The sequence below is a fragment of the Pseudomonas sp. BAV 4579 genome, assembly GCF_009765395.1.
GTDB lineage: Bacteria > Pseudomonadota > Gammaproteobacteria > Pseudomonadales > Pseudomonadaceae > Chryseomonas > Chryseomonas aestiva.
In genome coordinates this window covers 1-52,515 of the sequence record NZ_WHOV01000026.1, presented here as the reverse complement: position 1 = coordinate 52,515, position 52,515 = coordinate 1, and the positions used below count along the sequence as shown (strand labels likewise).

At 65.7% G+C, this 52,515-nt stretch carries 45 protein-coding genes and 2 pseudogenes; 33 read left to right on the top strand and 14 right to left on the bottom strand.

Going from position 1 to position 52,515, the window contains the following annotated elements; all coding sequences use genetic code 11:
* Nucleotides 1–49 precede the first annotated feature (49 nt).
* Nucleotides 50–163, bottom strand: a pseudogene (locus tag GSQ95_RS08250) (prepilin-type N-terminal cleavage/methylation domain-containing protein); the annotation flags it as partial.
* A 212-nt stretch (nucleotides 164–375) separates the two neighbouring features.
* Here GSQ95_RS08250 and pilB point away from each other — a divergent pair.
* The 5 genes from pilB to yacG all read left to right on the top strand — a co-directional run bounded on the left by pilB (nucleotide 376) and on the right by yacG (nucleotide 5,171).
* Nucleotides 376–2,070: a type IV-A pilus assembly ATPase PilB gene (gene pilB / locus GSQ95_RS08245; protein ID WP_158891385.1), complete on the top strand. Its 1,695-nt coding sequence runs from the start codon at nucleotides 376–378 to the stop codon at nucleotides 2,068–2,070.
* 209 nt (nucleotides 2,071–2,279) lie between these two features.
* Nucleotides 2,280–3,497 carry a type II secretion system F family protein gene (locus GSQ95_RS08240; RefSeq protein ID WP_158891383.1) on the top strand — a complete coding sequence of 406 codons (1,218 nt, stop codon included), beginning with the start codon at nucleotides 2,280–2,282 and terminating at the stop codon, nucleotides 3,495–3,497.
* Nucleotides 3,497–4,369 carry an A24 family peptidase gene (locus tag GSQ95_RS08235; RefSeq protein WP_158891381.1) on the top strand — a complete coding sequence of 291 codons (873 nt, stop codon included), beginning with the start codon at nucleotides 3,497–3,499 and terminating at the stop codon, nucleotides 4,367–4,369. The genes GSQ95_RS08240 and GSQ95_RS08235 overlap by 1 nt, the downstream gene beginning before the upstream one ends.
* A complete protein-coding gene (gene coaE / locus GSQ95_RS08230) occupies nucleotides 4,366–4,977 on the top strand; it encodes a dephospho-CoA kinase (RefSeq protein WP_158891379.1) in 612 nt (203 codons plus the stop codon). The genes GSQ95_RS08235 and coaE overlap by 4 nt, the downstream gene beginning before the upstream one ends.
* Nucleotides 4,974–5,171, top strand: coding sequence for a DNA gyrase inhibitor YacG (gene yacG / locus GSQ95_RS08225; RefSeq protein ID WP_158891377.1), 198 nt, complete (start codon nucleotides 4,974–4,976; stop codon nucleotides 5,169–5,171). The genes coaE and yacG overlap by 4 nt, the downstream gene beginning before the upstream one ends.
* Nucleotides 5,172–5,183: 12 nt before the next feature.
* Here the strand turns inward: yacG and GSQ95_RS08220 are convergent, their stop codons facing one another.
* On the bottom strand, nucleotides 5,184–5,681 hold the full coding sequence (locus GSQ95_RS08220; protein ID WP_158891375.1) for a hypothetical protein: 498 nt from the start codon (nucleotides 5,679–5,681) through the stop codon (nucleotides 5,184–5,186).
* 182 nt (nucleotides 5,682–5,863) lie between these two features.
* On the opposite strand from GSQ95_RS08220, the gene recC reads away from it, so the two are divergent.
* The 4 genes from recC (at nucleotide 5,864) to rmuC (ending at nucleotide 16,685) form a co-directional block, all read left to right on the top strand.
* Nucleotides 5,864–9,295 (top strand): exodeoxyribonuclease V subunit gamma, encoded by a 3,432-nt coding sequence (gene recC, locus GSQ95_RS08215; RefSeq protein WP_158891373.1) that lies wholly within the window; start codon nucleotides 5,864–5,866, stop codon nucleotides 9,293–9,295.
* On the top strand, nucleotides 9,292–12,954 hold the full coding sequence (gene recB / locus GSQ95_RS08210) for an exodeoxyribonuclease V subunit beta (RefSeq protein ID WP_158891371.1): 3,663 nt from the start codon (nucleotides 9,292–9,294) through the stop codon (nucleotides 12,952–12,954). The genes recC and recB overlap by 4 nt, the downstream gene beginning before the upstream one ends.
* Entirely contained in the window at nucleotides 12,947–15,028 is a 2,082-nt protein-coding gene (gene recD / locus GSQ95_RS08205; RefSeq protein WP_158891369.1) for an exodeoxyribonuclease V subunit alpha, read from the top strand. Before recB ends, recD begins: the two co-directional genes overlap by 8 nt.
* 73 nt (nucleotides 15,029–15,101) lie before the next feature.
* On the top strand, nucleotides 15,102–16,685 hold the full coding sequence (rmuC, locus tag GSQ95_RS08200) for a DNA recombination protein RmuC (RefSeq protein ID WP_158891367.1): 1,584 nt from the start codon (nucleotides 15,102–15,104) through the stop codon (nucleotides 16,683–16,685).
* 72 nt (nucleotides 16,686–16,757) lie between these two features.
* Here rmuC and GSQ95_RS08195 read toward each other — a convergent pair whose 3' ends face one another.
* The 4 genes from GSQ95_RS08195 to GSQ95_RS08180 form a co-directional block, all read right to left on the bottom strand.
* Entirely contained in the window at nucleotides 16,758–18,341 is a 1,584-nt protein-coding gene (locus tag GSQ95_RS08195) for a peptide chain release factor 3 (protein ID WP_158891365.1), read from the bottom strand.
* Nucleotides 18,342–18,434: 93 nt separating this feature from the next.
* Complete coding sequence (locus tag GSQ95_RS08190) at nucleotides 18,435–19,610, bottom strand: acyltransferase (RefSeq protein ID WP_158891363.1); 1,176 nt, start codon at nucleotides 19,608–19,610, stop codon at nucleotides 18,435–18,437.
* A 297-nt stretch (nucleotides 19,611–19,907) separates the two neighbouring features.
* The gene (locus GSQ95_RS08185; RefSeq protein ID WP_158891361.1) at nucleotides 19,908–20,954 is read right to left on the bottom strand and encodes a glycoside hydrolase family 5 protein; all 1,047 of its coding nucleotides are present in this window, start codon (nucleotides 20,952–20,954) and stop codon (nucleotides 19,908–19,910) included.
* A gap of 299 nt (nucleotides 20,955–21,253) precedes the next feature.
* Nucleotides 21,254–21,445 carry a hypothetical protein gene (locus GSQ95_RS08180; protein ID WP_158891359.1) on the bottom strand — a complete coding sequence of 64 codons (192 nt, stop codon included), beginning with the start codon at nucleotides 21,443–21,445 and terminating at the stop codon, nucleotides 21,254–21,256.
* A 721-nt stretch (nucleotides 21,446–22,166) separates the two neighbouring features.
* Between GSQ95_RS08180 and GSQ95_RS08175 the strand changes: the two genes are divergently transcribed.
* From GSQ95_RS08175 to GSQ95_RS08160, 4 genes are read left to right on the top strand one after another with little or no spacing between them, the layout of a single operon-like run.
* Nucleotides 22,167–22,877 (top strand): ABC transporter permease, encoded by a 711-nt coding sequence (locus GSQ95_RS08175; protein WP_158891357.1) that lies wholly within the window; start codon nucleotides 22,167–22,169, stop codon nucleotides 22,875–22,877.
* A 9-nt stretch (nucleotides 22,878–22,886) separates the two neighbouring features.
* A complete protein-coding gene (locus tag GSQ95_RS08170) occupies nucleotides 22,887–23,789 on the top strand; it encodes a glycine betaine ABC transporter substrate-binding protein (RefSeq protein ID WP_158891355.1) in 903 nt (300 codons plus the stop codon).
* A 3-nt stretch (nucleotides 23,790–23,792) separates the two neighbouring features.
* On the top strand, nucleotides 23,793–24,452 hold the full coding sequence (locus GSQ95_RS08165; RefSeq protein ID WP_133861270.1) for an ABC transporter permease: 660 nt from the start codon (nucleotides 23,793–23,795) through the stop codon (nucleotides 24,450–24,452).
* A 10-nt stretch (nucleotides 24,453–24,462) separates the two neighbouring features.
* Complete coding sequence (locus GSQ95_RS08160) at nucleotides 24,463–25,617, top strand: ABC transporter ATP-binding protein (RefSeq protein WP_158891353.1); 1,155 nt, start codon at nucleotides 24,463–24,465, stop codon at nucleotides 25,615–25,617.
* A 255-nt stretch (nucleotides 25,618–25,872) separates the two neighbouring features.
* On the opposite strand, the gene GSQ95_RS08155 is transcribed toward GSQ95_RS08160, so the two are convergent.
* Together GSQ95_RS08155 and GSQ95_RS08150 are read right to left on the bottom strand one after the other, a co-directional pair.
* Nucleotides 25,873–26,346 (bottom strand): murein L,D-transpeptidase family protein, encoded by a 474-nt coding sequence (locus GSQ95_RS08155; protein ID WP_372240046.1) that lies wholly within the window; start codon nucleotides 26,344–26,346, stop codon nucleotides 25,873–25,875.
* A gap of 86 nt (nucleotides 26,347–26,432) precedes the next feature.
* The gene (locus GSQ95_RS08150; protein ID WP_158891349.1) at nucleotides 26,433–26,987 is read right to left on the bottom strand and encodes an NUDIX hydrolase; all 555 of its coding nucleotides are present in this window, start codon (nucleotides 26,985–26,987) and stop codon (nucleotides 26,433–26,435) included.
* A gap of 127 nt (nucleotides 26,988–27,114) precedes the next feature.
* On the opposite strand from GSQ95_RS08150, the gene GSQ95_RS08145 reads away from it, so the two are divergent.
* The 3 genes from GSQ95_RS08145 (at nucleotide 27,115) to purT (ending at nucleotide 29,180) form a co-directional block, all read left to right on the top strand.
* Nucleotides 27,115–27,702: a CoA pyrophosphatase gene (locus GSQ95_RS08145; protein WP_158891347.1), complete on the top strand. Its 588-nt coding sequence runs from the start codon at nucleotides 27,115–27,117 to the stop codon at nucleotides 27,700–27,702.
* 77 nt (nucleotides 27,703–27,779) lie between these two features.
* Nucleotides 27,780–27,977: a DUF1289 domain-containing protein gene (locus GSQ95_RS08140; RefSeq protein WP_058792006.1), complete on the top strand. Its 198-nt coding sequence runs from the start codon at nucleotides 27,780–27,782 to the stop codon at nucleotides 27,975–27,977.
* 21 nt (nucleotides 27,978–27,998) lie between these two features.
* A complete protein-coding gene (gene purT / locus GSQ95_RS08135) occupies nucleotides 27,999–29,180 on the top strand; it encodes a formate-dependent phosphoribosylglycinamide formyltransferase (protein WP_158891345.1) in 1,182 nt (393 codons plus the stop codon).
* Nucleotides 29,181–29,241: 61 nt separating this feature from the next.
* On the opposite strand, the gene GSQ95_RS08130 is transcribed toward purT, so the two are convergent.
* Together GSQ95_RS08130 and GSQ95_RS08125 are read right to left on the bottom strand one after the other, a co-directional pair.
* Nucleotides 29,242–30,546 carry an MFS transporter gene (locus tag GSQ95_RS08130; protein WP_158891343.1) on the bottom strand — a complete coding sequence of 435 codons (1,305 nt, stop codon included), beginning with the start codon at nucleotides 30,544–30,546 and terminating at the stop codon, nucleotides 29,242–29,244.
* A gap of 188 nt (nucleotides 30,547–30,734) precedes the next feature.
* Nucleotides 30,735–31,535, bottom strand: coding sequence for an inner membrane protein YpjD (locus GSQ95_RS08125; RefSeq protein ID WP_158891341.1), 801 nt, complete (start codon nucleotides 31,533–31,535; stop codon nucleotides 30,735–30,737).
* A 420-nt stretch (nucleotides 31,536–31,955) separates the two neighbouring features.
* Here GSQ95_RS08125 and ffh point away from each other — a divergent pair, with 420 nt between their 5' ends.
* From ffh to GSQ95_RS08055, 13 genes are all read left to right on the top strand, one after another.
* Nucleotides 31,956–33,335 carry a signal recognition particle protein gene (gene ffh / locus GSQ95_RS08115; protein ID WP_158891339.1) on the top strand — a complete coding sequence of 460 codons (1,380 nt, stop codon included), beginning with the start codon at nucleotides 31,956–31,958 and terminating at the stop codon, nucleotides 33,333–33,335.
* Nucleotides 33,336–33,585: 250 nt separating this feature from the next.
* Nucleotides 33,586–33,834, top strand: coding sequence for a 30S ribosomal protein S16 (rpsP, locus tag GSQ95_RS08110; protein WP_017640797.1), 249 nt, complete (start codon nucleotides 33,586–33,588; stop codon nucleotides 33,832–33,834).
* A 5-nt stretch (nucleotides 33,835–33,839) separates the two neighbouring features.
* Complete coding sequence (gene rimM / locus GSQ95_RS08105; protein WP_158891337.1) at nucleotides 33,840–34,376, top strand: ribosome maturation factor RimM; 537 nt, start codon at nucleotides 33,840–33,842, stop codon at nucleotides 34,374–34,376.
* 3 nt (nucleotides 34,377–34,379) lie between these two features.
* Nucleotides 34,380–35,117 (top strand): tRNA (guanosine(37)-N1)-methyltransferase TrmD, encoded by a 738-nt coding sequence (gene trmD / locus GSQ95_RS08100; protein ID WP_158891335.1) that lies wholly within the window; start codon nucleotides 34,380–34,382, stop codon nucleotides 35,115–35,117.
* 42 nt (nucleotides 35,118–35,159) lie between these two features.
* On the top strand, nucleotides 35,160–35,510 hold the full coding sequence (rplS, locus tag GSQ95_RS08095) for a 50S ribosomal protein L19 (protein WP_007160957.1): 351 nt from the start codon (nucleotides 35,160–35,162) through the stop codon (nucleotides 35,508–35,510).
* 69 nt (nucleotides 35,511–35,579) lie between these two features.
* On the top strand, nucleotides 35,580–35,993 hold the full coding sequence (locus GSQ95_RS08090) for an acyl-CoA thioesterase (RefSeq protein WP_158891333.1): 414 nt from the start codon (nucleotides 35,580–35,582) through the stop codon (nucleotides 35,991–35,993).
* Nucleotides 35,990–36,880: a site-specific tyrosine recombinase XerD gene (gene xerD / locus GSQ95_RS08085; protein WP_158891331.1), complete on the top strand. Its 891-nt coding sequence runs from the start codon at nucleotides 35,990–35,992 to the stop codon at nucleotides 36,878–36,880. Before GSQ95_RS08090 ends, xerD begins: the two co-directional genes overlap by 4 nt.
* A gap of 50 nt (nucleotides 36,881–36,930) precedes the next feature.
* Complete coding sequence (locus GSQ95_RS08080; protein WP_158891329.1) at nucleotides 36,931–37,656, top strand: thioredoxin fold domain-containing protein; 726 nt, start codon at nucleotides 36,931–36,933, stop codon at nucleotides 37,654–37,656.
* 60 nt (nucleotides 37,657–37,716) lie between these two features.
* Nucleotides 37,717–39,021, top strand: coding sequence for a homoserine dehydrogenase (locus GSQ95_RS08075; protein ID WP_158891327.1), 1,305 nt, complete (start codon nucleotides 37,717–37,719; stop codon nucleotides 39,019–39,021).
* A gap of 46 nt (nucleotides 39,022–39,067) precedes the next feature.
* Complete coding sequence (gene thrC, locus GSQ95_RS08070) at nucleotides 39,068–40,477, top strand: threonine synthase (protein ID WP_158891324.1); 1,410 nt, start codon at nucleotides 39,068–39,070, stop codon at nucleotides 40,475–40,477.
* 175 nt (nucleotides 40,478–40,652) lie between these two features.
* Nucleotides 40,653–41,192 (top strand): YaeQ family protein, encoded by a 540-nt coding sequence (locus GSQ95_RS08065; protein WP_158891322.1) that lies wholly within the window; start codon nucleotides 40,653–40,655, stop codon nucleotides 41,190–41,192.
* Nucleotides 41,192–42,913 (top strand): single-stranded-DNA-specific exonuclease RecJ, encoded by a 1,722-nt coding sequence (gene recJ, locus GSQ95_RS08060; RefSeq protein WP_158891320.1) that lies wholly within the window; start codon nucleotides 41,192–41,194, stop codon nucleotides 42,911–42,913. The genes GSQ95_RS08065 and recJ overlap by 1 nt, the downstream gene beginning before the upstream one ends.
* A gap of 211 nt (nucleotides 42,914–43,124) precedes the next feature.
* Nucleotides 43,125–44,228: an NADH:flavin oxidoreductase/NADH oxidase gene (locus tag GSQ95_RS08055; RefSeq protein ID WP_158891318.1), complete on the top strand. Its 1,104-nt coding sequence runs from the start codon at nucleotides 43,125–43,127 to the stop codon at nucleotides 44,226–44,228.
* Between the two features lie 48 nt (nucleotides 44,229–44,276).
* On the opposite strand, the gene GSQ95_RS08050 is transcribed toward GSQ95_RS08055, so the two are convergent.
* From GSQ95_RS08050 to GSQ95_RS08040, 3 genes are all read right to left on the bottom strand, one after another.
* Complete coding sequence (locus tag GSQ95_RS08050) at nucleotides 44,277–44,867, bottom strand: YiiX/YebB-like N1pC/P60 family cysteine hydrolase (protein WP_256664499.1); 591 nt, start codon at nucleotides 44,865–44,867, stop codon at nucleotides 44,277–44,279.
* Between the two features lie 28 nt (nucleotides 44,868–44,895).
* Complete coding sequence (locus GSQ95_RS08045) at nucleotides 44,896–45,300, bottom strand: DUF4878 domain-containing protein (protein WP_158891314.1); 405 nt, start codon at nucleotides 45,298–45,300, stop codon at nucleotides 44,896–44,898.
* A gap of 138 nt (nucleotides 45,301–45,438) precedes the next feature.
* Nucleotides 45,439–45,909: a nuclear transport factor 2 family protein gene (locus tag GSQ95_RS08040; RefSeq protein WP_158891312.1), complete on the bottom strand. Its 471-nt coding sequence runs from the start codon at nucleotides 45,907–45,909 to the stop codon at nucleotides 45,439–45,441.
* A gap of 190 nt (nucleotides 45,910–46,099) precedes the next feature.
* On the opposite strand from GSQ95_RS08040, the gene GSQ95_RS08035 reads away from it, so the two are divergent.
* On the top strand, nucleotides 46,100–46,795 hold the full coding sequence (locus GSQ95_RS08035) for a tellurite resistance TerB family protein (RefSeq protein WP_158891310.1): 696 nt from the start codon (nucleotides 46,100–46,102) through the stop codon (nucleotides 46,793–46,795).
* 3 nt (nucleotides 46,796–46,798) lie between these two features.
* Here GSQ95_RS08035 and GSQ95_RS08030 read toward each other — a convergent pair whose 3' ends face one another.
* Nucleotides 46,799–47,701 (bottom strand): LysR family transcriptional regulator, encoded by a 903-nt coding sequence (locus tag GSQ95_RS08030; protein ID WP_158891308.1) that lies wholly within the window; start codon nucleotides 47,699–47,701, stop codon nucleotides 46,799–46,801.
* Between the two features lie 146 nt (nucleotides 47,702–47,847).
* Between GSQ95_RS08030 and GSQ95_RS08025 the strand changes: the two are divergent.
* The 3 genes and pseudogenes from GSQ95_RS08025 to prfB all read left to right on the top strand — a co-directional run bounded on the left by GSQ95_RS08025 (nucleotide 47,848) and on the right by prfB (nucleotide 52,448).
* Nucleotides 47,848–49,520 (top strand): annotated as a pseudogene (locus GSQ95_RS08025) (GMC family oxidoreductase).
* A 109-nt stretch (nucleotides 49,521–49,629) separates the two neighbouring features.
* Entirely contained in the window at nucleotides 49,630–51,252 is a 1,623-nt protein-coding gene (locus GSQ95_RS08020) for an MFS transporter (protein ID WP_158891306.1), read from the top strand.
* Between the two features lie 100 nt (nucleotides 51,253–51,352).
* A protein-coding gene (gene prfB / locus GSQ95_RS08015; protein WP_158891304.1) for a peptide chain release factor 2 occupies nucleotides 51,353–52,448 on the top strand; the annotation gives its coding sequence in 2 pieces (ribosomal slippage) (nucleotides 51,353–51,424 and nucleotides 51,426–52,448; 1,095 coding nt in all).
* Nucleotides 52,449–52,515 lie beyond the last annotated feature (67 nt).

Genomic DNA, 52,515 nt, shown 5'->3' with positions numbered 1-52,515 from the left:
CCATTGCCATCACAGGAACAGGCTAGCAAACACGACTTTTCAGACAAGCCCTAGCGCGAACTGTGTAGTCTTGGTAGGCAGGAATTGCCACCGCCGCCAAAATACCAATGATCGCTACCACGATCATCAGCTCGATCAAAGTAAAGCCTTTCTGAGCGTTCATTCAAAATCTCCGGGTTGGTTCAGGCCAACATGCCTGTCAGTACCAAAGCATAGGCCGTGCCAAAAAAAATGCCTACTCCAGCACGCTTTCTCTGTCGATGGCGTCAACAAAGGGGCAGGTCATGACAAAAAATGTCAGTGGTCTGGCGCCATTTTGCGGGCGGGGCAGGGGGGTGCTATAAGGCCAGCTAACGCAGGCTTGGGTAATCAACGATGAACGAGACGGTGATGCTGTCGGGACTGGCGCGGCAACTGGTGGATGCGCAGTTGCTGGCGGAGGCGGCTGCCCAGCAGGCGGTGGTCAAGGCCAAGCAGGCCAAGGTGCCGCTGGTCACCTATCTCGTGCAGCAGCGATTGGTGCAGAGCCGGCCCTTGGCGGAGCTTGCTGCCCAGGAGTTCGGGGTGCCCTTTCTCGATTTGGCGGCTATCGACAAGGAGCAGCTGCCCAAGGACATCGTCAACGAGAAGCTGATGCAGCAGCATCATTTCCTGCCTTTGAGCAAAAGAGGCAACAAGCTTTTCATCGCGCTTTCCGATCCTACCAACCAGCAGGCCATCAATGATGTTTCCTTTGGCAGCAAGCTGGCGGTGGAGGTCGTGCTGGTCGAAGATGACAAGCTACATCAGGCCATCGAGCGATACCTCGATACGGGAACCGGTGGGCTGGAGTTGTCCGATCTCGATCTCGATCTGGAAGCTGAGGGAGGAGAACGGCCTCAGGAAGCCGTTGCGGGTACCGACGCCGACGATGCGCCCGTGGTGAAGTTCGTCAACAAGATGCTGCTCGATGCCATCAAGAAGGGGTCCTCCGACCTGCACTTCGAACCCTATGAAAAGATGTACCGGGTGCGCTTTCGTACCGATGGCGTCTTGCACGAGGCGGCGCGGCCGCCGGTGCAGCTGGTGTCGCGGATCTCGGCGCGGCTCAAGGTAATGTCCAATATGGATATCTCCGAGCGGCGCAAACCCCAGGATGGCCGGGTCAAGCTCAAGGTCTCCAAGACCAAGTCCATCGACTTCCGGGTGAACACCCTGCCCACCCTCTGGGGCGAGAAGATCGTGATGCGGATTCTGGATTCCTCCAGCGCCCAGATGGGGATCGATGCCCTGGGCTATGAGGATGTGCAGAAGGAGCTCTACCTGCAGGCACTCAAGCAACCGCAGGGGATGATCCTGGTGACCGGACCAACCGGTTCGGGGAAGACCGTATCCCTCTATACTGGCCTTAACATCCTCAATACCGAAGACATCAATATTTCCACGGCGGAAGACCCGGTGGAGATCAACCTGGAAGGCATCAACCAGGTCAACGTCAACCCGCGTCAGGGACTCGACTTCTCCCAGGCGCTGCGCGCTTTCCTGCGTCAGGATCCTGACGTGATCATGGTCGGTGAGATTCGTGACCTGGAAACGGCGGAGATCGCCATCAAGGCGGCCCAGACCGGCCACATGGTGATGTCGACCCTGCACACCAACAGCGCGGCGGAAACCCTGACCCGTCTGCGGAACATGGGGGTGCCCGCCTTCAACCTGGCGACCTCGGTCAATCTCATCATCGCCCAGCGCCTGGCGCGCAAGCTGTGCAACAAGTGTAAGCGAGTCCATGAGGTGCCCCGTGAGGCGCTGCTGGCCGAAGGCTTTCGCGACGAAGAGATCGGCAGTTTCACCCTTTATCAGCCTATCGGCTGCGAAGACTGCAATGCGGGCTATCGCGGGCGGGTGGGGATCTATGAGGTCGTGAAGATCACGCCAGCGCTGCAGCAGATGATCATGGAGGAGGGCAACTCCATCGAGATCGCGGCGCGCATGCACAAAGAGGGCTTCAATGATCTGCGGCGGTCAGGGCTGGTGAAGGCGATGCAGGGGATTACCAGTTTGGAAGAGGTCAATCGGGTGACCAAGGACTAGTGGTTTTCCCTCACCCTAGCCCTCTCCCGGAGGGAGAGGGGACTGGAACGGAGCGTCGGTTGGTAGTCGCGCATAAAGCTTCAGCGTCGTAGGGCGTCTAAAACTCGGCATATGGCGCGATGCTTGCCTTTAAAGCCGCAACCGGCTCTGCATAGAGCATTCTTTTGACGCGTCCGCCACGGCGGACCGAGCCTTTGTGAGTCGAGGCCATGGCCGATAAAGCTATCAAGATGGGCAGCTTCACCTGGGAGGGGACCGATCGCAAAGGAACTAAGGTGAAGGGCGAGATGACGGGCCTGAATCCTGCGTTGATCAAGGCGCAGTTGCGCAAGCAGGGCATCAATCCGACCCGGGTGCGCAAGAAGTCGATGTCGCTGTTCGGCAAGGGCAAGAAGATCAAGCCCATGGATATCGCCCTGTTTACCCGACAGCTGGCGACCATGATGAGCGCAGGTGTGCCCTTGCTCCAAGCCTTCGACATCATTGGTGAGGGCTTTGACAATCCCAATATGCGCAAGATGGTCGACGACATCAAGCAGGACGTCGCGGCGGGTAATAGCCTGGCCAATTCCCTGCGCAAACAGCCGCAGTATTTCGACGACCTCTATTGCAACCTGGTGGATGCCGGCGAGCAATCGGGTGCCTTGGAAACCCTGCTGGATCGGGTAGCTACCTACAAGGAAAAGACCGAGGCGCTGAAGAAGAAGATCAAGAAGGCTATGACCTATCCGGCGGCGGTGGTCGTGGTCGCAGTCATCGTATCGGCCATTTTGCTGATCAAGGTAGTACCTCAGTTCCAGTCGGTGTTCGAAGGTTTCGGTGCTCAATTGCCGGCCTTTACCCTTATGGTCATCGCCATTTCCGAGGTCTTGCAGGAGTGGTGGTTGCTGGTACTGGGCGGGATCTTCGTGCTGGCTTTCGTCCTTCGCCACTTCTACAAGAAGTCGGAAAAATTTCGTGACGCTACGGATCGGGGGCTGCTGAAGATCCCGCTCATTGGCTCAATTCTCTATAAGTCCGCCATTGCCCGTTATGCCCGGACCTTGGCTACTACCTTCGCGGCGGGTGTCCCGCTGGTGGATGCCCTGGACTCGGTGGCGGGTGCGACCGGCAACGTGGTGTTCCGCAACGCCGTGGAGAAGATCAAGGGTGATGTCTCCACCGGTATGCAGCTCAACTTTTCCATGCGTACTACCGGGGTTTTCTCTTCCATGGCCATCCAGATGACGGCCATTGGCGAGGAGTCCGGTTCGCTGGACGAGATGTTGTCCAAGGTCGCGACCTTCTATGAAGACGAGGTCGACAATATGGTCGACAACCTCACCACCCTGATGGAGCCGATGATCATGGCGGTCCTCGGGGTCCTGGTGGGTGGTCTGATCATTGCCATGTACCTGCCCATCTTCCAACTCGGCTCGGTGGTCTGATGGCGCTGTTGGAATTTCTGGCCGGCGCGCCGCTGGCCGCGGCGCTGTGCGCGCTGGTCCTGGGCCTGCTGGTGGGCAGCTTTCTCAATGTGGTGGTCTATCGCCTGCCGGTAACGCTGAGGCGGGATTGGCAGGCTGAAGCGCGTGAGGTGCTGGAGCTGCCGGCCGAGCCGGCAGGCGCCCCCTTCAACCTGGCGCGACCTGCTTCCCGCTGCCCCCACTGCCAGCGCGCCGTAAGGCCCTGGGAAAACGTGCCGGTGCTGAGTTATCTGCTCCTGCGCGGTCGCTGCAAGGGTTGTCAGGCCTCCATCAGCCTGCGTTATCCACTGGTGGAGCTGGCCTGTGGACTGTTGTCCGCCTGGGTCATCTGGCACCTGGGTGTGACCTGGCAGGGCGGGGCCTTTCTGCTGCTTACCTGGGGGCTGCTGGCGGCCAGTCTGATCGATGCCGATCATCAGCTGCTGCCGGACGTGATCGTTCTGCCGCTGTTGTGGCTGGGGTTGATCGCCAATCAGTTCGGGCTGTTCACCAATCTCGGTGATGCCGTCTGGGGCGCGGTGACGGGTTATCTGAGTCTGTGGCTGGTGTTCCAGCTGTTCCGCCTGGTGACCTGCAAGGAAGGCATGGGCTATGGCGACTTCAAACTGCTGGCGCTGCTCGGTGCCTGGGGGGGCTGGCAGATCCTGCCCCTGACCATCCTGCTGTCATCGCTGGTGGGTGCCATTCTGGGCGTCATCACCCTGCGGCTGCGGCGGGCGGAAAGCAGCACGCCCTTGCCCTTTGGTCCTTATCTGGCCGTGGCGGGGTGGATTGCCTTGCTCTGGGGTGATCAAATAACCGGCCTGTACCTGAACTTCGCCGGATTCCGATGACTTCTGCCTGGACCCTCGGCCTGACCGGGGGCATCGGCAGTGGCAAGAGCGCCGCTGCAGAGCATTTCGCCCAGCTGGGCATCACCTGTGTCGACGCCGATCAGGCCGCCCGCTGGGTGGTGGAGCCGGGACGGCCGGCGCTGGCCGAGATCGCCGGGCATTTTTCGTCGGCTGTCTTGCGGCCGGATGGCAGCCTGGATCGGGCAGCGCTGCGGGCCGCGATCTTTGCCGATCCGGCCGAGCGGCGCTGGCTGGAAGCCCTGCTGCATCCTCTCATTCGCCAAGAAATCCTGGCGGCCTTGGCCCGCGCAGCGTCGCCCTATGCCATCCTGGTGTCGCCGCTGCTGTTCGAATCCGGGCAGCGGGCGCTGGTCCGGCGGGGGCTGGTGATAGACGCGCCGGAAGCGCTGCAGCTTGAGCGGGCCATGCGTCGCGACGGGGTGGACGAGACTCAGGTGCGGGCCATTCTGGCGGCACAGCTGCCGCGTGCCGAGCGCCTGGCCAAGGCCGATGATGTCATCTGCAACGACGGCGATCTCGCCCAGCTCCACACTGAGGTGGAGCGCCTGCATTCCTTTTATCTGACCCTTGACGGAGGCCAAGCATGAGCACTCTTACCGTGGATTGCCCCACCTGTGGCGCACCCGTGGAATGGAGCGAGAAGAGCGCCAACCGGCCCTTCTGTTCCGACCGTTGCAAATTGATCGACCTGGGTGCCTGGGCGGCGGAAGAACACGCCATCCCGGACAATGAGCTGGAAGACGATCTCTATTCGGAAGACCTCAATCGCCGCGGCCACTAGGACGCGCCTTTCCTATAGCCGTTGCGCCCAGGCCTGGGCAGTCGCCTGGGCCGCCTGGCGCAGCTTGGCGGCCAACTCTGGTTTCTCGTATTCCAGCGGACTGGACGCCGTGATCGTATGGATGCGGTCGCGCTTGATAAAGAAGACCTGGATGCCCAGCAGCGGCTTGCTGCAGGCGCTGGCGCCTTCGCCGAGGCCATCGATGGCCTTGCACTCCAGTTGCTCGCTGAGCGATTGCACCTGCCGCCGCAGCTTGGGCAGCGCCCGACCGCCATTCTCGTAGCCCGCCGACAGGCCCAGCAGGTAGTTGGCCGGCTGGCCGGTGTCGCGATCGGTGAAGGCGCAGCCGCCGGCGATCTGCCGGGCATAGGCCAGCGGCAGGCCCGAGGTCTGCTGGAGCACCGGTAGCGGCAATTGGGCCTGCAGGCTGGCGCAGTCGACGGGCTCGCCGTTATCGGCATGGGCGAGGGCAGCGCCCAGAAGCAGGGGGAGGGCAACGAGGAAACGCATGAAAACATCCTGTCGATGGCCGACGGCCGATAGACCGTGAGTCTACCGGCTGGAACCCCATCGCAGGCGGGGAGACGAGGGCGGCTGTGCGCTGCGTCATGCGTCGGTCAGCACATTGCGGACTGGTATCCGGCGCGGGTGATCCCTACCCTGGCCGCAGACAGCGAACAGCGAGGCGTAGCATGTCCGAGGCGCTCACTCCCGGATTCATGGTAGTACACGGCAATCGGCTCGAAGAGCTGCGCGGCCTGGCGGTCGGCTGGATGCGGCGGTATCCCCTGGCGCCACTGGAAAACGAACAGGTGCTGGTGCAGAGCAATGGCATCGCCCAGTGGCTCAAGCTGGCGCTGGCCGAGGATCCGCGCGGGGACGACGAAGGCGGCTGCGGAGTGGCCGCAGCCCTCGAGGTGCAGTTGCCAGCGGCCTTTCTCTGGCGGACCTATCGCCAGGTACTGGGCCGTGAACAGGTACCGCCTTCCTCGCCGCTGGACCGCGCGCCCCTGACCTGGCGCCTGATGCGGCTGTTGCCGACGCTGCTCCTGCAGCCGGACTTCGCCGCGCTGCGGCGCTTTCTCGACGATGACGGTGATCTGCGCAAGAGATACCAGCTGGCCGAGCGCCTGGCCGATCTCTATGACGGCTACCAGGTCTATCGCGCCGACTGGCTCAACGACTGGGCGGCGGGCCGCGATCTGGTGGCCAGCCTGCGTGACGGCCGGCGCCCCCTGCCGGAGAGTTGTCGCTGGCAGGCGCAGCTGTGGCGGGCGCTGCTGGCCGACGTGGGCGACGGTGGCCTGGCCCGCAGTCGCGCCGGGGTGCACCGGCGCTTTCTGGAGGTCATGCAGGCGGCGACCGAGCCGCCCGCCGGTCTGCCGCGGCGGGTGGTGATCTTTGGCTTGTCGGCGATTCCGGCGCAGACCCTCGAAGCCCTGGCCGCGCTGGCGCGCTTCAGCCAGGTGCTGCTCTGCGTGCACAATCCCTGTCGCCATCACTGGTCCGACATCGTCGCCGACCAGGACCTGTTGCGGCAGAACTACCGGCGTCAGCAGCGCAAGCCGGGCATGCCGCAGACGCTGGATGCCGAGGCGCTGCACCAGCACGGCCAGCCGCTGCTGGCGAGCTGGGGCAAGCAGGGGCGCGACTATATCCATCTGCTGGACGAATTCGACGAACCCGATGGCTATCGGCGCCTGTTCGAGGACCTCAACGGTGGGCGCATCGACCTCTTCGCCGACACCGAACCCCAGCACCTGCTCGGCCAGTTGCAGGACGATATCCTCGAATTGCGTCCGCTGAGCGAGACCCGCGAACGCTGGCCGGCAGTGGATCCGGCGCGCGACAGATCCATGCGCTTCCATGTGGCCCACAGTCCGCAGCGCGAAGTGGAGATCCTGCATGACCAGTTGCTGGCGCGCTTCAGCAGCGATGGCAGCCTCAGGCCGCGCGACGTCATCGTCATGGTGCCGGACATCGATGCCTATGCGCCGCACATCCGCGCGGTGTTCGGCCAGCTCGAACGCCAGGATCCGCGTTTCATTCCCTTCAGCCTGGCCGACCAGCACCAGCGCGGTTTCCAGCCGCTGTTGATCGCCCTGGAGCACCTGCTGCAACTGCCTGACAGCCGCTTCGCCCTGAGCGAGATCCTCGATCTGCTGGATGTGCCGGCGCTGCGCGCCCGCTTCGGCCTGCGCGAAGGTGATCTGCCGACCCTGCACCTCTGGCTGGAAGGCGCCGGCGTGCGCTGGGGGCTGGATGCCGAGCAGCGCAGTCGTCTCGATCTGCCCGAGGGGCTGACGCAGAACACCTGGCGCTTCGGGCTGAGGCGCATGCTGTTGGGCTACGCCGTGGGCAGCGGCGCCGCCCTGGGCGATATCGAGCCCTTTGACGAGGTGGGTGGCCTGGACGCGGCCCTGGTCGGGCCGTTGGTGGATCTGCTCGATGCCCTGGACGCGGCCCAGGCGGCGCTGGCCCAACCGGCCCGGCCGGCGGAGTGGGGCGCCCGTCTGCAGGCGCTGCTGGCGCTGTTCTTCAGCGCCCAGGACGAGCACGACGAATACCTGCTGGAGCAGCTGGAAAATCTCCGTGAGCGCTGGCTGGAGTTGTGCGAGGACGTCGCCCTGGATGAAGAGCTGCCGCTCACCGTGGTCCGCGAGGCCTGGCTGGCCGGACTGGATTCAGGGGGCCTGGCCCAGCGCTTTCTCGCCGGAGCGGTCAATTTCTGCACCCTGATGCCCATGCGCGCCATTCCCTTCCGTGTGGTCTGCCTGCTGGGTATGCACGATGGCGCCTATCCGCGCATCCAGTCGCCGCTGGATTTCGATCTCATGGCCCAGGACTATCGTCCCGGTGACCGCTCGCGGCGTGAAGACGACCGCTATCTGCTGCTGGAGGCGCTGCTCTCGGCGCGCGATCAGTTCTATGTCAGCTGGGTGGGGCGCAGCATCCGCGACAACAGCGAGCGCCCGCCGTCGGTGCTGGTCGCCCAGTTGCGTGACCATCTTCAGGCCGGTTGGCGGCTGGCGGGGCACGAAGAAGAACCGGAGCGCCTGCTGGCCGCCCTGACCCAGGAGCATCCGCTGCAGCCCTTCAGCGCCCGCTACTTCCGCGGCGAGCGCGGCTATTTCAGCTTTGCCGCCGAATGGCTGGGCGTGCATGACCGCACCACCCGCGACGAGGATGCCCTGTTGCCGCCGCTGGTACCCGAAGAACCCCTGGGCCTCGATGACCTGGCGCGCTTTCTGCGCGGACCAGTGGACCTGTTCTTTGCCAATCGCCTCAAGCTGCACTTCGCGGCGCCCGATGCGCCGGCGGAAGACGAAGAGCCCTTCGGCCTGGACGCCCTGACCCGCTACCAGTTAGGTGAAGACCTGCTGGCGGCGGCGCTGGCCACGCCGGCCGAGGCGGATCAGGCGCTGATGGCCGCCGCCGAGCGCCTGCGCGGCAGCGGTCGGCTGCCGCTGGCGGGCTTTGGCGAACGGGCCGGGCGGGCCTTGCGCGAGCCGCTGCCCGCCGTGGTCGCCCAGGTCGAGGCCCTGGCGCTGCGCTGGCCCGAACCCCTGGAAGAGGCCGTGACCCTGGATTTCGCCCATAAGGAGCTGCAGTTGGTGGCCAACCTCGAACGGCTGCGTCGTGGCTCCGAAGGCTTGCTGGCCCTGACCGCCCAGGCCAATGGGCTGGGCAATACCCGCACGCGCAAGTGGCATCGGCTGCTGCGACCCTGGGTGCAGCATCTGGTCGCCGCGGCCGGTGGCCTGCAGCTGACCACCGCGGTGGTGGCGACCGATCTGACGCTGCTGCTGGCGCCGCTGGACGCCGAGCTGGCCCGGCGGCAGCTGAACGAGTTGCTCGATGCCTGGGCGCTGGGCCAGCGTCGTCCTCTGCCCGTCGCGCCGCGCACCGCCTTCGCCTGGCTGGCCAATGACCCGGACAAGGCCCTGGCCGCCGCCGAGCAGGCCTATCAGGGCGAGGCCGCGACCCACCCGGCACTGCGTCGGCAGTATCCGGACTTCGCCGCCTTGCTGGCCGACGAGGAATTCGATGGCTGGTGCCAGACCCTCTATGCGCCGGTGCACACCGCCGGCTGGCAGGTGGTTGGCGGGGAGGCACAGGCATGAGTCAGCGTCCGCTCGCCCTGCGCTTTCCGTTGCAGGGCAATCAGCTCATCGAAGCCAGTGCCGGCACCGGCAAGACCTTCACCATCTCCGCGCTCTATGTGCGTCTGGTGTTGGGCCACGGCACGCCCGAGACGGCTTTCGGCCGCGAGCTGTTGCCGCCGCAGATCCTGGTGGTGACCTTTACCGAGGCGGCCACCCAGGAGTTGCGCGACCGCATTCGCCATCGCCTGGCCGAGGCGGCACGCTTCTTCCGCGACGAGATCGCCGCGCCCGATCCGCTGCTCGCCGAATTGCGCGAGGACTTCGCCGCCGAGGCCTGGGCCGATTGCGCCCGGCGCCTGGACATCGCCGCCCAGTGGATGGACGAAGCGGCCGTCTCTACCATCCACAGCTGGTGCCAGCGCATGCTGCGCGAGCACGCCTTCGACAGCGGCAGCCTCTTCGTGCAGAACCTGGAGCAGGACCAGAGCGAGTTGCTCGCCCAGGTGGTGCGCGACTACTGGCGACGCTTCTGCTATCCCCTCGACGGCGAGGCCCTGGACTGGGTGATCGAGCACTGGGGCGAACCCCGTGCCCTGGCCGCGCGCTTGCGCCCCCTGTTGAGCGAGGCCCTAGGCGCGCCCCGGGGCGAACCTGCGGCTTTGCTGGCCACCGCGCTGGCCGAACGCCGAGAGCAATTGGCACGCCTCAAGGCGCCCTGGGCCCAGTGGGCGGAAGAGTTGCGCGAACTCTGCCAGGCCGGCTGCGATGCCAAGGTGGTCGACGGCCGCAAGTTGCAGAAGAGATTCTTCGGGCCCTGGTGCGACAAGCTGGTCGCCTGGGCGGACAACCCCGCCAGCGAGGACCTGGATATCGGCACCGGCTTCACCCGGCTGACCGAGGAGGGCTTCGCCGAGGCCTGGACCAAGGCCAGTCCGCCGGATCATCCGGCCCTGGCGGCCATGGCGCGGCTGCCCGGGCAACTCGCCGAGCTGCCCAGCCCTGAGGTGCCGCTGCTGGAGCACGCGGCGGCCTGGGTGCAGCAGAAATTCGAGCGCGAGAAGCTGCGCCGCGCCGAGCTGGGTTTCGACGACATCCTGACCCGCCTGGACCGGGCGCTGCAGGCCGATGGCGCCGGCGCGCGGCTGGTGGCGCTGATTCGCGAGCAATTCCCGGTGGCGCTGATCGACGAATTCCAGGACACCGATCCGGTGCAGTACCGCATCTTCAGCAGCGTCTATGGCGTAGGAGAGGGCACCGGGCTGTTCCTGATCGGCGATCCCAAGCAGGCCATCTATGCCTTCCGTGGCGCCGATATCCATACCTATCTGCAGGCCCGCCGCGCCAATGCCGGTCACCTGCACTCGCTGGACACCAACTTCCGCTCCACCGCCGCCATGGTCGCGGCGGTCAACCAGGTATTTCAGCATGGCGAGATGACGGCACCGCGCGCCGCCTTCCTGTTCCGCCAGGGTGAGGACAATCCGGTGCCCTTCGAGCCGGTCCGCGCCCAGGGGCGGCGCGAAGCCCTGGAAATCGACGGCGTGCCGGGTGCGGCCCTGACCTTCTGGCAACTGGCGGGCGACGAGCCCCTGGCCGGCACCGCCTATCGCGCCACTATGGCCGAAAGCACCGCCAGCGAGATCGTCCGGCTGCTGAGCCTGGCCGCCGAGGGCAGGGCCGGCTTTCGCCGTGAAGACGGCGAACTGGTGCCGCTGCGGCCCGCCGATATCGCCATCCTGGTGCGCGCCGGCAGCGAAGCCCAGGCGGTGCGCCAGGCGCTGGTGCGGCGCGGGGTGCGCAGCGTCTACCTGTCGGACAAGGACTCGGTATTCACCGCCCAGGAGGCCCGCTGCCTGCTGGACTGGCTCAAGGCCTGCGCCGAGCCCGATGTGGATCGTCGGCTGCGCGCGGCCTTGGGCAGCCTGACCCTCGACCTGCCGCTCGCTGAGCTCGATGCTCTCAACCACGACGAGCAGGCCTGGGAGTCGCGGGTGCTGCAACTCCGTGGCTATCGCCAGCTCTGGCGCACCCAGGGCGTACTGCCCATGCTGCGGCGCCTGCTGCAGGACTTCCGGCTGCCGCAGCGGCTGATGGCCCGCGCCGATGGCGAGCGGGTGCTGACCAACCTGCTGCACCTTGCCGAACTGCTGCAGCGCGCCGCTGGCGAGCTTGATGGCGAACAGGCGCTGATTCGCCACCTGGCCGAGCAGCTGGCCGCCCAGGGGGCCGCCGACGAGCAGATCCTGCGCCTGGAAAGCGACGCCGAGCTGGTCAAGGTGGTGACGGTGCACAAGTCCAAGGGCCTGGAATACCCACTGGTGTTCCTGCCCTTCGCCTGCGCCTATCGCGCCGAGGAGGGCGCCACGCTGCCGCTGCGCTATCACGATGACCAGGGGCAGGTGCGCCGGACCTTCAAGCCCTCCGCCGAGGAACTGGCCCGCGCCGACGACGAGCGTCTGGCCGAAGATCTGCGCCTGCTGTATGTCGCCCTGACCCGGGCCCGCCATGCCTGCTGGGTCGGGGTGGCCGATCTCAAGCGCGGGCGCAGCAAGGAATCCGGCTTCGCCCGCAGTGCCTTGGGCTACCTGGCCACCGGTGGCGAGCCCCTGGCGAGTTCGGCGGCCCTGGACGCGGCCCTGACCACCCTGGTCGGTGCGCAATCCGACACCCTGATCCTGCCGTTGCCCGCCGCCGATCCGGCTCGCCTGCCCGAGGCCCGTGAAGCCCCGGTGACCCTCAAGGCGCTGACAGCCCGGCGGGCGGCCCGCGAGGACTGGTGGATCGCCTCCTACAGTGCCCTGCGTATCGGCACGCGGCTGGGCGAGGCACGGGAGGGGGCCCCGTTCAACCTGGAGCTGGACCTGGATACCCCGGCGGCCCAGAAGCTGTTCGACGACGACCGCCTTGCCCCGGACGAGGCGCGCCAGCCCGCGGCCGGCGAAGACCTGCACCGCTTTCCCCGCGGACCCGGTCCGGGCACCTTTCTGCACAGCCTGCTGGAGTGGGTCGGCGAGGAAGGCTTCACCGCCATCCAGGCCGCGCCCGAGCGGCTGGACGACCTGATCGCCCGGCGTTGTCAGCGGCGTGGCTGGAATCATTGGATTCCCATCCTGCAGGGCTGGCTGCGCCAGTTGCTGGAATTGCCGCTGCCGTTGCCGGGGGGCAACCAGCGCCTGGGCGAACTGGCGCGCTACCAGGTGGAGATGGAATTCTGGTTCGCCACCCATGGCGTCGATCTGGAGCGGCTGGATGATCTGGTGAGTCGTGGCACCCACGGCGGCCAGGCGCGGCCGATGCTGGAGCCGGGACAGCTCAACGGTCTGTTCAAGGGCTTTATCGACCTGGTATTCGAGCACGAGGGGCGCTATTTCGTGGTGGACTACAAGTCCAACTGGCTGGGCGCCGAGGCCGGGGCCTATACCCGCGCGGCCATGGAAGCCGCTGTCCTGGCCAAGCGTTATGACCTGCAGTACGTGCTCTACAGCCTGGCCGTGCACCGGCTGCTCAAGGCGCGGTTGCCGGACTACAGCTACGAACGCCATTTCGGCGGCGCCGTCTACCTCTTCCTGCGCGGCTGCGATCCGGCCGGCCACGGCGTGTTTGTCGAGCGACCCGCCCAGGCCCTGATCGAGACCCTGGACCTGCTGTTCAGTGGTGCGGAGAATGCCCATGTCTGATTTCAGCCCCGCCACCGAACGGCTGCTGCGCCTGGCATCCCTGGCCCAGGAGCGTCCCCTCGCCCCGCTCGAACAGCGTGACGACCTCTTTCGCCTGCTGGAGCTCTGGGTGCAGCGCGGCTGGTTGCGCCAGGTGGACCGGGCCTTCACCAGCTTTCTTGGCGAACTCGAACCCCAGGGCGACTCGGCGGTGCTGCTGGCCGCGGCCCTGGCCAGCCATCAGCTCGGCCATGGCCATGTCTGCCTGGATCTCGCCGCCACCCTGCGCAATCCCGACGCCGCCCTGTCGCTGCCGCCCGAGGGCGACGATGCGCGCGCTTCGCTCTTGCCGTCGCAGTTGCTGCATGGCCAGACCCTCGATGCCTGGCAGCGGGCGCTGCGGGCCAGCGTCCTGGTCGATGGCGACGGTAGCTGTCCGGAGCGACCCCTGGTGTTGGGCGGCGAGCGCCTCTACCTGCGGCGCTACTGGAGTTACGAGCGGGCGGTGGCCGCCAGCCTGCGTCAGCGCCTGGCCACTCCCGAGTCGCTGCCGGCGGATCTCGCCGAGCGCCTCGACCGGCTGTTTCCGCCGGATCCCGAGGCGGGTGGCGAACCCGACTGGCAGAAACTGGCTTGCGCCCTGGCGGTGCGCGGCGCCTTCAGCATCGTCACCGGCGGCCCCGGCACCGGCAAGACCACCACCGTGGTGCGGCTGCTGGCGCTGCTCCAGGCGCCCGCAGTGGCGGCCGGTCGCCCCTTGCGTATCCGCCTGGCCGCACCGACCGGCAAGGCGGCCGCGCGCCTCACCGAATCCATCGGCGGCCAGGTCAGTCGCTTGCCGGTGGACGACGAGTTGCGTCGGCACATCCCCACCGGGGTGACCACGGTACACCGGCTGCTGGGCAGTCGCCCCAACACCCGGCACTTCCGTCATCACCGCGGGCAGCCCTTGCCGCTGGACGTGCTGGTGGTGGACGAAGCCTCGATGATCGACCTGGAAATGATGGCCAGCCTGCTGGCGGCCTTGCCGCCCAGGGCACGCCTGGTCCTGCTGGGTGACAAGGATCAGCTGGCCTCGGTGGAGGCGGGCGCGGTGCTGGGCGATCTCTGCCGGGATGCCGAAGCCGGACGCTACAGTCCGGCCACCCGCGCCTGGCTGGAAGCCGTGAGTGGCCAGTCGCTGGCCCAGACGCCGCTGACGGTCGGTGATGACCAGGGTGACGCCCTGGCCCAGCAGGTGGTGATGCTCAGGCGCTCGCGGCGCTTCGGTGCCGGCAGCGGCATCGGCCAGCTGGCCCGTCGGGTCAATGCCCAGGACGGCCCGGGTGCGCAGCAGGTGCTAGTCGACGGCGGCTATTCCGACCTTCATCGCGTGCTGCTCAAGGGCCCGGAGGATCGTGCCTTGGAACGCCTGGTGCTGGAAGGTCGCGGGCGCGCCCGCGGCTATCGTCATTATCTGCAGGTCCTGCAGGAGACCCGGCCCCAGCTCGACACCGTGCTGGAGGACCCGGCCTGGACGCTCTGGGCCGGCCAGGTGCTGGCCGCCTTCGACGACTTCCAGCTGCTCTGCGCCGTGCGCAAGGGGCCCTGGGGCGTGGAAGGTCTCAACCTGCGCATCGCCAGCGCCCTGCTTGCAGCCGGTCTGCTCGCGGGCGAGCATGGCTGGTATGAGGGCCGCCCGGTGCTGGTGACGCGCAACGACTACAGCCTGGGGCTGATGAACGGCGACATCGGCATCACCCTCTGCCTGCCGGACGCCAACCAGCCGGGGCGCAAGGTGCTGCGGGTCGCCTTTCCCCGCGGCGATGGCAGCGGTGGCCTGAGATTTGTCCTGCCCAGTCGGCTGGCGGCGGTGGAGACGGTGTTCGCCATGACCGTGCACAAATCCCAGGGCTCGGAATTCGCCCACACGGCGCTCCTGCTGCCCGAGCAGCTCAGTCCGGTGCTGACCAAGGAGCTGGTCTATACCGGCATCACCCGGGCGCGCGATGATTTCACTCTGATCGAGGCCCGTGGCGGCATCTTCGCCGAGGCCGTGGCCCGACGGGTCCGCCGCGTCAGCGGGCTGGATCTGGATTTGCGAAACACTGTGTAAATGTACAGATAAATGCTGGACGCTCCCCGCACGCCTGCCTAAGGTGAGGGGAGCCGTCCGCGATGAGAGCGCCATGACTTCCTTGCCTTTCGTTTCCCTTGTGCTTCCCCTGTTGCTGCTGGCTGGCTGGGCGGGTTCGGCCGTCTGGCTGACCGGGCGCCAGCGCTATCTGCAACAGCAACTCGACAGCGCCGCCGAGCGCTACGACATGCTGCGCGACGACCTGCAGCGGGCCGAGCTGGCCAATGGTCGCCAGGTGGTGGAACTGGGCGCCGAGCGCGAACGCACCGCCACCCTGCAGCGCCAGCTGGAGGTCAATCGCGAGCTGGAGGCCGAGTTGCGCCAGCAGACCCGCCAGGCCCAGTTGCAGGCCGCCGAACAGCACGCCCTGGCCGAGGCCACCCGGGCTCAGCTGCAGGGCAGCCAGGAGCAGCTCGCCGAATTGCGCGAGCGCCAGCACCGCGAGCAGCAACTGCACGCCGAGGTGCAGGAGCGCCATGCGCGCCTGGCCGAAGAACACGCCACGCTCAGGACCACCCTGGAGCAGAAGGAAGAGCACTTCCAGGCGCAGCAGCTACTACTGCGCGAGAGTCGCGAGCAGCTCAAGCTGGAATTCGAACAACTGGCCGGACGCATCTTCGACGCCAAGGGCCAGGCCTTCGCCCAGCACAGCCAGCAATCCCTGGATGCGCTGTTGCGGCCGTTCCGCGAGCAGATCGAAGGCTTTCGCGCCAAGGTCGAGGACATCCACCACAAGGATGTCCAGCAGCAGGCAGCCCTCGGCCAGCAACTGCTCGACCTCAAGGAGCTCAACCGCCAGATCACCCAGGAGGCCCACGACCTGGCCACTGCCCTGCGCGGCCAGAAGAAGGCCCAGGGCAACTGGGGCGAGCTCATCCTGGAAAACGTGCTGGAGCGCTCCGGCCTGCGTGAAGGGCGCGACTTCGTCCGCGAGCGCAGCTTCACCACCGAGACCGGCCGGCGGCGGCCGGACGTGCTGGTCCATCTGCCGCAGAAGAAGCACCTGGTGGTGGACGCCAAGGTGTCGCTCAACGCCTATACCCGCTACGTCAACAGCGAGGACGAGGGCGAGCGGCGCCTGGCCCTGGGCGAGCACGTGCGTGCCGTGGGCGAGCGCATCCGCGAACTGGCCGATCGCGAATACTTCAGCCTGCCGGGGCTGAATTCGCCGGAGATGGTCTTCTTGTTCATCCCCATCGAATCGGCCTTCGTCGAGGCGCTCAAGGCTGACGAAAGCCTGTTCCAGCGCGCCATCGAACAGAACGTGCTGGTGGCGACGCCGACCACTCTGTTGACCAGCCTCAACATCGTCCGCCAGCTCTGGCGCTTCGAAGACCAGAATCGCCATACCGCCGAACTGGCCGAGCGCGCGGGCAAGGTCTACGACAAGCTGCGCACCTTTCTCGGCAGCATGGACGGTATCGGCAAGAGTCTGGACAAGGCCGGCGAAGCCTATCGCAAGGCCTGCGGCCAACTGGTGGGCGGCCCGGGCAACCTGGTCAAGCAGGTGGCCGACTTCAAGGAGCTGGGCGTGGCGGTACGCACCGAACTGGACGGCCAGTGGACCGAGCGGGCGGAGCTGGAGCTGACGATGGTGGAGCTGGAAGCCGCGGCCGAGTCTTCCGACCGGGACTGATTCGGGAAGACCGGGCAGGAGAGCCGGCGATCCGCCTGACCGGCGCCAGATGCACCGGTCAGGCAGTAGGGCTCAGTGGTGCTCGCGGGTGGCGCGGAATTTGATCTCCGGCCAGCGCTCTTCCATCAGTGCCAGATTGACCCGGGTAGGCGCCAGGTAGGTGAGGTGACCGCCGCCATCCACTGCCAGGTTCTCGAAGGCCTTGTTCTTGAAGTCCTCGAGCTTCTTCTTGTCGTCGCACTCGATCCAGCGCGCCGACCAGACGTTGATGGCCTCGTAGGCGCACTCCACCTTGTATTCTTCCTTCAGGCGACTGGCGACCACGTCGAACTGCAGCACGCCCACGGCGCCGAGCACGATGTCGTTGTTACGCTCGGGGAAGAACACCTGGGTGGCGCCTTCCTCGGCCAGTTCCTGCAGGCCCTGGCGCAGCTGCTTGGATTTCAGCGGATCCTTCAGGCGCACGCGGCGGAACAGTTCCGGGGCGAAGTGCGGGATACCGGTGAAGCCCAGCAACTCGCCTTCGGTGAAGGTGTCGCCGATCTGGATGGTGCCGTGGTTGTGCAAGCCGATGATGTCGCCGGCGAAGGCCTCTTCCAGGTGCTCGCGCTCGCTGGAGAAGAAGGTCAGGGCATCGGCGATCTTGAGGTCCTTCTTGATCCGCACGTGGCGCAGCTTCATGCCCTTCTCGTACCTGCCCGAGCAGATGCGCATGAAGGCGATGCGGTCGCGGTGCTTGGGATCCATGTTCGCCTGGATCTTGAACACGAAGCCGGAAAACTTCTCTTCCACCGGTTCCACCATCCGCTCGTGGGCGGCGCGCGACAGCGGGCGCGGCGCCCAGTCGACCACGGCGTCGAGCACCTGGTCGACGCCGAAGTTGCCCAGGGCGGTACCAAAGAACACCGGGGTCATCTCGCCGCGCAGGAAGGCCTCGCCATCGAATTCGTGGCAGGCGCCCTGCACCAGCTCCAGCTCCTCGACGAATCTCTCATAGAGATCGCCCAGGTGGGCGCGGGCCTCGTCGGAGTCCAGCTTGTCGATGGTCTTGGTGGCGATGCGCTCGTGACCATGGCCGGGGGTGTAGACGTAGATGCGGTCGTCCGAGAGGTGATAGACGCCCATGAAGTCGCGATAGCTGCCGATCGGCCAGGTGATGGGCGCGGCCTTGATCTTGAGCACCGCCTCGATCTCGTCGAGCAGTTCGATGGGATCGCGGATGTCGCGGTCGAGCTTGTTGATGAAGCTGACGATGGGGGTGTCCCGCAGGCGGCAGACGTCCATCAGGGCGATGGTACGGGGCTCGACGCCCTTGCCACCGTCGAGCACCATCAGCGCCGAATCCACCGCGGTCAGGGTGCGGTAGGTGTCTTCGGAGAAGTCTTCGTGGCCGGGGGTGTCGAGCAGGTTGATCATGTGCTCGCGGTAGGGAAACTGCATCACCGAGGTGGTGATGGAGATGCCGCGCTGCTTTTCCATCTCCATCCAGTCGGAGGTCGCATGGCGATCGGATTTGCGCGACTTCACCGTACCCGCGACGGCGATGGCCTGGCCCATCAGCAGCAGCTTTTCGGTGATGGTGGTCTTGCCCGCGTCGGGGTGAGAAATGATGGCGAAGGTACGGCGCTTGGCGACTTCGGCGGCCTGGGTGGTCATGGATGAACCTGGGCGGGAAGAAAAAAGAGGGGGCGGAGTATAGCAGAGGGCAGCCCCACCGGCTTGAGGTCGGTGGGGCTGCCAGGGCGCCGCTCAGCGCTGCGGCTGGATGTTGCCGTCGCAGCAGGGCGGGGTGCGTTTGCGGCGGACCAGTCGCTTGCCCAGGGCCATGCCCGGGATCTCGATGTACCTGTGGGTCAGGCAGGCGAAGGCGAAGACCACCGCCAGTTCCACCAGCACCACCAGGTTGTCCAGCACGACGCTGCCGGTGGCGATGTAGCGGATCATGAAGGGCAGCGGCGCATCATGGGAGGGCGCCACCACCGTGAAGTCCTGGTGCAGCAGCTTGCCCAGCACGATGAAGGCGCTCTTGAACACGAAGATCACCGCGGCGTGGCACAGGTAGATCGAATAGGACAGCACGCCCAGACGTACGAATAGCCCCTGGTGCAGCACGCTGGAGACCAGGCCGCGCTCGAAGGCGAAGGTGAGGACGGTGACGCAGAACACCAGGGTCGCCAGCACGCCCTTCTTGGGCACCGGCAGATCGGAGGTCATCACCGCGGCACCGGCGATCAGGCAGGCCAGCTCCAGCAGGGTGCCACCGAATTGCCCCTGGTTGTGCTGCTTGATCCAGACGTAGAGGCGATAGGTGCAGGCGCCGGCGAAAAAGCACGACAGGCCGCGAAAGATCTCGGTCTTCAGCGGCAGGAAGGGATACAGCAGCTGCACGAAGGCCAGCAGGGCGATCGCCAGGAACCACTGGCGCTGATGACCCTGGCCCTTGAGTACCAGCAGACCGAAGATCAGATAGAGGTAGAACTCGATGCTGATGCTCCAGGACGGGTAGTTGAACGAGCCGGTGATGGCCTGGCCGAGCCAGGATTGCAGCAGCAGCAGATTCGGCAGGAATTGCTCGGGCGCGGTGGCGCCGCTGAAAGCCGGATCGTTGAAGCCGACCCCCAGTTTTTCCGCCAGCAGGCGACCGCACTCCAGCAGTACATAGAGCCCGAGCATGGCCAGGTGCAGCGGCAGGATCCGCGCCGAGCGACTGATGGCGAAATCGCGATAGTCGTCCAGGGTCCGCAACCGGTTTTCGTAGGTGTGCATGAGCACGAAGCCACTCAGCACGAAGAAGAATTCAACGAACAGATAGGCGTTGGCGATCAGCGGATTTTCCGAGGCGGCCTGAGCGACATAGGTATGGAACAGGACGACGGCGACGGCGAGCAGACCGCGAAAGCTATCCAAAGCGACAAATCTTTCCATGGGAGATCCCTGAGGGTGCGGCAAGAAAGGCGAACGGATGCAGCGCTGCCGTTAGGGGGAAAGAGCGGAAGGGTAGTGCGGAAGAACGATAGCTGACATGGCATCCTTTCTCTTGGGCGTCGCAAGCGTCTTAATAGTCGCACTATTACTTGCTGTTACATTTTGATCGCCAAAAGCCAGCAAGTTCTTGCCCGGCCGTCCATGGCCAGGCGTTTTGTGATTGCAGTCACCGATTTCCGGACATGTTGTCGCATAACTGCAAGAAGGTGCCGCCTGGTTCGCCCGGCGGCGCTACGGTCAGCGCGGGCCCAGCGCCTGGCAGTCGGCGGGCTTCACGTACTTCTGCAGCACGCTCCACTGCGGCCGGGGTTTGCCCTTGACCGGCTCGATCGCCAGTGGGTAGTCGCCCCAGTTGGGACCGGCTGCCCAATACATGGCCGGAATGCATTCCTGCCGCAGCCGTGCCAGCAACCTGTCCATGGCTGCCAGCCAGCGCGGATCGTTGTCCGGTACGCCGAACTCGCCGATGTGACCGCGCTTGCCGTGTTGCTTGAGCCAGGTGATGAAGGGCTCGACCCGGCGGATGCCGACATCCGGGTCGAAATCGGTCATGTCCTTTTTGAGGTATTTGCCGCCACCGTCGTTGTCGAAATAGACGTGCGCCGAATAGATCAGGTTGTCGGCCGGATCCTTGAGGCCGAGCAGCTTGGTGTTGTAGCGCGGCCAGAGATAGCTGCTGGACCAGCCGTTGCCCTCGATCAGGATCGGTCGCGTCCGATCGACGTCACGCACGGCGTCGATGCCATGCTGCGCCGCCACCGGCCACTGCTCAACCGCATCGTGGGGCTCGTTCATGATGTCGTAGGCGGCCAGGGCAGGGTGCTCGTGCCAGCGCTGGGCGATTCGCCGCAGGACATCGGCATAGGCCGGATAGGGCACCGCCGCGCTGCCGATGATCTGGCCGCGGTATCTCATGTAATTGTGCAGATCCAGGATCACGCTCATGCGATAGCGCTTGGCGTTGTCCAGGGTCTGGTCGATCAGCTTGGCGTAGGCGGGATCCAGGGGTTGCCCCAGACGCGGCTGCAGGCGCTCCCAGATGACCGGGAAGCGGATCACCCGGATACCCTTGGCCGCCCAGCGCCGGTAATGACCGGCGTCGGGAAAGAAATAGTTGGTGCCCGGTTTGCCCGGCAGTACGTGAGGGGCGAAGCCGGCACCGGAGAAATTCAGTCCGACCAGATCGGTGGGGAAATCCCGCGGAGCGGCCTGGGTGACCGGTGTGGCTGCCAGGCAGAGCAGGGCGAACAGGGTGGTGATAGCGGATTTCAGGCGTAGCGTCATCGGCAAGGTCCCGGACAGTGACGGAAGACGTTGGGTGATCGGGCGCAGGGGCTCGACTCGCCATCAGGCCTGAAGAGACGCCGGGAAGTTGCAGTGCAACGCTCAGAAGGTGCGCCAGACAACGTTAATGCCAGGCGAAATCAGCGGAAATGCGAGCTGGGTAGGCTGGCGGACAGCGCAAGGCCGGACGTGGGGGCGTCTGGCGAGGGGCGGGATGAAGGACGCTGGAGCAGGTAATGAGCTGCCTGTGACTGCTTTCCATCGGTTGATGGCGCAGGCAGATCATTCGAAAGCGGTTTTCAGCGACGCAGGCAGATGCCAGCCCACTGCTCGGCTTCGCGGCGGGCCGAAGCCTCGTCATCGAAATCGGCGATCAGACCGCCATGAGCATAGACCACGACCCAATTTTCCACCTTGGGTTGCAGCAGCATTACGGGGGCAGAGGATAGAACAGCAGAGTCCAACGATGCACAAGCCGTCATGTCATTCATAACGTTCCCTTTGAAGTTAGCTCAATGAATAGTCTGTTTTTATAGCGGTACCAGGAATGGCGCTTGGTGCTATCACTGGGCCACCTATTGACCTTGGTATGGCTGAATGTTCCCTCAAAGCGTCAGCCACTCGTCGGCATGATAAATAGGTGCCAAAACCTCGTCACCGTACTGGCGCACAGAAAGATGTTTCAGTGATGACCGTACGTCAGGCAGGTTGTGTGGCGCTCCACGAAACCGAGGCGGCTCGCGACGTTATCTGCGACCGGGTTCGCGCTGGTGCTGCTAAGCAGCTAACAGTAAGTGTATTAAATTTATCGTCACACATTCATCGGCGGCTCTAGCCCGCGCCTCTCGCCTTCGATGCGGTATGAGCGCCTCTCGCCCGGGCCTTTCACCCTGTCAAGCCATGCAGTTTTCGCGATCGGATTGGCATTGAGCGAGTCTATTGGGTTAGCCTGAAAGGGAGCTGACGAACTATCGACTGCGATGGGCGTCAATCTCTTCGGTCGAGGCAAGGCGCCATGACGTTCCCTAGGGAGCGACACCCAAGGGCTAGGCAGATCCGAGATCCGCAGTGCCCCGTTGGTCCAGCCGGCATACCCGCCATGCCCTGCTGTGTCTCGACCCTGAACCCGGACAGCCGTCCTGCGCCTCGCGCCTGTCGCGAGGTCCGCACTCGGAAGGCATGCGGCCTGTCCGCCCGTTGAAGGAGCCTGACATGGCGAAGTTCAAGACCCTCCTGCTCGGTACGGCCGTGGGAGTGGTGATCCTGGCACTGCTGGTGCACTGGATCGGTAGGGATACCCTCGCTACCTATCGCGCGGATCTGCTGTTCTATCTCCAGGCCCATCTCTATCTGGTGGTCGTTTCCATGGTATTGGCGCTGCTGGTGGGACTCCCCGCAGGGGTGCTGCTCAGTCGACCGCGATTCGCCCGCAGCGCCGAGCGCTTCATGCAGGTGTTCAACATCGGCAATACCGTACCGCCGCTGGCGGTGTTGGCCATTGCCCTGGGCATCGTCGGCATTGGCGACGGACCGGCGATCCTGGCGCTGTTCCTCGCCTCGCTGCTGCCCATCGTGCGCAACACCTACGAGGGGCTGAAGAACGTACCCGCCTCGCTCAAGGAAGCGGCTACTGGCATCGGCATGACGCCTACCCAGGTGCTGACCGAGGTCGAGCTGCCCAATGCCGTGCCCATCATCATCGGCGGGGTTCGGGTTGCCCTGGCGATCAATGTCGGCACCACGCCGCTGGTATTTCTCATCGGCGCCAATAGCCTGGGCAGCCTGATCTTTCCCGCCATCGCCCTGGAGAACCAGTCACAGCTGCTGCTGGGCGCCGCCGCCACCGCACTGCTGGCGCTGCTGCTGGATGGCCTGGTGCTGCTCGCCAGTCGCCTCTGGCTGGAACGCGGCCTGGCCCGCTAAGGAGACGAGATGAAGAAGTTGCTTATCGCCCTGGGCGCCGCCTGGTTCGGATTGACACTGGCCAGTGCTGCCCAGGCCGATCCGATCCGCATCGGTGCCAAGGTCTTCACCGAGCAGGCCATCCTCGCCGAACTCACCGGGCAGTATCTGTCCAGGCACGGCTACCAGCCGGAGATCGTCGGCGGCCTGGGCAGCACCATCGCCTGGAATGGCGTGAAGAACGCCCAGCTCGACCTCACCTGGGAATACACCGGTACCTCGCTGGTGGCCTACAACCATGTCACCGAACGACTGGACAAGGACGCCTCCTACCAGCGGGTCAAGCAGCTGGACGCCAAGGTCGGTCTGGCCTGGCTGGCGCCCACCCGCTTCAACAACACCTATGCCCTGGCGCTGCCGGAGCAGGTCGCCCGGCAGCATCCCGAACTCAACAGCATCAGTGACCTGGCTGGGCTGCTCAAGGCCGAGGCGGGCAAGCGCCACCTCACCGCGCTGGACATCGAGTTCGCCAACCGCTCCGACGGCCTCGCCGGCCTGGTCAAGGCCTATGGCCTGAGCTACACCCGCGATGACATCCGCCAGATGGACCCGGGCCTGGTCTACACCGCCCTGCGCAACGGCCAGGTCTTCACCGGCCTGGTCTACACCACCGACGGCCGCCTGGACGCCTTCAAGCTCAAGGTGCTGGAAGACGACAAGGGCTACTTCCCCGACTACACCGCCGCGCCGGTGGTGAACGCCCGGTACCTGGAAAGGCATCCGGATCTCGCCATGCTGCTCAAGCCCCTGGCGGAAAGCCTGGACCAGGCCACCATGCGCCAGCTCAACGCCAAGGTGGACATCGAGCGACAGACCCCGGCCCAGGTAGCTCGCGACTTCCTTGCCCGGCATCCCCTAGACGGAGGGCAATGACCCATGGATTTCGTCACCTCCTTCAATCACATCGACTGGCTGCAGGTCCTCGAACTGACCCGCCAGCACATCACCCTGGTCGGCGTCGCCGTGACCCTGGCGATCCTGGTGGGCGTGCCCCTGGGCATCCTCATGACCCGCTACCCTGCGCTGGCCGGACCGCTGCAGGCGCTGGCCACGGTGGTCATGACGCTGCCTTCCATCGCCCTGTTCGGTCTCTTGCTGCCCTTCTACTCCAAGTTCGGCCAGGGCCTCGGTCCGCTGCCGGCGATCACCGCGGTGTTCCTCTATTCGCTGCTGCCGATCCTGAGAAACACCTACCTGGCGCTGACCAGCGTCGAGCCGGGGATCCGCGAGGCGGGCGCCGGCATCGGCATGACCTTCTGGCAGCGCCTGCGCATGGTCGAGCTGCCCATCGCCCTGCCGGTGATCCTGGCCGGGGTGCGCACCGCCGTGGTCATGAACATCGGCGTCATGACCATCGCCGCCACCATCGGCGCCGGTGGCCTGGGCGTGCTCATCCTCACCGCCATCAGTCGCAGCGACATGGCCACCCTCATCGTCGGCGCCGTGCTGGTCAGCCTGCTGGCCATCGTCGCCGACCTCGTCCTGCAGTGGCTGCAACGCCGCCTCACCCCGCGCGGCCTGCGCAGCGCCTCTTAAGGAGCCCCAGATGATCGAACTCGACCGCCTGACCAAGACCTTCAAGCAGCACGGCAAGGACGTGACCGCGGTGGACGCCGTGAGCCTCACCGTGGAGGAGGGCCAGATCTGCGTCTTCCTCGGCCCCTCCGGCTGCGGCAAGACCACCACCCTGAAGATGATCAACCGCCTAATCGAACCCACCTCGGGACGGGTACTGATCAATGGCGAGGACACCACCGGCATTGACGAGGTGACCCTCAGGAGACACATCGGCTACGTGATCCAGCAGATCGGTCTGTTTCCCAACATGACCATCGAGGAGAACATCACGGTGGTGCCCAAGCTCTTGGGCTGGGACAAGAAGAGATGCCGCGAGCGCGCCACTGAATTGATGAGCATGGTGCAGCTCGAACCCAGGCAGTACCTGTCGCGCTATCCGCGCGAGCTCTCCGGCGGCCAGCAGCAGCGCATTGGGGTGATCCGCGCCCTGGCGGCCGAGGCGCCGCTGCTGCTGATGGACGAACCCTTCGGTGCGGTGGACCCGATCAACCGCGACGCCATCCAGAACGAGTTCTTCCAGATGCAGCGGGCGCTGAACAAGACGGTGATCATGGTCAGCCATGACATCGACGAAGCCATCCGCCTGGGCGACAAGATCGCCGTGTTCCGTGGCGGCCGCCTGGTGCAGTTCGACCATCCGGACACCCTGCTGGCCCATCCCAAGGATGAATTCGTCAGCAACTTCGTCGGCCAGGACAGCACCCTCAAGCGCCTCTTGCTGATCCGTGCCGAGGACGCGGCCGACAATGCCCCGTCGATCCAGGCCGAAACCCTGATCGGCGACGCCGTGGAGTTGATGGAAGAGCACGACCGCCGCCATGTGGTGGTGACGGATGCCGCCAACAAGGGCCTGGGCTACGTGCGTCGGCGTGACCTGCGCGGCCAGAGCGGGCCGGTGGCGCCCTTTGTCACCCCGTTCAAGGCCACTGCGGCCTTCGACGAGCACCTGCGCATCCTGCTGTCACGCATGTATCAGTTCAACACCTCCTGGCTGCCGGTGCTCAGCGCCGACAACGACTTCCTTGGCGAGGTCACCCAGGAGTCCATCGCCGACTATCTCAGCAGCGGTCGGTCGCGTGGCAAGACCACCATCGTCTCGCCGGCGGAGCAGGTGGCGGGGTAGGACAGGGGAATCCTGTCGGCGCAGAGTCTGTGCAGAGGTTCGCGAGCCAGAGCCAAACAAGGCCTGGGCGGCCCCGCGAAGACACCTGAGGAAGCGGATCGGACTCGCGCTCGACCGGACTCGCGCTCGACCGGGCTCGCGCGCGAGTTTACGAAGGGTAGATGAGCATTGCGACTGGACCGCTCGGGTCGGGCTGGCGACCCAGGGCCTCTTCAGCGCGGTTCGGCCGGCGCGCAGCAGCCTTTGGATAGACTCTCAGGGGCGGATCTCGATCAGGGTGCCGTCCTTGACCAGGCTCCAGACCTCACGCATGTCCTGGTTGGTCAGCGCGACGCAGCCATTGGTCCAGTTCAGCGAGTTGAAGTACCACTCGGGGTATTCCTCGTCGATGGGCGTACCGTGCAGCATGATCATGCTGCCTGGGGGCACGCCAGCCTGATGCGCGCGAGCCAGATCCTCCCGGTTGGGATAGGAGATGTGCATGGCCAGGTTGAACTTGTCGCTGGTCTTGCGCCAGTCGATCCAGTAGAAGCCTTCCGGCGTACGCTGGTCGCCCTCGCGCAGCTTGGGGCCGCGGGGATTCTTGCCCAGCGAGATGCGATAGGACTTCATCACGGTATCGCCGCTGAGCAGTTGCAGCTGGTTGCGCGACTTGATCACCAGCACCTTGTCGATCAGCGGCGCGGCCGGCTGGCGGATCACCGTGACGCTGGTGCTGGCCTGAGCCAGCTGGGGAAGCAACGAACCGCACAGCACATAGCAGAGCGCCAACAACAGGTGCAACGGACGCATGTCGGGAAGATCCTCGGAAGAGCTCAGGCAGGCTTGGGTGCGACCACCATGGGCGCCATGCCCTCGTGACGCAACGGATACTCGCCGCGACGGCGGTCAGCGAAAAAGCATTCTAGTGTTCGCTTGATGGTCGGAAAAGCCAGAGACGACCAGGGGATGTCGGCTTCGTCCAGAAGGCGCACATCGAGACTTTCCTCACCGACGGCAAAGCGGCCGTCGACCAGCTCGCCACGGAACAGCATGTAGATCTGATCGATGTGCGGTAGATCGAAGAGGGTATAGAGCGCCAGGCCCTGCACCTGCGCGCCGGCTTCCTCGAAGGTCTCGCGGGCGGCGGCCTCGGTGGTGGTCTCGCCGTTTTCCATGAAGCCCGCCGGCAGCGTCCAGTAACCCTGGCGCGGCTCGATCGCGCGCTGGCAGAGCAACACCTTGCCCTCCCAGGTCGCCAGGCAGCCAGCCACCACCCGCGGATTCTGATAATGCACTGCGCCGCACTGGCGGCAGACCAGGCGCATCCGGTTGTCACCTGCGGGAATGCGCGCTTCCAGCAGGCCGCCACAGTGATTGCAATGCTTCATGGTTCATCCTCGTTTTGCTGCAGTGTGCCGGGAGGCTCCCGGGCCTCGCAAGCGATGGCAGGACTTGGGATTGCCCGGCGGGCGTGCCATGATCCAGGGGATACGATGAGCAAGGGAGAATCTTGGCGTGGATGAGTTGCTCCAGCGCCTGCGTCACTATCAGCCGCGCACCCTGAGCGGCACCGAAAGCTACCAGGAAGCGGCGGTGCTGGTGCCCATCATTCGTGGCGAGCATCCCGAGTTGCTGCTCACCCTGAGGGCCAGCAACCTGTCCACCCACGGCGGCGAGGTGGCCCTGCCGGGCGGGCGGCGCGATCCCGAGGATGCCGACCTGGTGGCCACCGCCCTGCGCGAGGCCGAGGAAGAGGTCGGGCTGCCACCGGGTCTGGTGGAAGTCATCGCGCCCCTGAGTCCGTTGGTGTCGCGCTACGGCCTGGCGGTGACCCCCATCGTCGCGCTGATTCCGGATCAGCTCGAATACATTCCCAGCGAAGCCGAGATCGCCGCGATCTTCACCGTGCCCCTGCGGTTCTTCTGCGAGGTGCCGCCGGATTACACCTTCCGGGTCGACCACGATGGCCTGCGCTGGCAGGTGCCCAGCTATCAATATGGCGAGCACCGCATCTGGGGGCTGACCGCGGTGATCATCGTCGAACTGGTCAACCTGCTGTACGACGCCGGCATCGTGCTCAAGGCACCGCCCAAGCGGGATTGAGCGGTATCGGCAAGGTAAAGGCACATGCCAAATTTGGTATTAACGGGCACAATGCGCGGCCATTCGAGGGAAGCCGCATGACCACCGCCGATTCACCCGTGCGTTCGCCCTGCGTCCATGTCTGTGCCCTGGACGAACAGGACATCTGCATCGGTTGCCAGCGCAGCGCCGCCGAGATCACCCGCTGGATGTCCATGAGCGACAGCGAGCGCCGCGAGGTGCTGCTGCGCTGCGACGAGCGGGCGCGGGCGGGCGGTGCGGCCTTCCTGACCTGATATCAGCCGGAGAGATCTGTCATGCCCCGTATCGGTACCCCCCTGTCCCCCAGCGCCACCCGCGTGCTGCTCTGCGGCTCCGGCGAACTGGGCAAGGAAGTCGTCATCGAACTGCAGCGCCTGGGCGTCGAGGTCATCGCCGTGGATCGCTACGCCGATGCCCCGGCCATGCAGGTCGCCCACCGCAGTCACGTCATCGACATGCTCGACGGTGCCGCCCTGCGCGCGGTGATCGAGCGCGAGCAGCCGCACTTCATCGTGCCGGAAATCGAAGCCATCGCCACCGCCACCCTGGTGGAGCTGGAAGGCGAGGGCTACACCGTGGTGCCCACCGCCCGTGCGGCCCAACTGACCATGAATCGCGAAGGCATCCGTCGCCTCGCCGCCGAGGAGCTGGGCCTGCCCACCTCGCCCTATCACTTCGCCGACACCTACGAGGACTACGCCGCCGCCGCCGAGGCGCTGGGCTATCCCTGCGTGGTCAAGCCGATCATGAGTTCCTCGGGCAAGGGCCAGAGTCTGCTGCGCAGCGCCGACGAGCTGCAGGCCGCCTGGCAGTACGCCCAGGAAGGCGGGCGTGCCGGCAAGGGCCGGGTGATCGTCGAGGGTTTCGTCGACTTCGACTACGAGATCACCCTGCTGACCGTGCGCCACGTCGGCGGCACCTCCTTCTGCGCGCCGGTCGGGCATCGCCAGGTCAAGGGCGACTACCACGAGTCCTGGCAGCCCCAGGCCATGAGCGAGCGGGCCCTGGCCGAATCCGAGCGGGTCGCTCGCGCCGTCACCGAGGCCCTGGGCGGTCGCGGCCTGTTCGGCGTGGAGCTGTTCGTCAAGGGCGACCAGGTCTGGTTCAGCGAAGTCTCGCCGCGGCCCCATGACACCGGCCTGGTGACCCTGATCTCCCAGGATCTCTCCGAATTCGCCCTGCATGCCCGGGCCATCCTCGGCCTGCCGATTCCCACCATCCGCCAGTTCGGCCCTTCGGCCTCGGCGGTGATCCTGGTGGACGGCGACTCGCGCCAGACCGCCTTCGCCAACCTGGGTGCGGCCCTGGCCGAACCCGACACCGCACTGCGTCTGTTCGGCAAGCCGGAGGTGAAGGGACAACGCCGCATGGGCGTGGCCCTGGCCCGCGATGAAAGCATCGAGGCCGCGCGGGCCAAGGCCGTGCGTGCGTCCGAGGCGGTGAAGGTCGAGTTGTAACGCCGTCTGCGCATCACGAAAAAAGGGCCCCGCGGGGCCCTTTTTCTTGGCTAGAAAAAATCTACAGCGATTGGTCGCGCGTTTCGCGCATGCACAGCACCGCCACCAGGCTGATGGCCGCCGCCGCCGAGACATAGCCGCCCACCCAGCTCAGGCCGCCGGCTTCCACCAGTTGCTGCGCGGCATAGGGCGCCAGGGAGGCGCCGAGGATGCCACCCAGGTTGTAGGCAGCCGAGGCGCCGGTGTAGCGCACCCGGGTCGGGAAGATTTCCGGCAGCAGGGCGCCCATGGGGCCGAAGGTCATGCCCATGAGAAACAGCTCCAGGGCCAGGAACAGACCCACCGCCTGGCTGGAACCATGGGTCAGCAGCGGCTCCATGGCGAAGCCCGACAGCAGGGCGGCGATGGCGCTCACCGCCAGTACCGGCTTGCGGCCGAAGCGATCCGCCAGCCAGGCCGACAGCGGCGTGGCCAGAGCCATGAACAGCACCGCCACGCAGAGCAGGCCGAGGAATTCCTGGCGGCTGTAGCCGAGGTTCTTCACCCCGTAGCTCAACGAGAACACCGTGGAGATGTAGAAGAGGGCGTAGCACACCACCATGCTCAGGGCGCCCAGCAGCACCGCCTTGCCGTGCTTGCCGAAGGTCTCGACCATGGGCAGGCGCAGCTTCTCGCGACGGGCCATGGCCTCGGCGAACACCGGCGTCTCGTGCAGCGACAACCGCACATAGAGGCCGACCACCACCAGCAGGGCACTGAGCAGGAAGGGGATGCGCCAGCCCCAGGCGCGGAATTGCTCGTCGTCCAGCAGCAGCGCCAGGGCCAGGAACAGGCCGTTGGCCATGAGGAAGCCGATGGAGGGGCCGAGCTGGGGGAACATGCCGAACCAGGCGCGCTTGCCGGGTGGGGCATTCTCGGTGGCCAGCAGCGCCGCGCCGCCCCATTCGCCACCCAGGCCCAGGCCCTGGCCGAATCTCAGCAGGCACAGCAGGATCGGTGCCCAGACGCCGATGCTGGCATAGCCGGGCAGGAGACCGATCAGGGTGGTGGAGATGCCCATCAGCAGCAGCGAGGCCACCAGCGTGGACTTGCGGCCGATGCGATCGCCGAAATGGCCGAACAGCAGCGAACCCAGGGGGCGCGCCAGGAAGGCGATGCCAAAGGTGATGAAGGCGCTGAGGGTCTGGGCTATGCCCGCGCCCTGGGGAAAGAACACGGGGCCGATCACCAGGGCCGCGGCCGTGGCATAGACATAGAAGTCGTAGAACTCGATGGCGGTGCCGATGAAGCTGGCGGTGGCCACGCGGGTGGGGGAATTACGCGGCACGGAGGTGGACGCGTCGAAGGCGGCAGCGGTCGTGGACATGCAGGGGTACCGGGCAGTCGTTCTTGTAGGAGGCGTCTGCCGGAGCGGCCCGATGGGGCAGCGGCTGTCCGAGGATGGGGACGGGCGGGACGACCTGTTATGACGTGCCGGGCGCGAAGCGGCTGTTGGCCGGGTCGCGCCGAACGTGGTTCGGTCGCCTGATTATGCAGGTAGTGGAACGACGACTGTCAACGATGCAGGATGAATTCCCGCACCAGCTTGCTACCGAAGTAGGCCAGCATCAGCAGGATGAAGCCCAGCAGCGTCCAGCGGATCGCCGTATGGCCGCGCCAGCCCAGGCGATGGCGACCCCACAGCAGGATGCCGAACACCACCCAGGCGATGCAGGAGAGCACCGTCTTGTGGATCAGGTGCTGGGCGAACATGTCCTCGACAAAGAACCAGCCGGAGATCAGCGCCAGTGACAGCACTACCCAGCCCGCCCAGAGAAAGCCGAACAGCAGGCTTTCCATGGTCTGTAGCGGCGGAAAGCTGCGGATCAGTCCCGAGGGGTGCTTGTTCTTGAGTTGACGGTTCTGCAGCAGCACCAGGCAGGACTGCAGCACCGCCAGGGTGAAGAGACCATAGGCGATGATCGACAGCAGTACGTGCACGACGATCTTGGGCGATACGTCCAGCGGGGTCACGGTGCCCGGCGGCACGAATTCGGCCAGCAGCGCGGTGACGGCGCCGAGGGGATAGACCAGTACCAGCAAGGGTTGCAGCGGCATGCGCAGGCAACCGATCAGCATCAGGGCGATGGCGGTCGCTGAGATCAGGCTCGAGGCGTCGAAGAAGTCCAGGCTCAGGGTCGGCTCGAGAATCAGCTGCAGGTAGACCGCCAGGGCGTGGGGCAGCAGGGCCAGGATGCCGGCACCCAGGACCAGGGGCTTGTTCGATGGCTGTTTGCGCAGCAGGCAACTGCCCTGGTAGAGGGTCGCGAGCAGATAGAGGGCGGCGGCCAGGAGGGTGGGCAGCAGGGCGTGCATGGTCCGGTTTCAGCAGAGCGGAAAGCAGGCGAGTGTGGCACAGACAGGGCGGTACAGAAAGTCTGAGCCGCGCCCTGGCGCCGGCTGGCCAGACTGGGCGAACCCTTGCCGCCACCGGGTGGTCCCAAGAGGTACATATCTAGAAGAGGTCGCGACCATGCTTAAATTTCTCGGCGGTACCATGGGCATCATCTTTCTGATCGGCCTGGTGGTGGTCATCGGCATCTTCTCGCTGATTTTCTGATCCCGTCCCCTCGGGCATCGGCCAAGGCGCCGATGCCTGTCTTTCCCTTCCCGGCTGCCCGCCGAATCGGGCACTGCTGACGGATTCACGCGGTACAGGCCCCAGCGGCTATCCCTGGTCAGGCGCTCTTTCGTTATACTTGCCGGTCAGCCGCCGTTTCTGCCCTGGATGTCCGCATGTTCGAGAATCTCACAGACCGCCTGTCCCAAAGCCTGCGCCACATCACCGGCAAGGCCAAGCTCACCGAAGACAACATCAAGGACACCCTGCGCGAGGTGCGCATGGCGTTGCTCGAGGCGGACGTCGCCCTGCCGGTGGTCAAGGAGTTCGTCAACCGGGTCAAGGAGCGGGCGGTCGGCACCGAGGTGTCCAAGAGCCTGACGCCGGGACAGGCCTTCGTGAAGATCGTGCGCGCCGAACTCGAAGCCATCATGGGCGCGGCGAACGAGGATCTGGCGCTCAACGTCGCGCCGCCGGCGGTCATCCTCATGGCCGGCCTGCAGGGTGCGGGCAAGACCACCACCGCGGGCAAGCTGGCGCGCTTCCTCAAGGAACGCAAGAAGAAGACCGTCATGGTCGTCTCCGCCGACGTCTACCGCCCAGCCGCCATCAAGCAGCTGGAGACCCTGGCCGGGGAGGTGGGGGTCACCTTCTTCCCCTCCGACATCAGCCAGAAGCCGGTGGAGATCGCCCAGGCCGCCATCCGTGAGGCCAAGCTCAAGTTCATCGACGTGGTTATCGTCGACACCGCCGGTCGCCTGCACATCGATAGCGAGATGATGGCGGAGATCCAGCAGGTGCATGCCGCCACCAAGCCGGCCGAGACCCTGTTCGTGGTCGACGCCATGACCGGTCAGGACGCCGCCAACACCGCCAAGGCCTTCAACGACGCCCTGCCGCTGACCGGCGTGATCCTGACCAAGGTTGATGGCGATGCCCGGGGCGGTGCCGCCCTGTCGGTCCGCCACATCACCGGCAAGCCGATCAAGTTCATCGGCATGGGTGAGAAGAGCGAAGCCCTCGATCCCTTCCACCCGGATCGCGTCGCCTCGCGCATCCTCGGCATGGGCGACGTCCTCTCGCTGATCGAGCAGGCCGAGCAGACCCTGGATCGCGAGAAGGCCGACAAGCTGGCCAAGAAGCTCAAGAAGGGCAAGGGCTTCGATCTCGAAGACTTCCGCGACCAGTTGCGCCAGATGAAGAACATGGGCGGCCTGGGTTCGCTGATGGACAAGCTGCCGACCATGATGGGCGGTGTGAACATCCAGCAGATGGGCAATGCCCAGGGCGCCGCGGAAAAGCATTTCAAGCAGATGGAAGCCATCATCGACTCCATGACCCCGGCCGAGCGCCGTGATCCGGAGCTGATCAGCGGCTCGCGCAAGAAGCGTATCGCCCTGGGTTCCGGTACCCAGGTGCAGGACGTCGGCCGCCTCATCAAGCAACACAAGCAGATGCAGAAGATGATGAAGAAGGTCACCGCCAAGGGTGGCATGGCCAAGATGATGCGCGGCATGGGCAGCATGCTCCCCGGCGGCGGCATGCCCAAGATGTGATTTCCTGGTGCCGCCCGTCGCCAGATGGTCGGCACCGGCAAGGGCTCTGTGAAGGGCGTCGGCACCAGTGCTGATGCACCTTCGCGAGCGACGAGGCTCCGCTGCTGGAGTCTCCAGCCTGCCGCAATGCCGAGGGCGCCGTTTAAAGCCATTGGCAAACCGGGTGACAGCCCTTAGAATATGCGGCCTTTCGGGCCATGTGGCCCAGTGTGCCCACAGCTACAAGCACCGACTACAGGAACGAAGTTCAATGGTAACCATCCGTCTAGCCCGTGGCGGCTCCAAGAAGCGCCCCTTCTACCACCTGACCGTGACCAACAGCCGCAATGCGCGTGATGGTCGTTTCGTCGAGCGCATCGGTTTCTTCAATCCGGTGGCCAGCGGCGCCGAAATCCGTCTGTCGGTGGATCAAGAGCGTGCCAGCTACTGGCTGTCGCAGGGCGCCCAGCCGTCCGAGCGCGTCGCTCAGCTGCTCAAGAGCGCTCAGGCTACCGCCTGAAGATCATGAGTACGCCGACCTCCGCCCCCGACCTGGTGGTCCTGGGCAAGATAGTTTCGGTCTTCGGCGTACGCGGTGAGCTCAAGATCTACTCCTTTACCGATCCGCTCGACAATCTGCTGGACTATCGGACCTGGACGCTCAGACGCGAAGGCGAGACCCGGCAGGTCAAGGTGCTCGGCGGTCGGTTGCACGGCAAGGTCCTGACGGTACGTCTGCAGGGCCTGGACGATCGTGAAGAAGCCCGCCTGATGGCCGGTTTCGAGATCTGCGTGCCGCGCAGCGAATTGCCCCAGCTGGGCGCCGGTGACTACTACTGGCATCAGTTGGAAGGTCTCAAGGTGATCAATCGCGAAGGCCAGTGGCTGGGTGTGGTGGATCATCTGCTGGAGACCGGGGCCAACGACGTCATGGTGGTCCTGCCCTGTGCAGGCAGCCTCGACGATCGTGAGCGTCTGTTGCCCTATCTGCCCGACCAGTACGTGCTGGCGGTGGATCTGGCCAAGGGTGAGATGCAGGTCGACTGGGACGCGGATTTCTGATCCATGCGTATCGATGTCATCAGCCTCTTTCCCGAGATGTTCGACGCCGTGAGCGCCTATGGCGTCAGCGGTCGCGCGATGAAGCAGGGGCTCCTGGAGCTGACCTGCTACAACCCGCGCAGCTATACCGAGGATCGCCACCAGACCGTGGACGACCGGCCCTTTGGCGGCGGTCCCGGCATGGTCATGAAGATCCAGCCGCTGGAGCGCGCCCTGGCCGATGCCAAGGGTGATTCGGCGGCGAAGGTGATCTACCTGTCCCCCCAGGGTCGCAAGCTCGACCAGGCGGCGGTACGGGAACTGGCGCAGGAGGAGCATCTGATCCTCATCGCCGGGCGTTACGAAGGCATCGACGAGCGTTTCATCGAGACGCACGTGGATGAAGAATGGTCGATTGGCGACTATGTGCTGTCCGGCGGTGAATTGCCGGCCATGGTGCTGATCGATGGGGTTACGCGACTGCTGCCCGGAGCCTTGGGGCATGCGGATTCCGCCGAGCAGGACTCGTTTACCGACGGCCTGCTCGATTGCCCGCACTACACCCGACCCGAGGTGTACGAGGGCCGTCGCGTACCCGACGTGTTGCTCAGTGGTAACCACGAGCATATCCGGCGCTGGCGCCTGCAGCAGTCCCTGGGACGCACTGCGGAGCGACGCGCCGATCTTCTGGATGGCCGCTCGCTTTCTGGGGAAGAGCAGAACCTGTTGGCGGAATATCTCCGTCAGCGGAACGATAGTTAGGTATCGATGGCGGGCCGCGGCCTGTCTTAGGAGCAGAGTGACATGACCAACAAAATCATTGCCCAGATCGAAGCTGAGCAGATGAACAAAGAAATCCCGGCGTTCGCCCCCGGCGACACCGTGATTGTCCAGGTTAAGGTGAAGGAAGGCGACCGTCAGCGTCTGCAGGCCTTCGAAGGCGTGGTGATCGGCAAGCGTAACCGCGGCCTGAACAGCGCCTTCACCGTACGCAAGATCTCCAACGGCGTTGGCGTCGAGCGTACCTTCCAGACCTACAGCCCGCTGGTCGACAGCCTGAGCGTCAAGCGCCGCGGTGACGTGCGCAAGGCCAAGCTGTACTACCTGCGCGAACTGTCCGGCAAGGCTGCCCGCATCAAGGAAAAGCTTTCCTGATCGCGGCGTGACCAGAAAAAAGCAGCTTCGGCTGCTTTTTTCGTTTCTGAGGTTCGAGGTATTACCGATATGAGCACCCGCGAAGCGGAAATCCAGCGGCGCACGGCGCTGTCGGAAACCCGGGTGGCCAAGGCGGTCTTCCCGCCCACCACCAATCATCACGACACCCTGTTCGGCGGCACCGCCCTGGCCTGGATGGACGAGGTGTCCTTCATCACCGCGACGCGCTTCTGCCGCAAGCCGCTGGTCACGGTCTCCACCGACCGGATCGATTTCAACCACCCCATTCCCGCCGGCTCCATCGTCGAGCTGATCGGCCGGGTGGTGAAGGTTGGCAACACCAGCATCAAGGTGCAGGTGGAGGTCTTCGTCGAAGGCATGCTGGCGGAAGGGCGCGAACGCGCCATCAACGGCGCCTTCAGCTTTGTCGCCGTCGATGACGAGGGCAAGCCGACGCCAGTGCTGCCCGGCTTCGCCACGTGAGCGCCGAACGGCTGATCGAGGAATTCCTCGACGCCCTGTGGCTGGAAAAGGGGCTGTCGCCCCATACCCGCAGCGCCTATCGCACCGATCTGCTGGCCTTCGCCCGCTGGCTGGAGAGCAGGGGTCTGACCCTGGAGACGGTCGGCCGTGACGCCGTGCTCGATCATCTCGGCTGGCGCCTGAGTGAGGGTTACCAGGCGCGTTCCACGGCGCGCTTTCTCTCCGGCCTGCGCAGCTTCTACAAGTACGGCGTGCGCGAAGGGCGGATCGCCGAGGACCCGACGCTGCTGGTGAGCATGCCGCAGCTGGGCGCGCCGTTGCCCAAGAGTCTGTCCGAGGCGGATGTGGAAGCCCTGCTGGCCGCGCCGGATACCGAGGACACCCTGGGTTTGCGCGATCGCACCATGCTCGAGGTGCTTTATGCCACCGGCCTGCGGGTGACCGAACTGATCAGCCTGACCCTCGACGAGATCAATCTGCGCGAAGGCTCGCTGCGGGTCTTCGGCAAGGGCAGCAAGGAGCGGCTGATTCCCCTGGGCGAAGAGGCCATCGCCTGGCTGGAAAGCTATCTGAAGACCGCGCGGCCGCTGCTGCTGGGCGGCCAGCCCGGCGACATCCTCTTTCCCAGCCAGAGAGGCACGCCCATGACCCGGCAGACCTTCTGGCACCGCATCAAGCTGCATGCCCAGGTGGCCGGCATCCGCACCTCGCTTTCGCCGCATACCCTCAGGCACGCCTTCGCCACCCATCTGCTCAATCACGGCGCGGATCTGCGCACGGTGCAGATGCTGCTCGGCCATACCAGCCTGTCCACCACCCAGATCTACACCCACGTCGCCCGCGTGCGGCTGCAGCAACTGCACGCCCAGCACCATCCGCGGGGGTAGTAGCCGGCAGGTCTGTGGTAGGCTTGCCGGCGTCTCAACAGGAGTCAAACATGCGTATTTCCCAACTGTTGCTCGCCGCTTGCCTGGGGCTCGGCGTGCAACTGGCTCAGGCCGAACCTGAGCAGGCCATTCGCCAGAGCCTGACCGCGCTGCAACCCAATCTCGCCATCGAGTCCATCGCCAAGAGTCCGCTGGAAGGCCTCTACCAGGTCCAGCTCAAGGGCGGCCGCGTGCTCTATGCCAGCGGCGATGGCCAGTTCGTCATGCAGGGCTATCTGTACCAGGTCAAGGACGGCAAGGCCTCCAACCTGACCGAGAAGGCCGAGAACGTCGCCGTGGCGCGGCAGATCAATGGCCTCGATCGCAACCAGATGATCGTCTATCCCGCCCAGGGCGAGACCAAGGCGCATATCACCGTCTTCACCGACACCACCTGCCCCTATTGCCAGAAGTTGCACGCCGAGGTGCCCGAGCTGAACAAGCGCGGTATCGAGGTGCGCTACCTGGCTTTCCCGCGCCAGGGCATGGGCTCGCCGGGTTCCAAGCAGCTGGAGGCGGTGTGGTGCGCCAAGGACAAGCCGGCGGCGCTGAACCAGATGTTCACCGGCCGTGAGGTCAAGTCCGAGAGCTGCCAGAATCCGGTCGCCCAGCAATTCGCGCTGGGGCAGAACATGGGCATCCAGGGCACGCCGGCGATCATTCTCGCCGATGGCCAGATGATCCCGGGCTACCAGCCGGCCGACCAGCTGGCGGAAGCGGCAATCAGCGCCCGCTAGGCGCTGCGAAAGATTTCAACGGCGCTGCGGAGCGGCGCCACCTGATAGGGGGATAAGGGTGTGAAGCCGGTCAAAGTAGGCATCTGTGGTCTGGGTACCGTGGGCAGTGGGACCTTCAACGTACTCAAGCGCAACGCCGAGGAAATCGCCCGGCGCGCCGGGCGGGGTATCGAGGTGGCGCAGATCGCCCAGCGCCGACCCAATCCCCAGTGCGATACCGGCAGCACGCCGATCACCGCCGATGTCCTGGCGGTGGCCGACAACCCCGAGATCGACGTGGTGGTGGAGCTGATCGGTGGCTACACCCTGGCCCGCGAACTGGTGCTGCGCGCCATCGCCAACGGCAAGCACGTGGTCACCGCCAACAAGGCGCTGATCGCCGTGCACGGCAACGAGATCTTCGCCAAGGCACGCGAGCAGGGCGTGATCGTCGCCTTCGAGGCCTCGGTGGCCGGCGGCATCCCGGTGATCAAGGCGCTGCGCGAAGGCCTGGCCGCCAACCGCATCAACTGGGTGGCCGGCATCATCAACGGCACCGGCAACTTCATCCTCTCCGAGATGCGCGAGAAGGGTCGCACCTTTCCCGATGTCCTGGCCGAAGCCCAGGCGCTGGGCTATGCCGAGGCCGATCCGACCTTTGACGTCGAAGGCATAGATGCCGCCCACAAGCTGACCATCCTCGCCTCCATCGCCTTCGGCATCCCGCTGCAATTCGACAAGGCCTACACCGAGGGCATCACCCGCCTGACCACCGCCGACGTCGGCTACGCCGAGGCGCTGGGCTATCGCATCAAGCACCTGGGCGTGGCGCGCAGCAACGCCCAGGGCATCGAACTGCGGGTGCACCCGACGCTGATCCCGGCCGATCGCCTGATCGCCAACGTCAACGGCGTGATGAACGCGGTGATGGTCAATGGCGACGCCGTCGGCTCGACGCTGTTCTACGGCGCCGGTGCCGGGCAGGAGCCGACCGCCTCGGCGGTGGTGGCCGACCTGGTGGACGTGGTGCGCGCCATGACCTCGGATCCCGAGAATCGCGTGCCGCACCTGGCCTTCCAGCCCGATGCGCTGTCCGACCATCCGGTGCTGTCGATCGAGGCCTGCGAGAGCGCCTACTATCTGCGCATCCAGGCCAAGGATCACCCGGGCGTGCTGGCCCAGGTGGCGAGCATCCTCTCGGCGCGTGGCATCAACATCGAGTCCATCATGCAGAAGGAAGCCGAGGAACATGACGGCCTGGTGCCCATGATCCTGCTGACCCATCGCGTGACCGAGCGCCACATGGTCGAGGCCATCACCGCCCTGGAAGCCCTGGACGATGTCGTCGGCGATGTCGTCCGCATCCGCGTCGAGCACCTGAACTGAGCAGCCTGGCGGCGCCCGGCGCCGCCGTCTTTCCCGAGGTCGAGTCATGCGTTACATCAGTACCCGCGGCCAGGCGCCCGCGCTGAATTTCGAAGAAGTGCTGCTGGCGGGTCTCGCCAGCGATGGCGGTCTCTACGTCCCGGAGAACCTGCCGCGCTTTTCCCTGGAGGAGATCGCCTCCTGGGCCGGTCTGCCCTATCACGAGCTGGCCTTCCGGGTGATGAAACCCTTCGTCGCCGGCTCCATCGCCGATGCCGAATTCAAGGTCATCCTGGAAGAGACCTACGCCGGTTTCGCCCATGCCTCGATTGCGCCGCTGCGCCAGCTGGATGCCAACGAGTGGGTGCTGGAGCTGTTCCACGGCCCGACCCTGGCCTTCAAGGACTTCGCCCTGCAACTGCTGGGACGGCTGCTCGACCATGTGCTGGCCAAGCGTGGCGAGCGCGTGGTGATCATGGGCGCCACCTCCGGCGACACAGGCTCGGCGGCCATCGAAGGCTGCAAGCGCTGCGAGAACGTCGACATCTTCATCCTCCATCCGCACCAGCGGGTGTCGGAAGTGCAGCGCCGGCAGATGACCACGCTGCTGGGCGACAACATCCACAACATCGCCATCGAAGGCAACTTCGACGACTGCCAGGAGATGGTCAAGGCCAGCTTCGCCGACCAGGGTTTCCTCAAGGGCACCCCGCTGGTGGCGGTCAACTCGATCAACTGGGCGCGGATCATGGCCCAGATCGTCTACTACTTCCACGCGGCCCTGCAGCTGGGCGCCCCGGCGCGCTCCATCGCCTTCTCGGTGCCCACCGGCAACTTCGGCGACATCTTCGCCGGGTACCTGGCGCGCAACATGGGTCTGCCGGTGAGCCAGCTGGTAGTGGCCACCAACCGCAACGACATCCTGCACCGCTTCATGTCCGGCAATCGCTACGACAAGCAGCAGCTGGAAGCCACGCTGTCGCCGTCCATGGATATCATGGTCTCGTCCAACTTCGAGCGCCTGCTGTTCGACCTGCACGGTCGCGATGGCCTGGCCCTGGCCGAGCTGATGGCGAATTTCCGCAGCAGCGGCACCCTGACGGTGGCGGACGATCGCTGGACCGAGGTGCGCAAGCTGTTCGACTCCCTGGCCGTGAGCGACGAAGAGACCTGCGCCACCATCGCCGAGGTTTATGCCACCACCGGCGAGGTGCTGGATCCGCACACCGCCATCGGCGTGCGCGCCGCTCGCGAATGCCGGCGCAGCCTGGCCACGCCCATGGTGGTGCTGGGTACCGCCCACCCGGTGAAATTCCCCGAAGCGGTGGAAAAGGCCGGCATCGGCGCGACCCTTAGCCTGCCGACCCACCTGGCCGACCTGCTGCAACGCGAAGAGCGCTGCACCGTGCTGCCCAACGACCTTGCCGCCGTCCAGGCGTTCGTTGCCCGCCACGGCAAGCGCGGGCAGCCGTTGTAAGACGCTAGGCTAATCGCGGTCATGGACCGCTCCTACAGTCATGCCTGAAGTGTAGGAGCGGTCCATGACCGCGATCGGTCTATACCGCCCCGTCGATCCCAAAGCCTCCTACCGATCCCAAGCCCCTCGACCTTTTCCGGTACAATGCCCGGCTTTCCCTGCCGGTGACCCGCCCATGGCTCTGCAAGCCACGCCCTACAAAGTCGAACTCAACCTCACCGATCTGGATCGCGGGGTCTACGAGAATCTGCGTCTGACCGTGGCGCGGCATCCCTCCGAGACCGAGGAGCGCATGGCGGTACGGTTGCTGGCTTACGTGCTCTGGTACAACGAGCAGCTGGCCTTCGGCCGCGGCCTGTCCGACGTCGACGAGCCGGCGCTGTGGGAAAAGAGTCTCGATGGCCGGGTGCTGCACTGGATCGAAGTCGGCCAACCCGATGCCGACCGCCTGACCTGGTGCAGCCGTCGCACCGAGCGGACCAGCCTGCTGGCCTACGGCAACTTGCGTGTCTGGCAGACCAAGGTGGTGGACGCGGTCAGGACGCTGAAGAATCTGCACATCGCCGCGGTTCCCGCCGAGCCCCTGGCTGAGCTGGCCCGCGATCTGCCACGCAGCATTTCCTGGCAGGTGACGATCAGCGAAGGCACCCTGTTCGTCACCGACGACCGCGGTCAGCACGAATTGCAGCTGGAATGGCTGCTGGGCGAACGTTGATGCGCCTGGAGCCCCGTCCGCTGCCGGCGGTATTGCCCGATCTGGGCGACTTGCCGCCGCTGCTCACCCGGCTCTATGCCGCGCGCGGCGTGACCCTGCCGGAAGAGCTGGACAAGGGGCTGGCGCGGCTGGTGCCCTATCACCAGCTCAAGGGCATCGAGGCGGCGGTGGAGCTGCTGGCAGGCGCCCTGGAAGAGCGCCGGCGCATCCTCATCGTCGGCGACTTCGATGCCGATGGCGCCACCGCCAGCGCCGTGGGCGTGCTGGCCCTGCGTCGCCTGGGCGCCGCCTGGGTCGACTACCTGGTGCCCAATCGCTTCGAATACGGCTACGGCCTGACACCCGAGATCGTCGCCGTGGCCCTGCAGCGCGAACCCGAGGTGCTGCTCACCGTCGACAACGGCATCTCCAGTCTGGACGGCGTGGCTGCGGCCAAGGCGGCCGGGTTGCAGGTGGTCATCACCGACCACCACCTGCCAGGCGCCGAATTGCCTGCCGCCGATGCCATCGTCAATCCGAATCAGCCGGCCTGCGCCTTTCCCAGCAAATGCATCGCCGGGGTCGGGGTGATCTTCTATGTGATGCTGGCCCTGCGCAGTCGCCTGCGCGAGAACGGCTGGTTCGCCCGTCAGGGCCTGGCCGAGCCCAATCTGGCCGAGTTGCTGGATCTGGTCGCCCTCGGCAGCGTCGCCGACGTCGTGCCGCTGGACGCCAACAATCGCATTCTGGTGCACCAGGGGCTGATGCGGATCCGCGCCGGGCGGGCACGACCGGGGCTCAAGGCGCTGCTGGAAGTGGCCGGGCGCCAGCCGGGCAAGGTGGCCTCCAGCGACCTCGGCTTCATTGTCGGCCCGCGCCTCAATGCCGCCGGCCGCCTGGACGACATGTCCATCGGCATCGAGTTGCTGCTCTGCGAAGATCCGCAGCGGGCGCAGGAATATGCCCAGCAGCTGGACGACTTCAACAAGGATCGCAAGAGCATCGAGCAGGGCATGCAGCGCGAGGCGCTCAAGCAACTCAAGGAGTTACCGGAAGACAATCTGCCCTTTGGTCTCTGCCTGTTCGATCCGGAGTGGCACCAGGGCGTGATCGGCATCCTCGCCTCGCGCCTCAAGGAAAAGTATCACCGCCCGGCGCTGGCCTTCGCCGACGACGGCAGTGGCAGCGGCATGCTCAAGGGCTCGGCGCGCTCGGTGCCCGGGCTGCACATCCGCGATGCCCTGGATGCCGTGGCGACCCGTCATCCGGGGCTGATCACCAAGTTCGGCGGTCACGCCATGGCCGCTGGCCTCAGCCTGCCTCAGGCGCACTACGAGACCTTTGCCGCCGCCTTCGATGCCGAGGTGCGGCGTCACCTGCAGGCCGAGGATCTCAGCGGTCGCCTGCAGACCGATGGCTGCCTGGCCCCGACCGAATTCCAGCTCGGCCTGGCCCAGGCCCTGCGCCAGGCCGGTCCCTGGGGACAGCAGTTTCCCGAGCCGCTGTTCCACGGCACCTTCGAGATCCTCTCCCAGCGTCTGCTCAAGGAGCGGCACCTCAAGCTGACCCTGCGCAGCGAGCAGGGCGGCCCCGAGCTGGACGGCATCGCCTTCAACATCGATCGCGACACCTGGCCGGATCCCAACATTCGCTGGACCGAGCTGGCCTATCGGCTGGACGTGAACGAATTCCGCGGCAACGAGAGCGTGCAACTGCTGGTGGTGCACCTGGCACCGCGTTAGGGCTCGCCTGATAAAGTCGCCGAGCGAAGGTCAGGCAAGGCAACAATCAGCGAGGAAGCGGAGTTTACGAAAGGTAAATGAGCATTCCGAGGTGATTTTTAACGCAGCATCACCGAGCGCAGGCACTTTTCAGACGAGTCCTGTCGGATCGGCGATCTATTCTGGTTGGTAACACTCCAATGCGGTGAATCCCGACTAGACGAGGTCCGCCATGAGTCTCCTGTTCCAGCCCCTGACCCTGCGTCAGCTGACCCTGCCCAATCGCGTGGTGGTCTCCCCGATGTGCCAGTACTCCAGCGAAGACGGCTTCGCCAACGACTGGCACCTGGTCCATCTCGGCAGTCGCGCCACCGGTGGCGCCGGTCTGGTGATCTTCGAGGCCACCGCGGTCTCCGCTGATGGGCGCATCACGCCCCAGGATCTGGGGCTGTGGAAGGACGAGCAGATCGAGCCGCTGCGGCGGGTCACCCAGTTCATCGAAGGCCAGGGCAGCGTCGCCGGCATCCAGTTGGCCCATGCCGGCCGCAAGGCCAGTACCTGGCAACCTTGGCTCGGCAAGCACGGCAGCGTGCCCATCGCTGAAGGCGGCTGGGTGCCGGTGGCGCCCTCGGCCATCGCCTTCGATCCCCAGCACACCCGGCCCACGGCGGTGGATCGCGATGACATCGCCAGCATCCGCCGGGCCTTCGTGGACACCGCCGAGCGGGCCCTGGCGGCCGGCTTCAAGGTGGCCGAGATCCATGCCGCCCATGGCTATCTGCTGCACCAGTTCCTCTCGCCGCTCTCCAACCGCCGCGAAGACGACTACGGCGGCAATTTCGAGAATCGCATTCGCCTGCTGCTGGAGGTGACCGCCGACGTGCGCGCGGTCTGGCCGGAGGAGTTACCGCTATTCGTGCGGGTCTCGGCCACCGACTGGGTGGAGGACGGCTGGGACGTCGACGAGACGATCGAGCTGGCACGCCGGTTGAAGACCCTGGGCGTCGACCTGATCGACGTCTCCTCCGGCGGTACCGCGGCCCAGGCCGACATTCCCACCGGGCCCGGCTACCAGACCCAGTTCGCCGAGCGGGTGCGCAAGGAAGCCGGGATTCCCAGTGGCGCGGTGGGCATGATCACCGATGCCGCCCAGGCCGAGCACGTGCTGCGTACCGGTCAGGCCGACCTGGTGCTGCTGGCCCGCGAACTGCTACGCGATCCCTATTGGCCGCTGAACGCCGCCGAGGCCCTGCGCGAAAAGGTCTCCTGGCCGCCGCAGTACGTGCGCGCCGCCCACCGGGATACGCCGCTGCGCAAGCCGTTCGGGGTGGAGTGATACGAACGCGCCGGGACTTTCCATTGGAGAGCCCGGTGCCGCCTGCGCTCACTGACGGTAGATCCATTCCAGACCCGGATATTCGGCGAAGGCTCGTGGCAGCAGGTAGTCGCCATGAAAGAGCGGCAGGTCGAGGCGAGTCCAGACGGGCGTGAAGGCAGGTGCATGACGTCCGATCACGTCCGCCAGCAGGCTGGTGCAATAGCGGTGGGGCACGTCGCGAGCGTCCAACAGGAAGGGCTTTCCTAATTGGGTGCGCAGGTCTTGAGCGATCTGCGTCCTCAGCGCTTCATCCAGAAAGCCCGGACGGGCGATGGCGAAATGCTGTGCCCTGGGCGGGTGGAGAAAGTCTGCCAGGGTGCTGAGCAGTACCTGATCGGGATGCTGTGGATCATCGTCCGTCGTAGCATGGACAATCAGCACCCTGGGTTCCGTCGCTACCACCATGCCGACATGCGAATAGGTACCGCCGCTGGCCTCGCGGATCAGCGCGCTATCCATGGAGGTGCCCAGCCGAAACAGCCAGTCTCCTACCGCCAGCGCTGGCAGGCTGGCGGGATCAAGCGCCGGGTAGATGATAGGTGCGGGCCGTTGCACGACGAGCGTAAGCAGCAGGACCCCCCACGCCAGCAGACGCACGGCGAAACACCCGGCCGTTATTCGTCGATCAGAGTCGTACCTTCCAGCCGCTCTCACCCTTCGCCAGTCGCAGTTGCTCCTGGCGTTTCGGTGCATCAGCGTTCTTGAAAATGACCGTGGCCGAGGTAGTGGCTGCGGTCTTGTCCGAGTTGTATTCCGCCTTGGCGACCTCGATGGACGCCAACCCGCCGAGACTCGCAGTCTTGCGCGCGTTTTCCGCGAGTCGGCCCTTCAACTTGCCACGAACCATGTCTTCCATGCCGGGCTGAGCGTTCTTGGGAATCTCGATGAGCTTGAAGGCCTGGTCTGGCTCGTTCTTGTAGACGGCTTCGAGAAAGCTGCGACTGACGTCTTCGGGGGTGTCGCTACCCGAACAGCCAGCGAGCATCAGGATGGCGGCGAGCAGGAGGAACAGGTGCTTGAGCGACGGCATGCGACGATCCTTGTCTGGAGTGAGTCCTCAGTCTAGGAGGGATCCGGCCAGTTGTCAGTCTGCTGTCGCTGCGGGTGTGAGCCATTCGGTCCGCTGCGCCGACGCCTGGTGGAAGGGCACCGGCAGGCCTTGCCCAGCCTAGGGCTTGGCCGGGCGCAGCATCGCCTCCAGGGCGTCGCTGTCGTAGTAGTCGCCTAGGTACCAGATGCGGCCGTCGCGGATCTTCATGATGCTGGCGCCGCGGATCTTGACCGGTTGCTTGCCGGTGGTGGTGACGCGGTTGCCGGTCAGTTCCCATTCGAAGGCGATGCTGCGCGGGCCGATGACCGGCTTGTGCACCATCTTCACCTGCAGATCGGGCACGGCCTTGAGGGTGACCTTGACGATCCGGTCGCGGGCCTGGGTGCGGCTGGTCTCGGTGGTGGCGGCGCCACTGTCGAAATACTGCACCTTGGGATCGAGCAGAGCGCTGGCGGCCTCGGCATCGTGATCGTTCCAGGCATCGAGGTAGCGATTGGCGATGAGGCGTGCGTCCTCGGCGGCGGCCTGAACCTGGCCGGCGGTGAGGGCGAGCGAAAGCGCGAACAGCACAGCCAGACGCGAGCGCATGGGGTGTCTCCGGCAACTGCAAAGGAAGGCGCAAGAGTAGCGCCGTGGGCGGCCCGCGGTCAGCAATATTTTGTATCGACCGGCTGGTCGCCATGGCGACCCCGGCAACATCCGGTAAGCAGGTGGCGGGAGCGAGACGGCGTGGCCAGTGGTCCTAAAGGGCTGAATCCTGACTCTGTGGAGGTCATCCATGAACACCCGCGGTTTGCTTGATCAATTGCTCAAGGCGGGTCAGCAGGCGCTGGCCAAGAAGACCGGCCACTCGGTTCCCCGAGCCGGTACGGCGTCCACCGGCAAGGACTCCCTGGGCGGTCTGCTTTCCGGACTGGGCAACAGCGGCCTGGCGGCCGGTGCCCTGACCGCGCTGCTGGGCAGCAAGCGCGGTCGCGCCATGGGTGGCAAGGCGGTCGGCTATGGCGGTCTGGCGGCGCTCGGCATGGTGGCCTACAAGGCCTATCAGTCCTGGCAGGCCAATCAGGCCCAGGGGACGGCGGCCGTCGAGCCGCGTACCGTGGATCGGGTACCGGAGCACGAAGCGGAGGCCCATGGCCGGGCGGTGCTGATCGCCCTGATCGCGGCCGCCAAGGCCGATGGTCATGTCGATGACCAGGAGCGCCAGGCCATCGAGGCCGAGATGGCCAAGCTGGACAACGATCCCGAGTTGCGCAGCTGGCTGCAGCGCGAACTGGAGCAGCCGCTGGATCCGGCCAAGGTCGCCGCCGCGGCGGAAACGCCCGAGATGGCCGCCGAGATGTACCTGGCCAGCCTGATGCTGATCGACGATCAGCAATACATGGAAAAGGCCTACCTGGACGAGCTGGCGCGTCAGCTGCGCCTGGAGCCCGGCTTGCGCGCTGAGCTGGAACGCGAGGCCGCGGCGGTCTGACGGCTAGGCGAGCGGGCGTTCCTCGCCCAGCAGGACGCTCCGCTCCGCCGCACAGAGCTGTAGCAGGAAATCCCAGACCACGCGCAGACGCGCGGAGCGGTGCAACTCCCGGTGGGTCGAGATCCAGTACTCGCGGGTGAAGGACCGCTCCGGGAGCACGCCCTCCGAGGGGGTGTTCTGGCCCACCAGGTAGCAGGGCAGTACCGCGATGCCGATGCCGGCGCAGGCCGCTTCGCGCTGGGCGATGACGCTGGTGCTGCGAAAGACGATGCGTGGCTCGGGGCAGAGGCCCTGGATGAATTGCAGTTCGCGGGTGTACAGCAGGTCATCGACGTAGCCGATGAAGGTCTGCTCACCGAGATCGGCCTGGGCGTCCAGCGCGGGTGCCCGATCCAGGTAGGCGCGACTGGCATAGAACCTCAGGCGATAGGGCGTCAGCCGCCGGCCGATCAGGCCTTCGGCGGTGGGTCTTTCCAGGGTGATGGCGATGTCCGCCTCGCGGTTGGTGACGCTGACGAAGCGCGGCACCGACACCAGCTCCACTTCCAGCCCGGGATAGTCGCGCAGCAGCGCCCCCAGGCGCTGGGCAAGAAAGCCGGTGCCCAGGCCCTCGGTCACTCCGACCCGCACCTGGCCCAGCGGATTGAGGCGCTGGGTTACCGCCTCCTGGGCCAGCAATGCGGCTTCTTCCATCGCCTGGGCATGCGCGAGCAGCGCCTGACCGGCCGGGGTGAGCTGATAGCCGCTGGCCTGTTGCACCAGCAGCTGGCTGCCCAGGGCGCGCTCCAGAGCCTCCAGGTGGCGGGCGACGGTCGCATGACTGACGCCCAGACTGCGAGCGGCGGTGAGCAGGCGCCCATGGCGCTGGACCTCCAGAAAAACCCGCAGATCGTTCCAGTCGAACATCCCTTTTCCTCGTCTAGGCCTGTCTGCCGGGCCGCTTGCTGGTCACTGTTCAGAAATGCACAGCCGTTGCCCGTTTTCTGCGACTGTTGTTCGCGGATGACGACACTAGGATAGGGACCACAACAACAAAAAAGCGAGGGAACGTCATGCCCGGTCCTGCTGCGGAATATGACTTCATCATCGTCGGCGCCGGTCCGGCCGGCTGCCTGCTGGCCAATCGGCTGTCCGCAATCCGGCCCATCGCGTGCTGCTGCTGGAAGCCGGCGGCCGTGACAACCATCCCTGGATCCACATCCCCGTCGGCTATCTGTTCTGCATCGGCAATCCGCGCACCGACTGGTGCTTCAAGACCGAGGTGGAAGCGGGCCTGGGTGGCCGCGCGCTCAACTATCCCCGCGGGCGGGTGCTGGGCGGCTGCTCCTCCATCAACGGCATGATCTACATGCGCGGCCAGGCCCGCGACTATGACGGCTGGGCCGCCGCCGGCAATCCCGGCTGGGGCTGGCAGGACGTGCTGCCGCTGTTCAAGCGCATGGAAGATCATTGCGATGGCGCCTCGGCCTTTCATGGTGCCGGGGGCGAATGGCGGGTCGAGCGGCAGCGCCTGCACTGGACGCTGCTCGACGCCTTTCGCAGCGCCGCGGGCGAAACCGGTATCGCGCCGGTGGAAGACTTCAACACCGGCGACAACGAAGGCTGCGGCTACTTCCAGGTCAATCAGCGCAATGGCGTGCGCTGGAATGCCGCCAAGGCCTTTCTCAAGCCCATCCGCCAGCGCGCCAATCTGCAGGTGCTGACCGGTGTGCAGGTGGAGCGGGTGCTGCTGGAGGAGGGCAGGGCACGGGCGGTGCTGGCGCGGCTGCCGGGCCAGGCCGAGCCCCAGCGCCTGGTGGCGCGACGGGAAATCGTGCTCTGCGCCGGGGCCATCGGCTCGCCGACCCTGTTGCAGCGCTCCGGCATCGGTCCGCGCGGTCTGCTCGAAGGCCTGGGTATCGGCGTGCGGCACCGGCTGGAAGGGGTGGGCGGCAATCTGCAGGATCACCTGCAACTGCGGCTGATCTATCGGGTGCACGGCGTGCCCACCCTCAACGCCCTGGCCGGCAGTCTCTGGGGCAAGCTGGGCATGGGCCTGGAATACCTCTGGAAGCGCAGTGGCCCCCTGGCCATGGCGCCGAGTCAGCTGGGCGCCTTCGCCCGCTCCGATCCGGCGCAACCCTCGGCCAATCTGCAATACCACGTGCAGCCGCTGTCGCTGGAGCGCTTCGGTGAGCCGCTGCACGGCTTTCCCGCCTTTACCGCCTCGGTGTGCAACCTGCGCCCGGCCAGTCGTGGCCAGGTGAGCATCCGCAGCGCGGACCCGCTGAGCGCGCCGCTGATCCAGCCGCGCTATCTCAGCGCGCCGGAGGATCTCAGGGTGGCCGCCGATGCCATCCGCCTGACCCGGCGCCTCGTCGCCGCCCCGGCCCTGGCCGCCTATCGGCCCGAGGAATATCTGCCGGGACCGGCCTACCAGAGCGAAGCGGAGTTGCAGCAGGCCGCAGGGGCCATAGGCACCACCATCTTCCATCCGTCCGGCACCTGCCGCATGGGCCAGGACGCCGACGCGGTGGTCGATGCGTGCCTGCGGGTACATGGCATCCCGGGGCTGCGGGTGGCCGACGCCTCCATCATGCCGACCCTGGTCTCGGGCAACAGCTGCTCGCCGACCCTGATGATCGCCGAGCAGGCGGCCACCTTCATGCTGGCCGAGGCCCGCGAACAGGGCCGCCACGAGTTGCCCGCCGCGATCGCCAGGGCCAGCGCGGTCTCCGCTGCCTAGACGCGTCCATCCGGTTTCACCGACGGCGGGGCCTCCCGGCGTTTCCACCGTAGTAGCTGTCGCCCATAACAACAATCAGCCCGGCGATCCCGGGTCAGGAGAACGTGCGATGTCCGACTATGCCCAACCCCGGGTACAACCCAGCGCGGCCAGCAGTCGCCGCGAAGAGCGCAAGGTGATCTTCGCCTCGTCCCTGGGGACCGTCTTCGAGTGGTATGACTTCTTTCTCTATGGCGCCCTGGCGGCGGTGATCAGCAAGCAGTTCTTTGCCGGCGTCAACGACACCACCGCCTTCATCTTCGCCCTGCTGGCCTTTGCCGCCGGCTTCGTGGTGCGACCCTTCGGCGCCCTGCTGTTCGGACGCCTGGGCGACCTGGTCGGCCGCAAGTACACCTTTCTCGCCACCATCATCCTCATGGGCATCGCCACCTTCGGCGTCGGCCTGCTGCCCACCTACGCCAGCATCGGCGTGGCCGCGCCCATCATCCTGGTGGTGCTGCGCCTGCTGCAGGGCCTGGCCCTGGGCGGGGAATACGGCGGTGCCGCCACCTACATCGCCGAGCACGCGCCGCCCGGCAAGCGCGGCGCCCACACCAGCTGGCTGCAATCCACCGCGACCCTGGGGCTGTTGCTGTCGCTGGTGGTGATCCTGGTCTGCCGCTACCTGACCGGCGACCAGTTCGAGGTCTGGGGCTGGCGCCTGCCGTTCCTGCTGTCGATCTTCCTGCTGGCCATCTCCACCTGGATCCGCATGTCCATGCACGAATCGCCGGCCTTCCTGCGCATGAAGGCCGAAGGCAAACAGAGCAAGGCACCGATCCGCGATTCCTTCACCAACTGGAGCAATCTCAAGGTGGTGCTGATCGCGCTGTTCAGCATCAACGGCGGCCAGGCGGTAACCTTTTACCTGTCGCAGTTCTATGTGATGTTCTTTCTCACCCAGACCCTCAAGCTCGACCCGGTGCTGGCCAACAACCTGCTGATCATCAGTGTGATCCTGGGCGCCCCCTTCTTCGTCATCGCCGGCTGGCTGTCGGACAAGGTCGGGCGCAAGCCGATCCTGATGCTGGGGCTGCTGCTGGCCACGGTGCTCTACTTCCCGCTGTTCAAGGCCCTGACCCACTACGCCAATCCGCAGATCTACCAGGCCAGTCAGCAGGCGCCCATCGTGGTGACCGCCGACCCGGCCACCTGCACCTTCCAGTTCGACCCGGTGGGCAAGGCGCGCTTCGACAGTCCCTGCGATAGGGTCAAGACGCTGCTGGCCAAGAGCGGGCTGCCCTACCGCAGCGTGGCGGCGGCGCCGGGGGACGCGGTGCAGGTCAACGTCGGTGACAAGATCATCGTCGGCTTCGACGAGTCGGCCCTGCGCGCGGCGGTTCAGGCCGCCGGCTATCCGGCCAAGGCCGATGCGGCCCAGGTCAACAAGCCGATGGTGGTGGCGGTGATCTTCGCCCTGATCCTGATCGCCACCCTCTGCTACGGACCCCTGGCGGCGCTGATGGTGGAGCTGTTCCCCACGCGCATCCGCTACACCTCCATGTCGCTGCCGTACCACATCGGCAACGGCTGGTTCGGCGGCTTCCTGCCGACGGTGTCCTTTGCCCTGGTGGTCTATACCGGCGACATCTTCTACGGCCTCTGGTACCCGGTGCTGGTGACCGGCGTCAGCCTGGTGGTGGGGCTGCTGTGCCTGCCGGAAACCCGCCACCGCGATCTCGACGCCGATTGAGGCCAGTGCGGGCGGCGCACCCCGCCGACCGCTGAGTTTCGCCGCCGATTGGGTTATACTCGCGAGCTTTTCCACAGCTTTTCTCGCGAGTGTTTCCCCCATGGAAATCAACCCGATCGTCACCAGCATCAAGGACCTCTCCAGCCGCACCGAGACCATTCGGGGGTATCTTTGACTACGATCTGAAGAAGGATCGTCTGGTCGAAGTCGAGCGCGAGCTCGAAGACCCCGCTGTCTGGAACAAGCCCGAGTACGCCCAGAATCTTGGCCGCGAGCGCGCCCTGCTGGCCCAGGTGGTCGGCACCCTGGAAGAGCTGAACGGCGGTCTGGCCGATGCCACCGACCTTCTGGAAATGGCCGCCGAAGAGGAAGACCAGAGCGCGGTCGATGACGTGGCGGCCGAGGTGGGGCGCCTGCGCGGCATCCTCGAGAAGCTGGAATTCCGCCGCATGTTCAGCGGCGAGATGGACCCCAACAACTGCTACCTGGACATCCAGGCCGGCTCCGGCGGCACCGAGGCCCAGGACTGGGCCAACATGCTGCTGCGCATGTACCTGCGCTGGGCCGACCAGCACGGCTTCAGCGCCGAGATCGTCGAATTGTCCGAAGGCGAGGTCGCCGGCATCAAGGGCGCCACCGTGCACATCAAGGGCGAATACGCCTTCGGCTGGCTGCGCACCGAGATCGGCGTGCACCGCCTGGTGCGCAAGAGTCCCTTCGACTCGGGCAACCGTCGCCACACCTCCTTTACCGCGGTGTTCGTCTCGCCTGAAATCGATGACAACATCGACATCGAGATCAACCCCTCGGATCTGCGCGTCGACACCTACCGCTCCTCGGGCGCCGGCGGTCAGCACGTGAACACCACCGACTCCGCGGTGCGGATCACCCACGTGCCCACCAACACCGTTGTGGCCTGCCAGAACGAACGCTCCCAGCATGCCAACCGGGACACCGCCATGAAGATGCTGCGGGCCAAGTTGTACGAGCTGGAGATGCAGAAGCGCAACGCCGCGTCCCAGGCCCTGGAGGACTCCAAGTCCGATATCGGCTGGGGCCACCAGATCCGTTCCTATGTGCTCGACGCCTCGCGGATCAAGGATCTGCGCACCGGCGTGGAACGCAGCGACTGCGACAAGGTGCTTGACGGCGATCTGGACGAATACCTCGAAGCCAGCCTCAAGCAGGGCGTTTAATCCATCATTTCCTGTAGGAGCGGCTCATAGCCGCGATAGAGCTCTATCGCGGCTATGAGCCGCTCCT

Excerpts from the sequence above, each read along its gene's own strand:
- pilB (WP_158891385.1), top strand. The coding sequence starts at position 376 with ATGAACGAGACGGTGATGCTGTCGGGACTGGCGCGGCAACTGGTGGAT.
- GSQ95_RS08240 (WP_158891383.1), top strand. The coding sequence starts at position 2,280 with ATGGCCGATAAAGCTATCAAGATGGGCAGCTTCACCTGGGAGGGGACC.
- GSQ95_RS08235 (WP_158891381.1), top strand. The coding sequence starts at position 3,497 with ATGGCGCTGTTGGAATTTCTGGCCGGCGCGCCGCTGGCCGCGGCGCTG.
- coaE (WP_158891379.1), top strand. The coding sequence starts at position 4,366 with ATGACTTCTGCCTGGACCCTCGGCCTGACCGGGGGCATCGGCAGTGGC.
- yacG (WP_158891377.1), top strand. The coding sequence starts at position 4,974 with ATGAGCACTCTTACCGTGGATTGCCCCACCTGTGGCGCACCCGTGGAA.
- GSQ95_RS08220 (WP_158891375.1), bottom strand. The coding sequence starts at position 5,681 with ATGCGTTTCCTCGTTGCCCTCCCCCTGCTTCTGGGCGCTGCCCTCGCC.
- recC (WP_158891373.1), top strand. The coding sequence starts at position 5,864 with ATGTCCGAGGCGCTCACTCCCGGATTCATGGTAGTACACGGCAATCGG.
- recB (WP_158891371.1), top strand. The coding sequence starts at position 9,292 with ATGAGTCAGCGTCCGCTCGCCCTGCGCTTTCCGTTGCAGGGCAATCAG.
- recD (WP_158891369.1), top strand. The coding sequence starts at position 12,947 with ATGTCTGATTTCAGCCCCGCCACCGAACGGCTGCTGCGCCTGGCATCC.
- rmuC (WP_158891367.1), top strand. The coding sequence starts at position 15,102 with ATGACTTCCTTGCCTTTCGTTTCCCTTGTGCTTCCCCTGTTGCTGCTG.
- GSQ95_RS08195 (WP_158891365.1), bottom strand. The coding sequence starts at position 18,341 with ATGACCACCCAGGCCGCCGAAGTCGCCAAGCGCCGTACCTTCGCCATC.
- GSQ95_RS08190 (WP_158891363.1), bottom strand. The coding sequence starts at position 19,610 with ATGGAAAGATTTGTCGCTTTGGATAGCTTTCGCGGTCTGCTCGCCGTC.
- GSQ95_RS08185 (WP_158891361.1), bottom strand. The coding sequence starts at position 20,954 with ATGACGCTACGCCTGAAATCCGCTATCACCACCCTGTTCGCCCTGCTC.
- GSQ95_RS08180 (WP_158891359.1), bottom strand. The coding sequence starts at position 21,445 with ATGAATGACATGACGGCTTGTGCATCGTTGGACTCTGCTGTTCTATCC.
- GSQ95_RS08175 (WP_158891357.1), top strand. The coding sequence starts at position 22,167 with ATGGCGAAGTTCAAGACCCTCCTGCTCGGTACGGCCGTGGGAGTGGTG.
- GSQ95_RS08170 (WP_158891355.1), top strand. The coding sequence starts at position 22,887 with ATGAAGAAGTTGCTTATCGCCCTGGGCGCCGCCTGGTTCGGATTGACA.
- GSQ95_RS08165 (WP_133861270.1), top strand. The coding sequence starts at position 23,793 with ATGGATTTCGTCACCTCCTTCAATCACATCGACTGGCTGCAGGTCCTC.
- GSQ95_RS08160 (WP_158891353.1), top strand. The coding sequence starts at position 24,463 with ATGATCGAACTCGACCGCCTGACCAAGACCTTCAAGCAGCACGGCAAG.
- GSQ95_RS08150 (WP_158891349.1), bottom strand. The coding sequence starts at position 26,987 with ATGAAGCATTGCAATCACTGTGGCGGCCTGCTGGAAGCGCGCATTCCC.
- GSQ95_RS08140 (WP_058792006.1), top strand. The coding sequence starts at position 27,780 with ATGACCACCGCCGATTCACCCGTGCGTTCGCCCTGCGTCCATGTCTGT.
- purT (WP_158891345.1), top strand. The coding sequence starts at position 27,999 with ATGCCCCGTATCGGTACCCCCCTGTCCCCCAGCGCCACCCGCGTGCTG.
- GSQ95_RS08130 (WP_158891343.1), bottom strand. The coding sequence starts at position 30,546 with ATGTCCACGACCGCTGCCGCCTTCGACGCGTCCACCTCCGTGCCGCGT.
- GSQ95_RS08125 (WP_158891341.1), bottom strand. The coding sequence starts at position 31,535 with ATGCACGCCCTGCTGCCCACCCTCCTGGCCGCCGCCCTCTATCTGCTC.
- ffh (WP_158891339.1), top strand. The coding sequence starts at position 31,956 with ATGTTCGAGAATCTCACAGACCGCCTGTCCCAAAGCCTGCGCCACATC.
- rpsP (WP_017640797.1), top strand. The coding sequence starts at position 33,586 with ATGGTAACCATCCGTCTAGCCCGTGGCGGCTCCAAGAAGCGCCCCTTC.
- rimM (WP_158891337.1), top strand. The coding sequence starts at position 33,840 with ATGAGTACGCCGACCTCCGCCCCCGACCTGGTGGTCCTGGGCAAGATA.
- trmD (WP_158891335.1), top strand. The coding sequence starts at position 34,380 with ATGCGTATCGATGTCATCAGCCTCTTTCCCGAGATGTTCGACGCCGTG.
- rplS (WP_007160957.1), top strand. The coding sequence starts at position 35,160 with ATGACCAACAAAATCATTGCCCAGATCGAAGCTGAGCAGATGAACAAA.
- GSQ95_RS08090 (WP_158891333.1), top strand. The coding sequence starts at position 35,580 with ATGAGCACCCGCGAAGCGGAAATCCAGCGGCGCACGGCGCTGTCGGAA.
- GSQ95_RS08080 (WP_158891329.1), top strand. The coding sequence starts at position 36,931 with ATGCGTATTTCCCAACTGTTGCTCGCCGCTTGCCTGGGGCTCGGCGTG.
- thrC (WP_158891324.1), top strand. The coding sequence starts at position 39,068 with ATGCGTTACATCAGTACCCGCGGCCAGGCGCCCGCGCTGAATTTCGAA.
- GSQ95_RS08065 (WP_158891322.1), top strand. The coding sequence starts at position 40,653 with ATGGCTCTGCAAGCCACGCCCTACAAAGTCGAACTCAACCTCACCGAT.
- recJ (WP_158891320.1), top strand. The coding sequence starts at position 41,192 with ATGCGCCTGGAGCCCCGTCCGCTGCCGGCGGTATTGCCCGATCTGGGC.
- GSQ95_RS08055 (WP_158891318.1), top strand. The coding sequence starts at position 43,125 with ATGAGTCTCCTGTTCCAGCCCCTGACCCTGCGTCAGCTGACCCTGCCC.
- GSQ95_RS08045 (WP_158891314.1), bottom strand. The coding sequence starts at position 45,300 with ATGCCGTCGCTCAAGCACCTGTTCCTCCTGCTCGCCGCCATCCTGATG.
- GSQ95_RS08040 (WP_158891312.1), bottom strand. The coding sequence starts at position 45,909 with ATGCGCTCGCGTCTGGCTGTGCTGTTCGCGCTTTCGCTCGCCCTCACC.
- GSQ95_RS08035 (WP_158891310.1), top strand. The coding sequence starts at position 46,100 with ATGAACACCCGCGGTTTGCTTGATCAATTGCTCAAGGCGGGTCAGCAG.
- GSQ95_RS08030 (WP_158891308.1), bottom strand. The coding sequence starts at position 47,701 with ATGTTCGACTGGAACGATCTGCGGGTTTTTCTGGAGGTCCAGCGCCAT.
- GSQ95_RS08020 (WP_158891306.1), top strand. The coding sequence starts at position 49,630 with ATGTCCGACTATGCCCAACCCCGGGTACAACCCAGCGCGGCCAGCAGT.